The sequence below is a fragment of the Schaalia odontolytica genome (genome assembly GCF_002847525.1).
Classification (GTDB): Bacteria; Actinomycetota; Actinomycetes; order Actinomycetales; family Actinomycetaceae; genus Pauljensenia; species Pauljensenia odontolytica_B.
On the sequence record NZ_PKKM01000003.1, the window covers coordinates 173,015 to 227,021 of the forward strand.

42 protein-coding genes and 1 tRNA gene (1 of these 43 only partly in view) are annotated in these 54,007 nt (G+C 65.8%); 16 read left to right on the forward strand and 27 right to left on the reverse strand.

What is annotated here, in order from left to right:
- Positions 1-50: the 5' end (the start) of a PH domain-containing protein gene (locus CYJ22_RS02940; RefSeq protein ID WP_101600953.1), read on the reverse strand. Its footprint begins 1,513 nt before the window's first position; only the first 50 of its 1,563 coding nucleotides appear in the window; its start codon is at positions 48-50; the stop codon falls past the left edge of the window.
- Positions 47-547, reverse strand: coding sequence for a PH domain-containing protein (locus tag CYJ22_RS02945; protein ID WP_101600955.1), 501 nt, complete (start codon positions 545-547; stop codon positions 47-49). The genes CYJ22_RS02940 and CYJ22_RS02945 overlap by 4 nt, the downstream gene beginning before the upstream one ends.
- 128 nt (positions 548-675) lie before the next feature.
- Here CYJ22_RS02945 and CYJ22_RS02950 point away from each other — a divergent pair, with 128 nt between their 5' ends.
- The 4 genes from CYJ22_RS02950 to CYJ22_RS02965 all read left to right on the forward strand — a co-directional run bounded on the left by CYJ22_RS02950 (position 676) and on the right by CYJ22_RS02965 (position 4,707).
- Positions 676-1,398 (forward strand): response regulator transcription factor, encoded by a 723-nt coding sequence (locus CYJ22_RS02950; RefSeq protein WP_101600958.1) that lies wholly within the window; start codon positions 676-678, stop codon positions 1,396-1,398.
- Between the two features lies 1 nt (position 1,399).
- Complete coding sequence (locus CYJ22_RS02955; protein WP_101600960.1) at positions 1,400-2,866, forward strand: sensor histidine kinase; 1,467 nt, start codon at positions 1,400-1,402, stop codon at positions 2,864-2,866.
- Between the two features lie 175 nt (positions 2,867-3,041).
- Entirely contained in the window at positions 3,042-4,004 is a 963-nt protein-coding gene (locus CYJ22_RS02960) for an HD domain-containing protein (protein WP_101600962.1), read from the forward strand.
- Between the two features lie 409 nt (positions 4,005-4,413).
- Positions 4,414-4,707, forward strand: coding sequence for a WXG100 family type VII secretion target (locus tag CYJ22_RS02965; protein ID WP_101600964.1), 294 nt, complete (start codon positions 4,414-4,416; stop codon positions 4,705-4,707).
- A 130-nt stretch (positions 4,708-4,837) separates the two neighbouring features.
- Here the strand turns inward: CYJ22_RS02965 and groL are convergent, their stop codons facing one another.
- Entirely contained in the window at positions 4,838-6,466 is a 1,629-nt protein-coding gene (groL, locus tag CYJ22_RS02970; protein WP_101600967.1) for a chaperonin GroEL, read from the reverse strand.
- A 1,639-nt stretch (positions 6,467-8,105) separates the two neighbouring features.
- The gene (locus CYJ22_RS02975; RefSeq protein ID WP_101600969.1) at positions 8,106-8,642 is read right to left on the reverse strand and encodes a LytR C-terminal domain-containing protein; all 537 of its coding nucleotides are present in this window, start codon (positions 8,640-8,642) and stop codon (positions 8,106-8,108) included.
- A 134-nt stretch (positions 8,643-8,776) separates the two neighbouring features.
- Here CYJ22_RS02975 and CYJ22_RS02980 point away from each other — a divergent pair, with 134 nt between their 5' ends.
- Complete coding sequence (locus CYJ22_RS02980; RefSeq protein ID WP_101600971.1) at positions 8,777-9,487, forward strand: uracil-DNA glycosylase; 711 nt, start codon at positions 8,777-8,779, stop codon at positions 9,485-9,487.
- A gap of 69 nt (positions 9,488-9,556) precedes the next feature.
- Here CYJ22_RS02980 and CYJ22_RS02985 read toward each other — a convergent pair.
- From CYJ22_RS02985 to CYJ22_RS02995, 3 genes are all read right to left on the reverse strand, one after another.
- A tRNA-Thr gene (locus CYJ22_RS02985) sits at positions 9,557-9,632 on the reverse strand.
- Positions 9,633-9,860: 228 nt separating this feature from the next.
- A complete protein-coding gene (locus CYJ22_RS02990) occupies positions 9,861-10,793 on the reverse strand; it encodes a DsbA family protein (RefSeq protein ID WP_009054478.1) in 933 nt (310 codons plus the stop codon).
- A 60-nt stretch (positions 10,794-10,853) separates the two neighbouring features.
- Positions 10,854-12,776: a serine/threonine-protein kinase gene (locus CYJ22_RS02995; RefSeq protein ID WP_101600974.1), complete on the reverse strand. Its 1,923-nt coding sequence runs from the start codon at positions 12,774-12,776 to the stop codon at positions 10,854-10,856.
- 261 nt (positions 12,777-13,037) lie between these two features.
- Between CYJ22_RS02995 and CYJ22_RS03000 the strand changes: the two genes are divergently transcribed.
- From CYJ22_RS03000 to CYJ22_RS03010, 3 genes are all read left to right on the forward strand, one after another.
- Positions 13,038-14,168, forward strand: a complete 1,131-nt coding sequence (locus tag CYJ22_RS03000; RefSeq protein ID WP_009054491.1) for an ABC transporter ATP-binding protein — start codon at positions 13,038-13,040, stop codon at positions 14,166-14,168.
- A 164-nt stretch (positions 14,169-14,332) separates the two neighbouring features.
- Complete coding sequence (locus CYJ22_RS03005; RefSeq protein ID WP_101600976.1) at positions 14,333-15,595, forward strand: DUF4032 domain-containing protein; 1,263 nt, start codon at positions 14,333-14,335, stop codon at positions 15,593-15,595.
- Positions 15,596-15,635: 40 nt separating this feature from the next.
- Positions 15,636-16,379, forward strand: a complete 744-nt coding sequence (locus CYJ22_RS03010) for a glycerophosphoryl diester phosphodiesterase (RefSeq protein WP_101600978.1) — start codon at positions 15,636-15,638, stop codon at positions 16,377-16,379.
- Between the two features lie 192 nt (positions 16,380-16,571).
- Here CYJ22_RS03010 and CYJ22_RS03015 read toward each other — a convergent pair whose 3' ends face one another.
- The gene (locus CYJ22_RS03015) at positions 16,572-17,777 is read right to left on the reverse strand and encodes a hypothetical protein (protein ID WP_101600981.1); all 1,206 of its coding nucleotides are present in this window, start codon (positions 17,775-17,777) and stop codon (positions 16,572-16,574) included.
- A 93-nt stretch (positions 17,778-17,870) separates the two neighbouring features.
- Positions 17,871-18,551, reverse strand: coding sequence for a hypothetical protein (locus CYJ22_RS03020; protein ID WP_431768511.1), 681 nt, complete (start codon positions 18,549-18,551; stop codon positions 17,871-17,873).
- Positions 18,552-18,816: 265 nt separating this feature from the next.
- Here CYJ22_RS03020 and CYJ22_RS03025 point away from each other — a divergent pair, with 265 nt between their 5' ends.
- Complete coding sequence (locus CYJ22_RS03025; protein ID WP_207760498.1) at positions 18,817-20,283, forward strand: flotillin family protein; 1,467 nt, start codon at positions 18,817-18,819, stop codon at positions 20,281-20,283.
- 566 nt (positions 20,284-20,849) lie between these two features.
- Positions 20,850-21,272 (forward strand): hypothetical protein, encoded by a 423-nt coding sequence (locus CYJ22_RS03030; RefSeq protein ID WP_133124153.1) that lies wholly within the window; start codon positions 20,850-20,852, stop codon positions 21,270-21,272.
- A gap of 515 nt (positions 21,273-21,787) precedes the next feature.
- Here CYJ22_RS03030 and fbaA read toward each other — a convergent pair.
- The 3 genes from fbaA to CYJ22_RS03045 form a co-directional block, all read right to left on the reverse strand.
- Positions 21,788-22,813, reverse strand: a complete 1,026-nt coding sequence (fbaA, locus tag CYJ22_RS03035; protein ID WP_007588850.1) for a class II fructose-bisphosphate aldolase — start codon at positions 22,811-22,813, stop codon at positions 21,788-21,790.
- 124 nt (positions 22,814-22,937) lie between these two features.
- Positions 22,938-25,958 (reverse strand): family 20 glycosylhydrolase, encoded by a 3,021-nt coding sequence (locus CYJ22_RS03040; protein WP_007588852.1) that lies wholly within the window; start codon positions 25,956-25,958, stop codon positions 22,938-22,940.
- Positions 25,959-26,176: 218 nt separating this feature from the next.
- Positions 26,177-26,905 carry a TrmH family RNA methyltransferase gene (locus CYJ22_RS03045; RefSeq protein ID WP_101600988.1) on the reverse strand — a complete coding sequence of 243 codons (729 nt, stop codon included), beginning with the start codon at positions 26,903-26,905 and terminating at the stop codon, positions 26,177-26,179.
- Between CYJ22_RS03045 and CYJ22_RS03050 the strand changes: the two genes are divergently transcribed.
- Positions 26,904-27,725 (forward strand): HAD-IIA family hydrolase, encoded by an 822-nt coding sequence (locus CYJ22_RS03050; protein ID WP_007588854.1) that lies wholly within the window; start codon positions 26,904-26,906, stop codon positions 27,723-27,725. The genes CYJ22_RS03045 and CYJ22_RS03050 overlap by 2 nt on opposite strands.
- Positions 27,726-27,751: 26 nt before the next feature.
- The gene (gene pyrE, locus CYJ22_RS03055; protein ID WP_007588857.1) at positions 27,752-28,321 is read left to right on the forward strand and encodes an orotate phosphoribosyltransferase; all 570 of its coding nucleotides are present in this window, start codon (positions 27,752-27,754) and stop codon (positions 28,319-28,321) included.
- 75 nt (positions 28,322-28,396) lie between these two features.
- Here pyrE and CYJ22_RS03060 read toward each other — a convergent pair whose 3' ends face one another.
- Positions 28,397-29,185 (reverse strand): SDR family NAD(P)-dependent oxidoreductase, encoded by a 789-nt coding sequence (locus CYJ22_RS03060; protein ID WP_007588847.1) that lies wholly within the window; start codon positions 29,183-29,185, stop codon positions 28,397-28,399.
- An 81-nt stretch (positions 29,186-29,266) separates the two neighbouring features.
- Positions 29,267-32,320 carry a choice-of-anchor M domain-containing protein gene (locus CYJ22_RS03065; RefSeq protein WP_101600991.1) on the reverse strand — a complete coding sequence of 1,018 codons (3,054 nt, stop codon included), beginning with the start codon at positions 32,318-32,320 and terminating at the stop codon, positions 29,267-29,269.
- Positions 32,321-32,459: 139 nt separating this feature from the next.
- Here CYJ22_RS03065 and CYJ22_RS03070 point away from each other — a divergent pair, with 139 nt between their 5' ends.
- Entirely contained in the window at positions 32,460-33,275 is an 816-nt protein-coding gene (locus tag CYJ22_RS03070) for an exodeoxyribonuclease III (protein WP_101600994.1), read from the forward strand.
- Between the two features lie 78 nt (positions 33,276-33,353).
- Here CYJ22_RS03070 and CYJ22_RS03075 read toward each other — a convergent pair whose 3' ends face one another.
- From CYJ22_RS03075 to dnaK, 12 genes are all read right to left on the reverse strand, one after another.
- Positions 33,354-34,157, reverse strand: coding sequence for a serine hydrolase domain-containing protein (locus tag CYJ22_RS03075; RefSeq protein ID WP_007590362.1), 804 nt, complete (start codon positions 34,155-34,157; stop codon positions 33,354-33,356).
- The gene (locus CYJ22_RS03080) at positions 34,154-34,936 is read right to left on the reverse strand and encodes a TetR/AcrR family transcriptional regulator (RefSeq protein WP_007590359.1); all 783 of its coding nucleotides are present in this window, start codon (positions 34,934-34,936) and stop codon (positions 34,154-34,156) included. The genes CYJ22_RS03075 and CYJ22_RS03080 overlap by 4 nt, the downstream gene beginning before the upstream one ends.
- A gap of 75 nt (positions 34,937-35,011) precedes the next feature.
- Positions 35,012-37,624, reverse strand: coding sequence for an ATP-dependent chaperone ClpB (gene clpB / locus CYJ22_RS03085; protein ID WP_101600997.1), 2,613 nt, complete (start codon positions 37,622-37,624; stop codon positions 35,012-35,014).
- Positions 37,625-37,745: 121 nt separating this feature from the next.
- Complete coding sequence (locus CYJ22_RS03090) at positions 37,746-38,408, reverse strand: YbjN domain-containing protein (RefSeq protein WP_007590349.1); 663 nt, start codon at positions 38,406-38,408, stop codon at positions 37,746-37,748.
- A 344-nt stretch (positions 38,409-38,752) separates the two neighbouring features.
- On the reverse strand, positions 38,753-40,159 hold the full coding sequence (locus CYJ22_RS03095) for a DUF418 domain-containing protein (protein WP_007590374.1): 1,407 nt from the start codon (positions 40,157-40,159) through the stop codon (positions 38,753-38,755).
- 83 nt (positions 40,160-40,242) lie between these two features.
- A complete protein-coding gene (locus CYJ22_RS03100; RefSeq protein ID WP_007590364.1) occupies positions 40,243-40,917 on the reverse strand; it encodes a hypothetical protein in 675 nt (224 codons plus the stop codon).
- Between the two features lie 77 nt (positions 40,918-40,994).
- On the reverse strand, positions 40,995-41,735 hold the full coding sequence (locus tag CYJ22_RS03105; protein ID WP_007590347.1) for a type 1 glutamine amidotransferase: 741 nt from the start codon (positions 41,733-41,735) through the stop codon (positions 40,995-40,997).
- On the reverse strand, positions 41,732-43,042 hold the full coding sequence (locus CYJ22_RS03110) for a Mur ligase family protein (protein ID WP_007590360.1): 1,311 nt from the start codon (positions 43,040-43,042) through the stop codon (positions 41,732-41,734). The genes CYJ22_RS03105 and CYJ22_RS03110 overlap by 4 nt, the downstream gene beginning before the upstream one ends.
- A gap of 565 nt (positions 43,043-43,607) precedes the next feature.
- Complete coding sequence (locus CYJ22_RS03115) at positions 43,608-44,162, reverse strand: heat shock protein transcriptional repressor HspR (protein WP_007590343.1); 555 nt, start codon at positions 44,160-44,162, stop codon at positions 43,608-43,610.
- A gap of 3 nt (positions 44,163-44,165) precedes the next feature.
- Positions 44,166-45,215, reverse strand: coding sequence for a DnaJ C-terminal domain-containing protein (locus CYJ22_RS03120; RefSeq protein ID WP_101600999.1), 1,050 nt, complete (start codon positions 45,213-45,215; stop codon positions 44,166-44,168).
- Between the two features lie 42 nt (positions 45,216-45,257).
- The gene (locus CYJ22_RS03125; RefSeq protein WP_101601002.1) at positions 45,258-45,914 is read right to left on the reverse strand and encodes a nucleotide exchange factor GrpE; all 657 of its coding nucleotides are present in this window, start codon (positions 45,912-45,914) and stop codon (positions 45,258-45,260) included.
- The gene (gene dnaK / locus CYJ22_RS03130; protein ID WP_101601004.1) at positions 45,911-47,746 is read right to left on the reverse strand and encodes a molecular chaperone DnaK; all 1,836 of its coding nucleotides are present in this window, start codon (positions 47,744-47,746) and stop codon (positions 45,911-45,913) included. Before dnaK ends, CYJ22_RS03125 begins: the two co-directional genes overlap by 4 nt.
- A gap of 467 nt (positions 47,747-48,213) precedes the next feature.
- On the opposite strand from dnaK, the gene CYJ22_RS03135 reads away from it, so the two are divergent.
- The 3 genes from CYJ22_RS03135 (at position 48,214) to CYJ22_RS03145 (ending at position 52,346) form a co-directional block, all read left to right on the forward strand.
- Positions 48,214-50,586, forward strand: a complete 2,373-nt coding sequence (locus CYJ22_RS03135; protein WP_101601006.1) for an alpha-L-fucosidase — start codon at positions 48,214-48,216, stop codon at positions 50,584-50,586.
- A 79-nt stretch (positions 50,587-50,665) separates the two neighbouring features.
- Positions 50,666-51,823, forward strand: coding sequence for a methyltransferase (locus CYJ22_RS03140; RefSeq protein WP_101601008.1), 1,158 nt, complete (start codon positions 50,666-50,668; stop codon positions 51,821-51,823).
- 67 nt (positions 51,824-51,890) lie between these two features.
- On the forward strand, positions 51,891-52,346 hold the full coding sequence (locus CYJ22_RS03145) for a GNAT family N-acetyltransferase (protein WP_007587363.1): 456 nt from the start codon (positions 51,891-51,893) through the stop codon (positions 52,344-52,346).
- 408 nt (positions 52,347-52,754) lie between these two features.
- Here the strand turns inward: CYJ22_RS03145 and CYJ22_RS03150 are convergent, their stop codons facing one another.
- The gene (locus tag CYJ22_RS03150) at positions 52,755-53,990 is read right to left on the reverse strand and encodes an IS256 family transposase (protein ID WP_101601011.1); all 1,236 of its coding nucleotides are present in this window, start codon (positions 53,988-53,990) and stop codon (positions 52,755-52,757) included.
- Positions 53,991-54,007 lie beyond the last annotated feature (17 nt).

A 54,007-nucleotide genomic window follows, 5' to 3' on the forward strand; every position in this document is an offset into this window, starting at 1 on the left:
GGCTTCCAGTCCTCGGGGGCGATGCCGTCAGAGGAGAGGTCCGTGCTCATAGGCCCATCAGCTCCGCCGAACCGCGCTCCGCCAGGACGTCGCGCAGGCGCGCCGCATCCGCGACGGGCACACCGCTCAGCGTCGCGTCGGTCTTCGCGCTCGCGGTCGACAGCTTGATCGTGGAGATACCAAGCAGGCGCAGGATGGGCCCCTGGTAGATGTCGACGTACTGGATGCGGCCGTAGGGCACGAGGGTCAGCGATCGATTGAAGACGCCGCGGCGGATGACGAAGTCCGTGTCGGCCAGGGCGTAGCGCAGGGCACGCACCTGGGCGGGCACGAGCCACAGGCAGAGGAGGGCGATGGCGGCGGGCACGAGCATGAGCCACCACAGCGCCGGGATGTCGACGATGAGGACGAGGCCAGAGATCGCGCCGCACAGGGCGCCGCACAGGGCGAGGGCGTTTCCGAGGCGCAGGGTCGCGAGTTTGGGGGACACGTGCTGGAATTCGACGCCGTCGGGAGACATGACGTCTGCTGAGTTCTGGGATGGCATGCTTCAATTCTTGCACATCTTTTCCGCGCCTTTTCTTATCCTGTATCGCTGCGCGACCAACCGAGGTGACGAAGCAAACAGGAGCAGCACCATCACTCCCACCTACCTCACAGGAAACATTCAGACACATGGGCGACACTAGTCGTATGAGCACCCCGGGAACTGAAGCAAAACTCCTCGTCGTCGACGACGAACCCAACATCCGCGACCTCCTCGCCTCCTCCCTGCGCTTCGCAGGCTTCGACGTCGTCACCGCCGAGGACGGCAGCGGCGCATTTCACGAAGCCCAGGCCTCGCGCCCCGACCTCATCGTCCTCGACGTCATGCTCCCCGACATGGACGGCTTCACCGTCACCAGGCGCCTGCGCGACGCCGGCATCACCACCCCGGTCCTCTTCCTCACCGCGCGCGACGACATGCGCGACAAGATCCAGGGCCTGACCGTCGGCGGCGACGACTACGTCACCAAGCCCTTCGGCCTCGAAGAGGTCGTCGCCCGCATCCGCGCCATCCTGCGCCGCACCATGGGCGCCGAAGAAGACGACGCCTTCCTGCGCGTCGGAGACCTCGTCATCGACGAGGACGCCCACGAAGTCACGCGCGCCGGCATCCCCATCGACCTGTCCCCCACCGAGTTCAAGCTCCTGCGCTACCTCGTCATCAACGCGGGTCGCGTCGTCTCCAAGATGCAGATCCTCGACCACGTGTGGGAATACGACTGGGACGGCGAAGTCGCCATCGTCGAGTCCTACATCTCCTACCTGCGGCGAAAGCTCGCCGTCGAGGGGGCCTCCGGAGAGCTGATCCACACCAAGCGCGGGGTCGGCTACATCCTGCGCGCTGAGGACTGACGTGCGCCCCGGCCTGGCTCAACGCATCGAGGCATGGTGGGACTCCAAGCCGCTATCCGCGCAGCTCGTCACGCTGATCACGCTACTCCTGGCCATCGGACTGTCCCTGTCCGGCACAGTCATGATCGGCCTCCTCCAGCGCCACCTCACCTCTCAGATCGACGACCAGCTCGTCGCCACAGCTCACACCATGCAGATCTCCGGATCGGCGGCGACGTTCTCCGCCGACGGCCAGGGCGGCATCCCCACCCTCTACTACATCCATATCCATGGCACCGACGGGGGCGACCGCTACTTCTACTCCGAGGACACCCTCAAGGCCTCGGGCAAGCCCCAGCTGCCCGAACTCGTCGACACAAGCTCCGCGCCTGTCTCATCCTTCCGTACCATCCCGGTCACCGTCTCCTCTTCCAGGGCCGGCCTCGGCTGGCGCGCCCTCGTCGTCCCCGTGTACGACCAGCACTCCGGCCAGTTCTCCGGATACATGACGATCGCCCTACCCCTGTCGGACATGCAGCACACCCTGCGCACCACGGCCTCGTACTTCTCGGTCGCCGGCATCATCATCGTCCTCATCGGGGGCTGGACCGGGCGCGTCCTCGTACGCCGCGCACTCCTGCCCCTGCGTTCCATCGAATCCACCGCCGGAAAGATCGCCGCCGGTGACCTCACCAAACGCGTCACCCCGCACCCTCCCACGACCGAGGTCGGCTCGCTCTCACTCTCCCTCAACGCCATGCTCACCCAGGTCGAGCAATCCTTCGAAGCCCGCCAGGCCTCGGAACAAAAGATCAAACGATTCGTCTCCGATGCCTCCCACGAGCTACGCACTCCTCTCGCAGCCATCTCCGGCTACTGCGAGCTCTACGCCATGGGCGGCGTACCCGCCGAGCGCATCGAGGAAGTCATGGGGCGCATCGCCTCCGAATCCTCTCGCATGGCCACCCTCGTCGAAGACCTCCTCACCCTCGCCCGCCTCGACGAAGGCCGCCCCCTCGAGATCACCGACATCGACCTCGTCAAGCTCGCCGATAACGCCGTCTTCGACCTCCAAGCCCTCGACCCCACGCGCACGGTTGGGCTCACCGGCATCAACAGCCGCACTCCCCCGATGACCCTCATCGTCCCCGGCGACCGCGACCGCATCTCGCAGGTCTTCACCAACCTCATCGGCAACATCGTGCGCTACACCCCCGAAGGCTCCCCCGTCGAAATCGCCCTCGGACGCAGCGGCGACACCGCCATCGTCGAACTGCGCGACCACGGACCCGGCATCGATGAAACTGACCGCGGACGCGTCTTCGAACGCTTCTACCGTGCGGATACCTCACGCAACCGAAAATCCGGCGGCTCCGGCCTCGGCCTCGCGATCGTCTCCGGCATCCTCGCAGCTCACAAGGGCAACGCATCGCTCACCAAAACAAAAGGCGGCGGCCTCACCGTTCGCATCGAACTCCCCACAGCGTGAAAGACGTAACGTACCGGTCAGCACACACGGCTTTTTCGCTCAGTTTTCGCCATTTCTCCCCTGACAGTTTCACGAAATCCATCGGGATTTTCCCCGATTTTTTACCAACGAACGTGACCTTCGCTCAAAAGCGCACTAGCATGGCTCGGGTATTCCTCAGCAAGGAGAGTGGCCCATGGGTGCTCAAGCACCTCAGTGGCTGCTGACGTCTTTCGTTGACGCCATGCAGCAAATCGGCGCAACCGCGACCCAGTCCGACCTCGAAAAAGAGAGCGTCGACCTCGCGGAACGCTGGAGCGCGCCCGAACGCCAGATGCACAACCTGCGTCGGCTCATGAACACGCTCACCCACATCGATGAAATCTCGTCGTCCGCGCACGATCCCGACATCCTGCGCGTCGCCGCGTGGTACCACGGCGCCTTCCTCAACAAGGCGCTCGAGATCAAGCTTGGCGGGTTCCAGGCGAACTTCGCCGCCACCCGATGCATCGACCACGCGCACAACCGCCTCACCAACCTCGGCGTGCCCGAGGATGTCGTCGCACGCATCGACGAACTCATTGCCTTCCTGACACGCCACCGCGCGCCGCGCACGGACTTCGACGCGCAGGTGCTCGTCGACGCCGATCTGGCGGGCCTGGCCTGTAGCCCCCAGGACTACAAGAAGCTGCGCACGTCGCTGCGCGCCGAACTCGGCGAGCTCGATGATCTGCAGTTCACCAAGGCGCGCATGGCGCTCGTGAAGAAGCTCCTGAGCTACGAAACGATCTACCAGTCCCCCCTCGGCTCCGCGTGGGAAGACACCGCCCGCGCAAACCTCGAGGTCGAGCTGACCCGCCTCGAGCGCGAGAAGGCCCAGCTATGCCAGGCCGCCCAGACCGAGGACGCCGAGGAACCCGAGGACACGGACGACACCGACGAGGTCGTGGAGGACTCCACGACGACGACCGGCACGCTGATCATCAAGCGCCGCTCGATCAAGAAGTGTGTGCCCGTCGCCTCCGTGGAGGACGAGGTCACCTCGACCGGCGTCCTGCCTCGCAAGATCGAGGAAGATACCGACTCGGACGAGGACGAGGAGGCGACCTCCTCCCTCGAGTCCGCCGTCGAATCCCTGGATCTGCCTACCTCCGACTGACGAGGCCGCGGCTGCTGTTCGTACCGCAGGGCCCAGCCGCTCTGCATACCTCAGGGTCCGCCTCGCCGGACCTGCGCACTGTGCATGCCACAGAGCCCGCCTCGCCCGACCGGGCCGCTGTGTGTGCCGGTGGGCGGCGGCCCGCCCGCGAGATCGCCACACGCGAGCCTGCGGCTCGGAGTGGTCGATCTCGAGGCCCGCCCTGGCCCTGCCGCCACCCACCGGCACCGCGACCAGGCCCTCCAGTAGCTTGCCCGTCAGCAGCACGGGTACGCCTTGGGCTATCCACAGGCACTTTTCGGCGCGGGCGTTTATCCACAGGGCTTCGTTTCTGCCTGGATCACGCGTCGTCACGCGCGTAGCGTCGATGTCGACGGACCCACCCGGGGTCCCACAAAGGAGTGACACCATGACCGCATACGCCGTCGACGCCGAACAAATTGCTGCTGCCTCCGCCCAGGCTTGCACGACCGCATCCACCATTCGCACCGAAGTCGATGCGATGATGGCCCAGCTCTTAGCCTTGCAAGACTCCTGGACCGGCGGAGCTCAGGTCAACTTCCAGGCCACGATCACCCAGTGGCAGGGCATCCAGGCACAGACGCACGACGCCCTCGACGCTATCTCCACGCAACTGCAGGTCGCCGCAGCGACCTATTCGGACGCGGAGGCACACTCCGCGTCGCTGTTCGCGGCAGTCTAGCGGACGCTGAACGAGGGTCGCGGCTGCGGCGCCGGGCCCTCGGCCCTATCAAGGCAGTCATAGAAAAGCGCCTGGGGGCGGGACCCTGACGAGTCCCGCCCCCAGGCGGATCAGCTTAACGCCGAGCGGATCAGTACATGCCGCCCATGCCAGCGCCAGCGTCGTCGCCACCGGCGGCCGGAGCCTCGGGCTTGTCAGCGACAACGGCCTCGGTGGTCAGGAACATGCCTGCGATCGACGCTGCGTTCTGCAGCGCGGAACGGGTGACCTTGACCGGGTCTGAGATGCCGGCGGCCATGAGGTCGGTGTACTCGCCGGTCGCGGCGTTCAGGCCGTGGCCGGGCTCCATGTGCGCAACGCGGTCGGCAACCACGCCGCCCTCAACGCCCGCGTTCTCAGCGATCTGCTTGAGCGGGGCGGAGATGGCCAGGCGCACGATGTTGACGCCGGTCGCCTCGTCGCCGGTGAGGGCGTCGAGCTTGGGCAGCGCCACGGTGGCGGCCTGGATCAGGGCGACGCCGCCGCCGGCGACCAGGCCCTCTTCGGAAGCCGCGCGAGCGTTACGAACGGCGTCCTCGATGCGGTGCTTGCGCTCCTTGAGCTCAACCTCGGTGGCCGCGCCGGACTTGATGACGGCGACGCCGCCAGCGAGCTTGGCGAGGCGCTCCTGCAGCTTCTCGCGGTCGTAGTCGGAGTCGGTGTTCTCGATCTCCTGGCGGATCTGGCGCACGCGGGCGTCCAGCATGTCCTTGTCGCCAGCGCCCTCGACAATGGTGGTCTCATCCTTGGAGACGACGATCTTGCGGGCGCGGCCCAGCAGCTCGAGGTCAGCGTTCTCGAGGGAGAGGCCGACGGTCTCGGAGATGACCTGGCCACCCGTCAGGATGGCCATGTCCTGCAGCATCGCCTTGCGGCGCTCGCCGAAGCCGGGGGCCTTAACGGCCACGGACTTGAAGGTGCCGCGAATCTTGTTGACAACCAGCGTGGCAAGGGCTTCACCCTCGACGTCCTCGGCGATGATAGCGAGGGGCTTGCCGGTCTGCATGACCTTCTCCAGGACGGGGACGATGTCCTTGACGTTGGAGATCTTGGAGTCCATGAGGAGGACGTAGGCGTCCTCCAGGACGGCTTCCTGGCGCTCCTGGTCGGTCACGAAGTAGGCCGACAGGTAGCCCTTGTCGAAGCGCATACCCTCGGTGGTCTCCAGGGTGGTGTCGAAGGAGTTGGTCTCCTCAACGGTGACGACGCCCTCGGCGCCGACCTTCTCGAAAGCCTCGGCGATGAGCTTGCCGATGGCGGGATCATTGGCGGAGATGGAGGCCGTGGCAGCGATCTGCTCGGTGGTCTCGACGGGCTTGGCGTCGGCGTGCAGCTGCTCGACGATGGCCTCGACGGCCTGGTCGATGCCGCGCTTGAGGGCGATCGGGTTGGAGCCGGCGGCGACGTTACGCAGGCCCTCGTGGACCAGCGCCTGAGCCAGAACGGTCGCGGTGGTGGTGCCGTCACCCGCGACGTCGTCGGTCTTCTTGGCAACTTCCTTCACCAGCTCGGCGCCGATGCGCTCGAACGGATCGTCGAGGTCGATTTCCTTGGCGACGGAGACGCCATCCTTAGTGATCGTGGGGGCGCCCCACTTCTTGTCGAGCACGACGTTGCGGCCCTTGGGGCCAAGCGTCACCTTGACGGTGTCGGCCAGCAGGTTGAGGCCGTTCTCCATGCCACGACGGGCATCCTCATCAAACTTGATGATCTTGCTCATTGAAAATGTGTCCTTCCGCGATGCGGATCGGGTTCGATGCCCGCGACGGACGGCCACGCTTTTGAGGTGGCCTCATCGAACCGGTGGTCTTATCACTCTCCATGTCGGAGTGCTAACTACGATTTTGGCACTCGCCACCCTTGAGTGCAAGACGAGGTTGCGCGATATGAGTCCGATGCGCTCAGGGCGTAACACGCACGGACGAGACCAGGCTAGGCTCGCTAAGCGCGCCTGTACACCAGGTGCGCCGGTGCGGATGGTGAAGGACGAGCCGGAGGGCCTGGGCGGGCTTCGAGGCGCGGCGCCGAACGAAGTGAGGTCGCCTAGCCTCGCGGGCGGCCGGGCCCTCCGGCGCCCGGAACACCCGTGGGCACAAACACCAGCCCGACCCACAGGACAAGCAACGGTCATATGAAACCAGTGACACCTCTACAGGCGGTGATCATCAGGAATTTGAAACCCCAAACACCACTGCTCGCCGGAGAGGCCATGAAAACGGCCGTATCCACTGGCGGACGTGTCACCGGTTTCAACCAAGACAGTGGATAGGTGAGCAGCGGAGCCCCCGGTATCACCTGGCAAGCGTCGGCCTGGCTATTCCGAACCAAGTTCGCACATCATCCCCCTCTCGGGCCGCGCGCCCACACCAGGCCGAGCAGGACGAGTTTTCTCGCGCCGTCGCCTCTCCCGCACCGCGCGGCGCATGGCGGGCATCAGTGACGCCTCAACGAGCCGAGAACTGGAAGAAAAACCGTCCCCGCGTGGGGATCTAGCACCCCTCCCACGCGGCCCCGTCCCAGCGCGAGAAAGAAAAGCCACCCCTGCGCGGGGATCCAGCACCCCAGTTGAAACATTATTCGCCCCTGCGCGGGGATCCAGCACCACGAATGAAACATTATTCGCCCCTGCCTGGGGGGCCAGCACCACGGTTGAAATATTTTTCGCCCACGCACACTCAAAATGGCTGATTTTCGACCATTTTCACCGTGCTGGGGCGATATTTCTTTCACAGAGGCACCCCGAACGACCGCCCGGTGCTATGCAGGGGCGATCTTTCTTTCACGCAGCCCCTTCGGGGCCACAGCGAGAGCCCGCGGCGTTGCCTGGCTGCGGTGCCAGTGGGCGGCGGCAGGGCCTGGCCGGGCTTCAGGGCAACGCGCCAGCCACGCATCAGTACACCAGGCGCCGCCGGTGTGGAGGGCGCCGCCGGTGTGGAGGGCCAGGCTGCGGTGCCCGCGGGTAGCGGGGCCTGGCCGGACAACGAGGCGACGCACCGAACCACACGCCAGCACACCAGGCCCCACTGGCATGGAGGGCGCCGGAGGGTCCGGAGGGCCTAGCTGCGGTGCCGGTGGGCGGTGGCGGGGCCTGGCCGGGCTTCGAGGCGACGCGCCGAGCGAAGCTCGCGGCGCGGACGGCTCGCGGGCGGGCCGCCGCCCACGGGCACACCAAGCAGCCCGGCCCAACAACACACCACTCGGCGCCCGGAACACCAGCGGCGCAACACGCCACTTAGGCACAACAAAACCGCCCAGCCCCACAGGGGGCCGGGCCGGTGGGCGTCGGTTCCGTAAGCTCGCAACCGAAAACCGCCCAGCCCCACAGGGGCCGGGCGGCTCAGACAATCAGCGAGAGAGGGTCAGCGCAGGATCACGACGATGTCGGGATCACCGAGACCGCTTTCCTGACGGACGCTCGAAATGCCAAGCTTAGAAGCAATGTCCTTGGCGGTTCCTTCCATGCGCGGGTCTTCGTAGAAGACGGTGGAGGTCTGGGTGGTCCATCCGTCAGCATTTGCGGCGCTGGTTCCCGCATAGCCGGCCTGGTTCAGGATCTGAGCCTGCTGACCCGCGTATCCCTGGGTGCCGGTGCCGTTGAGGACCTGGATGACGGCTCCGTGGTCAGGCTCGGCGGAGGCCGAGGAGGACGAGGAACTCGCGGAGGGAGTCGGCTCAGCGGACGCGGTGGCGTCGGCCGTTGGCGCGGTGTTGGGGCTCGCGGAGGAGCTGGGCGCCGTAGACACCGCCGTGGGCGTCGAGCTAGGTGTCGTGGTCTGTTGGCGCGACAGGGCGGTCGCCGCTGCCCATCCGAGGGCGGGAACGATCACGAGGATGGCCAGGAAGGGCCACACGTTCTTCCACCTGGACGGCTTGGGGCGGTGCATGCCGACGGGCATATCTTCGCCGGCGCGGTCAAATTCATCCCTGGGGTACTGAGAACTCACGCGTTCAGACTATCGGAAAAGAGAGAGTGGGGCGCGGGTGGCGCGCGGGGAATGTGGCGTGGCCTGTGCGGCATTAGGCTGGTGCTATGAGTGATTACAATCCCCGTCCGCTGGCTGAGTTGATTGATCCGGGGTGGGCTCGAGCGCTCGCACCGGTTGAGGAGCGCGTCCACGAGTTGGGCGCGATGTTGGCCGCTGAGGTCGAGGAGGGGCGCGGTTACCTGCCCGCGGGCACGGATGTTCTCCGCGCCTTCACGTACCCGTTCGACAGAGTGAAAGTTCTGATCGTTGGGCAGGATCCGTATCCGACCCCGGGGCACGCCATGGGGTTGTCGTTTTCGGTGCACCCGGGTGTGGCGTTGCCAAAGTCGCTCATCAATATTTTCCGTGAACTGAGCGAGGACATGGGTATTCCCGCTCCGACGTCGGGGGACCTGACACCGTGGAGCGAGCAGGGCGTGTGCCTCCTCAACCGCGTGTTGACGGTGCGCCCGGGCGCTCCCGCGTCGCATCGAGGCCGCGGCTGGGAGGAGGTGACCCAGTGCGCGATTGACGCACTGGTGTCCCGGACAAGGCCGGATGGATCGCGGGCCCCCCTCGTGGCGATTCTGTGGGGGAAGGACGCTCAGTCGCTCACGCCCAGTCTCGGCAATACTCCGATTATTGCGTCCGTGCACCCGTCGCCACTGTCCGCGTATCGCGGCTTTTTCGGGTCGAAGCCATTTTCGCGCGCGAATCAGCTACTGGAGGCGCAGGGCGCGACGGGCGTGGATTGGTCGCTGGGCACTTCTCATTGACGAGGCCGGGGCACCTCACCCGAACGGGCGAGGTGGGCTGCGGCTGCGGTGCCGCGGTGAGGGACTCCATGGAGCCGGCTATCGGACTCGAACCGATGACCTGCTGTTTACAAGACAGCTGCTCTACCAACTGAGCTAAGCCGGCGGCGGACACTAGTGTGCCACAGGTGGGGGCTCGTGCGCGCGGGCGGGCCGATACTGCACAAGCCCGAGCAGGGGCGCTGAGGGATCTCGGCGTTGGGTCTGGAGGGGTGAGGATGCGTGTCTCTGATGGAGTGCGGATGGCCGGTTTGCACCTGAGAGACCTCCGATTGGCATCAAAGAAGTGGGGGGTGGGACCGCCAAGCGGTCCCACCCCCCACTGATCGAAGGCTCAGTTGGAGCTGTTGGTTGTCTCCGAGCTCTGGGCTTCGTCAGTGCCGCTCTGGGAGGGCTCGGTGGCCTCGGGGGCCGGGGTCTCGGTGGCACCCTGGGATGCGGAATCCGTAATGCCGTATTCCTGCGCGATGGTCTCGCGCAGTGCGGCCAGCTGAGTGCCGAGCGGGATCACCGTGGAGCGATCCTTGACCAGCTCGGGGGTGCCGAGGCTGCCGTTACGACCGTTGTATCCGGCGTTCTGCCAGGCGGTGGTCGATGCCTTGAGGTAGTCCTCGACGGCGTTGACCGGGAAGGTATCGATAACATCGGAGGGAACACCCACCTCGGCGGCGATCACCTTGACCTGCTTCCAGGAGGCGTCGAGGTTCTGGACGACGGTGCCGTTGGAGGCCTGGAACTGGGTGCGGAAGTAGGCGAGCAGTGCGTGGTGGAAGTCCACCCACTTGTCGGGTGCCTTCTGCGCGACGACGAGCGATGCGCTGGCCGCGGGCTTCAGGTAGTCCATGTTGACCGTGATGACCGGCTGGAGCTCAATGTTGTAGTGACCTTCGGCGGCCCAGGTGGTGAGGTCCTTGCCCATGTATGCGTCAAGGTCGGCGCACGCGTGACAGGTGTAGTCGAAGTATTCGGTGAGGGTGGGCAGATTCGGATCCGCCTCGGCGACGACGCCGTTTGCGTTGACGATGATCGGGCGACCGTCAGCGTATGGGCCGAGGACCTCGGAGGCATCGACGTTGCGCGCGGCGTTGACCTGCGCCTGCTGCTTCCAGATCACACCGCCGACGGCTGCGACGACCGCGAGGACGATCGCGGCGACGGCGGAAATGACGATGATGCGAGTGCGGCGGTCAGCGCGCTCCTGCGCCTGGCGCATCTGCGCGGCTTTGGCGCGCACGGGGTCGACGGCCGGCTTCTTCTTCTGAGCCATGGACTCACCTTCCGAAAGTAGTTGAATGTTGCAAGAATATCGGGCGCGGCGTGGCCGCGCTTAGTGCGGCAGCCCACCTGTGACGATGAACCACGCACCCGCAAGGAACGCACCACAGCCTACCGCGAGGAGCCCGCGCCCCCAGGCAGGACGCACGATCGTGCGCAGCGTTGTGGACACGCCAACCCTCAGATCGGCAGCAAACGGCATGAGCCAGGCAGTCAGCATCATGAGCGCGGCGAGTGCCCACACGACGATCGTCCCACGCGGGTCGCTCAGCCAATAGTCCGTGCGATCAACACCGGTGGACGCGACGACATCGGCAGGCCATGACCACAGGACGCGCCCCTCGCGCGAGTAGGACACGAAGGCCCAGATCCCGTACGGAACGAGGCCCCCGACGACGAGGCCGAGCGCCGTCGACAGGATCGAGCGCACCAGCAGGATCGGCGACATGGCGATGACGGCCGCAGTGTCGCTAGCCTTTGCTCCTCGCAGAATCCGACGACGCGACAGCCAGCGCGACATAGCACCGATCAGGCCGAAAGCAGTGAGCGCGATCCCCACGATCATGGATCCGGTGAGTCCGAAAAGGAAGGGCAGGGAGGCCAGGAGGGCCATCAGCGCACCGCCAGAGATCCACGTCCCCTTCACCGTGGACGAGGCCCCCTCCGCCGAACCGGCGCCCATCCCCATCGCCGGGTTGGGGTTCCACTGGGGACCCGCCCCCATCGGCACACCCGCAACACCGGCCTGCGGATAGGACTGCTGCCCGTATCCGGTGGCAAAACCGGGATCATACGCGCCCTGCGGACCCGGGTACTGAGGCTGAGCGTAGGGGGCCATGACCTCGGTGGGATCCGAGTCGTCGACGCTCTGCCAGGTGTCGGTGGCGTCGTCGTGCCAGGCAACTTCCCCGGTGTCATCGGACCAGTCGCCATACCCCTGCGCAACGGACGCGGTGTCCACCACGTCGGTATGGTCGTTGGCCGCGGTGAACTCCGAGGCGTCGCGGCGCGGATGCTGCGGATAGGAGACGGCACGCGCGCCGGAGGCGTCCGGGCGCTGCCCCGCATCCTCCCACTCGGGAGGCGCGGCGATCTCCTGGGGGTCCGAGTTCACCATCTGCGTGCGCATGCCCGTGTCGAGCAGCTGCGCCCAGTTCACGGTCACGTAATCAAGCTCGCCGGGAGCCCACCCGACGGCACTCATGAGATCGGCAACGATCAGGGAAGGTGACGGTCGATCGTCCGGATCGGGGGCGAGTCCCCCCGCGAGCGCGTCGGCGACCATGGGGTGCAGTCCGGCGAGGTCGGGGTCCCCTTCGAGGACGCGCAGCATCGTGGCCGACACGTCGCCCTTTCCAAACGGCGGGCGCCCGGTGGCGCAGGACAGCAGGGTGGCACACCACGCCCACCAGTCCGATTCCTTCGTGGCACCGTGGCCCTGGAGCAGTTCGGGCGCGGTGTACCCGGCCGTCCCCGACACGAGGCCGGTGCTGGTCAGGTGCTGATCGGAGGTCGCCATCGCGATACCGAAGTCGATGAGGACCGGGCCGCGCGGGGAGCAGATGATGTTGGAAGGCTTAATGTCGCGGTGGATGATGTTCGCATGGTGAACGGCCGCGATCGTGGAGGCCAAGTGGTAGGACAGGGCGGCGACGCCGCGCAGAGGAACCGGCCCGGAGACGAGGATCTCCACGAGGGTTGGGCCCTCCACGTACTCCGAGACGACGAAAGGCTGGGAGGCCTCGGTTTCCGCATCGACGATGTGCGCGACGAAGGGCGAGCGCACGGAGTTCACCGTGCGCGTCTCTCGTTCCAGGCGCTGACGCGACTCCTCCGAGGCGGCCATCGCCGGATGCATGGCTTTGAGGGCGACACGCGTGCCGCCCCCGTCTTCGGCGAGCCAGACCGTCCCCGCCCCGCCCGTACCGAGCCGACGGATCAGCCTGTAGCCGCCCAGTTCCTCGCCTTCTTCCACGCCCTCAGCCTACCTGGCCCCTCTCCCATCTGCGGCCACCCGCGCGGGGCGGCCCCGGCCTCGTCCCCAAATGAGATGGGCGAACACGCACTGTCAATCCATCATGTGGCCCGAACTGTACACCCGCGAGCGAGCGTGCTAACTTCGCTATTAGTCGCGCGCGCGGAACGATCCGCGTTCGCACTCCGTGGGCGAAGACGCTCCACGGTCACCCCACTACGGATCGTCCGGCACGTACCTGCCGGTGGGAAGGAAAAATCCATGGCAACCGTTACCTTTGACAAGGCCACCCGCGTCTACCCGGGTTCTGACAAGCCCGCCGTCGACCAGCTCGACCTCGAGATCAAGGACGGCGAATTCCTCGTTCTCGTCGGCCCCTCCGGCTGTGGCAAGTCGACCTCGCTGCGTATGCTCGCCGGCCTCGAGGACGTGAACTCCGGCCGCATCCTCATCGGCGACAAGGACGTCACGGACGTTCCGCCGAAGAACCGCGACATCGCGATGGTCTTCCAGAACTACGCTCTCTACCCCCACATGTCGGTGCGCGAGAACATGGGCTTCGCCCTGAAGATCGCCGGCACCCCGAAGGAAGAGATCAACAAGCGCGTCGAAGAGGCCGCTAAGATCCTCGACCTGGAGCCCTACCTGGACCGCAAGCCCAAGGCCCTGTCCGGTGGCCAGCGTCAGCGTGTCGCCATGGGCCGCGCGATTGTCCGTAAGCCCCAGGTGTTCCTCATGGACGAGCCTCTGTCGAACCTGGACGCGAAGCTGCGTGTCCAGACCCGTACTCAGATCGCCTCCCTGCAGCGTGAGCTCGGCGTCACCACCGTGTACGTCACCCACGACCAGACCGAGGCTCTGACGATGGGCGACCGCATCGCGGTCCTCGCCGGCGGCCTCCTCCAGCAGTGCGGCACCCCGCAGGAGATGTACGAGCGTCCCGCCAACGAGTTCGTCGCTGGCTTCATCGGCTCCCCCGCCATGAACCTGGGCACCTTCACGGTCGAGGGCGAGTGGGCCAAGCTCGGCCCCGCGCGCGTGCGCGTCTCCGAGGCCGCCCGCGCCGCGATGACCGCTGAGGACGGCGGAAAGATCAAGATCGGCTTCCGTCCCGAGGGCCTGGACGTCGTTGCAGACGGCTCCGACGGCTCCATCCCCGTCGAGGTCGACTTCGTCGAGGAGCTCGGCTCGGACGCCTACGTGTACGGCCACCTGGCCGGCGCCGCCGAGGGCGAGACCCTGGGCTCCGGCTCCGAGGGCACCGGCAAGCAGCTGATCGTGCGCGTTCCCCCGCGTACTGCCCCCGCGCGCGGCGGCGTCCTGCACGTGCGCATCCGCGAGGGTCAGCAGCACAACTTCTCCGCTGCAACGGGTGTTCGCCTGCCCGAGTGACGCATAGCGCTCACGCACAGCGATAATCGGCCCCGGTCTCGTCCTCTCGTACCTCCTGGACGAGGCCGGGGTTTCGCTATGCCCGCATGTGTTCTTGGCCGCGACTAGCGCAGATGCCGAGTCGGGGCTATACGCACGGCGCTCGAGATGCGACAATGGGGACCATGGCTCTGGACATTACGGCGGCTGCAGTCGACCCCGCCCTTTTGGACCTCCCGTGGGATGTTCCCCTCGAGGAGTGGCCGTCCAACCTGCTCGCGGCGCTTCCCCGCGGCATTTCCCGCCACATCGTGCGCTTCGTCAACCTGTCCGGGCGCGTGCTCGCGGTCAAGGAGATCGGTCCGACGGTCGCCCATCACGAGTACGACCGCCTGCGCGATCTGAAGCGTCTGGACGCCCCGTCCGTCCAACCGGTCGCCGTCATCACGGGACGCGAAAGCCCCGAGGGCGAAGAACTCAACGCGGCCCTCATCACCGAGCACCTGCAGTTCTCCCTCCCCTACCGCGCGCTGTTCTCCCTGTCGATGCGCGAGGACACCGCGACGCGCCTCATCGACGCGCTCGCCCTCCTCCTCGTTCGCCTCCACCTCCTGGGCTTCTACTGGGGCGACGTCTCCCTGTCGAACACGCTGTTCCGCCGCGACGCAGGCGAGTTTGCCGCCTACCTGGTCGACGCCGAAACCGGCGAATTGCACCCGAAGCTCACTCCCGGCCAGCGCGAGTACGACGTCGACCTGGCCCGCACGAACATCATCGGCGAACTCATGGACCTCCAGGCCGGCGGTTTCTTCCCCGAAGACGCCGACCCCATCGACGTCGGCGACCGCATCCGCACCCAGTACGACCTGCTGTGGAACGAAGTCACCGCCGAGGAGTCCATTCCCAACGAGCAGCGCCAGTACCTCGTCAGTGAGCGCATCCGCCGCCTCAACGACCTCGGTTTCGACGTCGCCGAGCTGCACATGGCCACCGATTCCTCCGGCGAGCGCCTCGTCATTCAGCCCAAGGTGGTCGACGCCGGCCACCACAACCGCAAGTTCATGCGCCTGACCGGCATGGACGTCGGCGAGCACCAGGCGGCGCGTCTCCTCGCCGACATCGACGTGTGGCGCGCGACGAACGGCTTCCAGGACCTTCCCCTCGAGCAGGCCGCCCACGAGTGGCTCACCGACGTGTTCGCCCCCGTCGTACGTGCGATTCCGCGCGAGCTGGCGGGCAAGCTGGAGCCCGCGCAGCTCTACCACGAGTATCTCGAGCACCGCTGGTACATGGCCCAGCAGGCCGGCCACGACGTATCACGAGAAGATGCCGTGGCCTCGTACGTGGAGACGATCCTGCCCTCCAAGCGCGACGAGGCCGTCCTCATCGAGCCCGCCCCAGGTCGCGCGTCCATGCTCAACGCCGAGGCGAACCCCGACCTATGGTGAGGGGGCACAACGCCCCGTCCCGTTCACGCTAGGAGCACCTATGTCTGAATTTCCTCGCATCTTCGCCCACAGGGGCGCGTCTTCCCTGGCTCCCGAGAACACGATCGCCGCGTTCGCTAAGGCCATGGAGGTCGGCGCGCGCTGGTTCGAGTTCGACGTGGACATCACGGGCGACGGCTCGCTGATCGTCATTCATGACGACACCCTGGACCGCACGACAACGGGGTCCGGCTCGTACTACCAGCTTGGATTCGCGGACATCCGCCGGCTCGACGCGGGGCGCTGGTTCTCCGACACGTACCGCTTCGAGCGCATTCCCGAGGCCGCGGATGCCCTCGCGTTCGCGCACGCCCAGCAGATGGGTGCGAACCTGGAGATCAAGCCCTGCGCGGGCGGGGATCGCCTGCGTGAGCGCCTGATCGAGGCCCTGGCCGTCACGCTCGCCGGAGACAAGGTTCCGTCCCGACTCATCGTCTCTTCCTTCGACCACGACCTCCTCGCGGCCTTCCACGAGGCCTGCCCGACGGTTGCGCTCGGCTGGCTGATCGAGCGCGCCTCCGAGGAGTGGCGCGAGGGCGCGGCCGCTCTAGGTGCGACAGCGATTCACCCGGGCGTTGAGGGCCTCGCCGAGTCCGACGTGCGCGCGATGCGCGACGCGGGCTTCGAGGTCAACGTGTGGACCGTCAACGACGTCGAGCAGGCCCGTGAGCTGGCCTCGTGGGGCGTCACCGGCATCTTCACGGATCGCCCGCAGGACTTCCCCGCCGAGGCCCTGAAGGCCTGACGGGTGCGGGCGCTTGTGCGCCACCACCCTGAATTGCTGACGAATACGCGCGCGGGCCATGCCCGCGCCACCACCGACCTGATTACCTACGAATACGCGCGCGGCCTGCGCCCGCGCCAGCATCGACAGACAAAGCAGCCGGGGTCGCTCACACGACCCCGGCTACCTGATACGTATGCGACGGACGGCTCCTTACGCCTCGCCTGCGCGGCGTGTGAAGCGCTTGGAGACGTGCTTGGCCAGCGACAGCTCGGCAATCGAATCGACGACCATCAGGCCGCCCACGATACCAGCGAAGCGCATCCAGCCCGAGCGCGGCGACGAGGCACGCACGGCGGCAACCAGCATGCCGGTACCAACGATGGCCTCGGCGGCGACGGCGGCGTGGATGATCCACGGACGCTCGACAGCCACGGACTCGTAGGAGTTCCACAAGGGCTTCACGACCGACTGCGGCTGACCCATCATGATGTCGACACTGCGTCCAATCGCGTTGGAGATGCCGCGAGCCAGGTGCACGGACGCCCCCTCGACGTCCTCAATGTCGGTGGCGCCCAGGAGGAAGCCGGCGACGGATCCGGGCAGGCCGAGGGCGCGCACGACCTTCCACACCGATTCCTCGCCGGTCGTGGCCACGGACGCCCACAGGGCGTCGGCGTCGGAGCCGGGGACGGCCTCGGCAATCTCGAGGAGATCGAGGCGATCGCCCACCAGGTCGATGACCTCGCCGGGCAGTTCAGCGGTGCGGTCGTGTCCGCCGGGGACGATCGCAGCGTCCATGCCCCAGTTGTGGGAGATGATGTGCTCGAGGTGGTCGTCGGTGACCAGGAAGACCTGGAATTCACCGTCCGTCACGGAGAGAGTGACGAGGGGCAGATCGCCGAAGTTCCAGCCCTCCTTTTCGGCGGGCAGCTCAGCGAGAAGCGCGCGGTGCCCCTCGGCGAGCTCAAGGTCGCCCAGGTCCACGCCCTCGAGGGCTGCCAGGAGCGGCACGGACGACGCGGGGGTGCGACCAATCTCGACGATGCGGGTCGGGGTGGGCTCGACGGCCGCAGCCTCCTCCTCATCGGAGGGCCATACCTTACTCAGCGGCGAGTCTCCCTCGGGCAGGTGGTCGGCCGTCGCGTTACCGATGCGCACCTCGGCGTCGAACAGGATGGCGAGTTCGTCGGCCAGTTCGGCGGGGGTGGGGCCGGGAACAACCTCCGTCGATCCGGCGGGCACGGTAGCGACGCGCTCCTTATCGACCGCGACATTGAGTCCGAGCAGCTGCGGCGAGGAGGGGAACCACTCGAGCTGGGCGAGGATCGACCGCTCCTTCAGCTCGCCGGCGACCACGCTGGGATCCAGATCGTGGCCGATGATCATGCCTTCAATGCGAGTCCATTCCTGGGCCATGTCGCTACCTTCCTGTCCGTGGTGAGGACGTCTCACCACTCTATTGTTCCATTGTGTCGCGTGGGTCGCTTTTTCGCTCGCCCGCGCGGTCAGTTACGAGATTTTGTGTCGCTGTGCCCCGCCCCACTCGACAGCTGTGAAGCCGGTGCGCGTCGGTGGAGGCGCGAAAGTCTGCGGTTGGACGACGGTATTCGCATCGGCCTCGCGGATCGTCATGAACACCCGAATGAACGTATCCGGCGTGACGCTCGCCCCGGCCTCGTCCGTGAAGCTGTAGGAGGCGCGCTGCGTGTAGACGCTCGCATCGAAGGACACGAACGTGTACTCGTAGGCGCGCATCCGCGGAGCCCAATAGGTAATGAAATCGGCGGCCTCGCGGTCGGTGAGCCCGAGTTGGGCGAGCTTATCCTCCAGGAAGGGCACCGCGTCCTCACGGGAGACCACGAACCCGGCGTCGGGATCCGGGAGGGTCATCTCCCCGTCCCAGAACAGCGACGGGTAGGTGCGACCCGCCTGGTCCGCGAGCGTTCCATCGGGCGCCGCCGTCACGGTCCACGAGGCCTGGGTCCCTCGTTCGGTCGTGCGTTGGATGTCCGGGGCCGGATACACGGTGTCGAGGCTGCCCTCCAGATCGAGCGTCACCGTCAGTTGTTGCTCCTCCTGCGGGTACAGGTAGAGGACGGGCTTTTCGGGAAGAAAATGATGCTCGTCGCTCATGAGCATGTAGAAGAAGCCGGTCATGAGGGCCACATACAGGACGGCGAGAACGGTCATCAGCACTTTCTTCATGGCGTCACCGACTCTCTGCTATCGAACCCCGTCGTTGGGCGTTCCACGCTGCGACCCATTGCGCAGTTGCCCCATCATACGGCGCACAATCAGCCGGTTTCAAGAGGCTGGTGGGGATCGACGATCCCCGCACAGGCCTCTCGCGTCTGCACGCGGACAGGTTTGAGTCCCGTGTCATACGCTGCTATCCTGACCCGTTACGCGGCTCTACGGACAAGGGGGCCGCATCCCTCACGTGAAAGCAGCTACCATGCCTCTTCTGTTCCTCGCAGCCATTGCCGGCGTAGCAATTCTCTTTTTCCTTATGTTCCTGTGGGCGAGCTTCGTCTCCGCGTCGCCCGGCGAAATCAAGGTGATCTCCGGCCCGCGCGGTCAGCGTGTCCTCCACGGCAAGACGGGTTGGAAGTTCCCCCTCCTGGAGCGCGTGGACACCATGACGGCCTCGATGATTTCCGTCGACGCCCAGACGACGGACTTCGTCCCCACCAACGACTACATCAACGTGCGTGTCGACGCCGCCGTCAAGGTCCGCATCGCGACCGATGACCCGACACTGTTCCGCGCTGCGACGCGTAACTTCCTGTACAAGACGACCTCCGAAATTTCCGAGGAGGTGCGTGACACTCTCGAGGGCCACCTGCGTGCGATCATCGGCCAGATGCGCCTGACCGACATCATCACCGACCGTGCGGCGTTCTCCGAGCGCGTTCAGGAGAACGCGAAGCAGGACCTGGAGGAGATGGGCCTCGAGATCGTCGCCTTCAACATCCAGAACGTGACCGACCAGAACGGCGTCATCGATAACCTCGGTATCGACAACACGGAGCAGATCCGTAAGACCGCGGCCATCGCGAAGGCGAACGCGCAGAAGGAGGTCGCGCAGGCGACCGCGGTCGCCCAGAAGGAAGCAAACGACGCCCAGGTCGCCTCCCAGCTGGAGATCGCCCAGAAGCAGACGGACCTCGCCAAGCGCCAGGCCGCTCTGAAGGTCGAGGCCGACACCGAGAAGGCGAAGGCCGACGCCGCCTACGAGATCCAGTCGCAGATTCAGCGCCGCGACATCGAGCGCGAGACTGCGCAGGCCGACATCGTCAAGCAGGAGCAGCAGGCCGTCATCAAGGAGAAGGAAGTCGTCGTCACCAAGCAGGCCCTGCAGGCCGAGGTGAACGCGAAGGCCGACGCCGACCGCTACGCCGCCGAGAAGAAGGCAGACGCGGCCCTGTACGCGCGCCAGCGCCAGGCCGAGGCCGAGGCGTTCGAGCGCACCAAGAAGGCCGATGCCGACAAGCAGGCCATGCTCGCCGAAGCCCAGGGTATCGAGGCTCGAGGCCGCGCGGAGGCCTCCGCGATCGGCGCCAAGCTGACGGCCGAGGCCGAGGGTCTCGAGAAGAAGGCCGAGGCCATGACCAAGATGAACCAGGCGGCCGTTCTGGAAATGTACTTCCGTGCGCTGCCCGAGGTGGCGCGCGCCGTGGCCGAGCCACTCTCCAAGGTCGACACGATCACCATGTACGGTGAGGGCAACAACGCCCAGATGGTCGGCGATATTACGAAGTCGATCAGCCAGATCAACGCGGGCCTGGGCGATTCGCTGGGTCTGGACCTTCAGCAGATGTTCACGGCCCTCGTGGGCGCCAAGGTTGTCTCCCCGACGATCTCCGACGCGGTTGCGGAGGGCGTGCGCGACGCCGCCTCTCCGACGACTGCGCAGGAGTAAGCGAGGCTCACGCTCAACGCGGGCAGTAGCCACCTGCGCCGCGGCCGCGCGAAGCGCGACAGTGCGCGAGGAGCCTCCATACGTGAGGCGGGCAGCTATTGATAGTGGTCGCTCGCGATACATAGCGCGTGTAATACGGGGCGGGATCCTTCGGGATCTCGCCCCGCTGCTATGCCTTTACTGGCTGTCGGTGCTCCACCGTCGCCGCCCCACTGCTCGGCCCTTTCCCGACTTTCGGCGCCCCCATCCCACCGTCAGCGCCCTTCTCCACCATCGGTGCCCTTCTCCACCACCGATGCTCCACTCCCCTCAAAAAATCGCACGTAATTTAATCCGGTCACTTTTTGAGATACCTAGAAAACGTTGCAATTCCAACGACGCTATTTCACATATTTAAGCAGTCACGGGAGAATTACGTGCGACATTGGAGGGAAACCATAATGTGTCGCGACCTGGCTTCCCGGCATTACAAGCACGACTAGAATCCAGCCGAACCTAGCGAGAACCTAGAGCAAAAAAGCCATCAAAACCCTCCACACGACCTAGCCACCTACTTATACTTAAGTATGGAACGCATAGCGAAAGGCTCCCTCCTCGTGAGGGTTGGGGCCGCTCTGAGCAGCCTCGTTCTTCTCGGTGTGGCAGGACTGGCCTACCTGTTGGTCGCCGACGTCTATGACACGTATCCGCAACTCGCCTATCGCACTGTCTTTACTGTGCTCGGCGCGCTCATTCCACTCCCGCTCGCTATCTTCTTTGGGTTTGTCGCACTTCGCATCCACACTCTGTCGCTACAGCAGCTGATGACAAGCGCAGCAAGATGCATGTGGAGCTTCTTCGGCCTCTTCCTGCTCACCTGGTTGCTCGAGGGACTCCTCATCGGAGAGGCACCCGGCCCCTTTATGTACGTGTGCGTCGGCACGCTCATCCTGTCCACAACAATCGCGCGCCTCCTCATGCTCGGCGCACGCGCCGCGAATCCCGCATAGGACCAGGCCGGGCAACACACAAACGACAAGCCCGACCGACAGGAGGCCGCCGCGGGGCCTGGAGGGCCTGGCCCCGGTGCCGGTGGGCGGTCGCGAGGCAAGCGTTAAGCAAAAGTCGCATGCAATTCACAAACACAAGTGGCGTAACACCACAAACTGATACATACCAGCACAATACTGGCGGGGAATTGCATGCGAAATTACGGAACGACGAACAACACACCAGCACACCAGGCCCCACCGGTGTGGAGGCCGCCGCGAGGCCTGCGGGGCCTGGCCGCGGTGCCGGTGGGCGGCGGCGGGGCCAGGCTGCGGCACCCGTGGGCGGCGGCGGGGCCTGGCCGGGCTTCGAGACGACGCGCCGAGCGAAGCTCGCAGCGCGGACGGCGAGCGGGCGGGCCGCCGCCCACGGGTGCATCAAGCAGCCCGGCCCAGCAAACACAACGAAGCCGCCCGGCCCCACAGGGGCCGGGCGGCTCACGCATCAGGCCGCTAGGCGGCTCTCAGCGATTGTTTCAGCGCATCTGCGTGCCGGCAGCGCCCAGGCGCTCGCAGGCCTCGACAACGCGGGCGGCCATGCCGGCCTCGGCCGACTTGCCCCACGTGCGCGGGTCGTACTGCTTCTTGATGCCGACCTCGCCGTCGATCTTGAGGACGCCGTCGTAGTTGCGCAGCATGTGGTCAACGACCGGGCGGGTGAACGCGTACTGCGTGTCGGTGTCGACGTTCATCTTGATGACGCCGTTGGCGACAGCGGTGGCGATCTCCTCGGCGGTGGAGCCGGAGCCGCCGTGCATGACCAGGTCGAAGGGACGGTGGTCGAGGCCGTAGTGCTCAGCGACCTCCTTCTGGATGGTGCCGAGCAGCTCGGGACGCAGCTTCACGTGGCCGGGCTTGTAGGCGCCGTGCACGTTGCCGAAGGTCAGAGCGGTCAGGTAGCGGCCGTTCTCGCCCAGGCCCAGGGCCTCGACGGTCTTGATGGCGTCGGCGGTGGTGGTGTACAGCTTCTCGTTGATCTCGCCAACGACGCCGTCTTCCTCGCCACCGACAGCGCCGACCTCGATCTCGAGGATCGTGTTGGCCTTGACGGACAGGGCGAGCAGTTCCTTGGCGATCTCGAGGTTCTCGTCGAGGTCGATGGCGGAACCGTCCCACATGTGGGACTGGAAGGTGGGCAGCTTGCCTTCGGCAACCTGGCCGGCCTCGATCTCGAGGAGGGGGCGGACCCAGGAGTCGATGTTCTGCTTGGCGCAGTGGTCGGTGTGCAGAGCCACGGTGATGCCGTAGTTCTTGGCAACCTCGGTCGCGTAGGCAGCGAGGGCCAGCGAGCCGGTGACGCGGTTCTTGATGGTGGAGCCGGAGCCGTATTCGGCGCCGCCAACGGACACCTGGAGGATACCGTCGGACTCGGCCTCGGCGAAGCCCTGGAGGGCGGCGGTGATGGTCTGGGACGAGGTCACGTTGATCGCGGGGTAGGCGAACTTGCCATCCCGTGCGCGATTCAGCATCTCTGCGTAGACCTCAGGGGTTGCGATAGGCACTTGGAGCCTCCTAATCGAGTGACAGTTTTGTCGTGATAGATTCTCTCACATTTTGCACGAGCGGGGAGGGGAAGGAAGTCCCGTTTGGACGGTTTTCTTCCAACCCCTCCCCTGCTGTTATGCGTCAGTTGGAGCGGCCGACGCGGACTCCGAGTTCGGCGACGGACATGACGTCCGTGAGAGTCTTGGCGACGTCTCCCTGCGCATTCGTGCCACGGAATCGGAGGTAGGAGCCGTTGCCCGCAACCGGGATGTCGACGGTGTCGGGGACGTTCGCCAAGGTCGTCGCGAGGATGGGGTTGCCCTGAGCCTTGGCGTCGGCCTTGTTGTCACCCTGCCCCTTGAGGGCGTCACGCGATCCAGCGAGGTAGATCTGGACGTCCTTGGCGCGGCCCGAGGCCTTGGGTCCGTTGCCGGCGCGCGGCGTGTACGTGACGGCGCAGACGTCGTATCCGGTGGCGCCGTCGCCGATCTTCAGGTCGATCCAGTGCGGCCACTTGCGGGCGTTGTCGGTGCCGGGCAGCTTGGCCTCGTTGGCATCGACATACTGGGAGTGCCAGTAGGTCGCGGGATCACCGTCGGTGGCCTTGGATTCCTCGCCGTGCTCCCAGCGGGTTTCGACGGAGTCGGCTGCCACGGCCTTGGCCTCGATGCGTGGGCCGCACACGCCGATCAGGCCTTCGCTGGCCACGGTCTTCTCACCGGAGTGCGAGACGGTGACGGTGAAGGTCGCTTCACCGAATTCGGTGGTGGGGCGCGCCCAGAACTTCACGACGCGGGTCTCGCCGGGGGCGAGGCGGTCGATCGGCTGGGGTCCGTTGGCGAGCTTCCAGGAGTTCGAGACCGCGGGGGTCAGGTGGATCTTGGTCGCTTCCTTGTTGCCCTTGTTGGTGACGGAGACCTTGAGGACGGTTTCGCCCCAGTTCTCGTCGCCGACGATGGGCAGGGAGGCGCGGTTCATGCCGGACAGGGCGGTCTTCGGGTAGGCCTCGTCACCAACGCGTTCAATGCTCACGTCGAGGGCCGAGGAGGCCTGGGAGGTGAGGGTGAAGACCGAGTGGCTGTTGACGGTGACATCGAACGGCAGCTGCGCGACGGTACCTTCGGCGGTCTTCTCGCCACCGTTGGGGCGACGCGACAGGTAGCCGGAGTCGATGACGCTCAGGTACTGGTTGGTCATGGCGTTACGCAGGCGGAAGCCACCCTCGGCGGGTTCAGCGACCCACTTCTGGGGGTTACGCGTCGCGTAGTCGCCCTGGAAGGTGGGGGTGAATTCCTGGCTCGTATCGGCGCACGCGTAGGCGGTTACCGGGTGTCCCGGGGTCGTCGACACGTGGGACTCGGAGTTCGGCGTTTCCTCGGAGTAGACGGCGAGGCAGCGGTTCGTGTTGACCGAGCGGATCCGGTAGTAGCCGTCGGGCGTGGCGGTCAGATCCCAGTTATCGGAGGTAGTTCCCGCGGTCGGGGCACCACCCGACACGCTCAGGGCTCGTCCGTCGGCCAGTGCGATCGTGTACTGGCCGGGGGCGAGGGTGTCGCGCGTGGGGTCGACGTAGGTGGAGGGCTCACCCAGGGCCTTGATGCGCGCCTTGAAAGCCGCAACGTTTCCGTCGGCCTTGGGGGTCTTCGCGTTCCAGAACATCTGGGCGCCGTAGCGCAGGCCTTCGGCGACCCAGGCCTCTGCCTCATGGTCGGTGACCATACCGTGGCCACCCTGCCAGATGGAGACCTTGCCTCCGCGGATGGAGGCGTCGGGAACCGAGTACTTCTCGTTGTGGTAGAACGTGTTCATCGTCCACTTTCCGTAGACGCCTTCCAGGCCCTGCACCTGCATGACGTAGGAGGACGGCTGATCACGGTAGTAGTACAGGGCGGAGGAGGCGTTCACGAGGGTGTAACCGGCGTCGACGAGGGCCTTCGCAGGCAGGCCGCGGTTGGCGTTCTTCTTGCTGGACTCACCCTTGCCCCAGTATTCGATGATGACGTCCTTGTCGATCGGGATGCGCGAGATATCGGCGATGCCGTCGTTCCACAGGCGCAGCGTGCCGCCTCGGGACTTCACGTGCGCGTTGACCTTGTTGACGAAGTCGTTGAAGGCGGCGTCGAAGGTCATGGACTGGTCGCCGTAGTGGTTGCGAATCTGCTGGAGGTACTTCTTGAAGTCGCCGGGGTCCTGCTTGAAGAAGAACTCGTCGGCGCCCATGTGCCATTCGGTGGAGCCGAAGGTGTCCATGTACTCGTCGATGAGGTCGAAGTAGAACTTCTGGGCGGCGGGGTCGATGAAGTTGAGGTGGTTGGGGCTCTTCTTGCCGGAGTCGTCAGCGACCTGGTACTGCGGGAAGTTGCCAAGGATGGTGCCTGTGTGGCCGGGGGCGTTGAGGAGCGGGACGACGCGGACGCCGACCTCGCGGCCGTGCGCAACGATGGCCTTGACCTCGTCCTTCGTGTAGTAGGAGAAGGAGGTGGTGGCGGGGTACTTGTCGGACTTGAGGCGCAGCTCGAGGGACAGGTAGTTCATCTTCAGGTCGGACATGCGGTCGATCTGTCGGGTGATCCAGTCCGTCGTGATGTGGGTGCCGCAGGCGCACAGAGTGGCGCCGCGGTCTGCGAAGCGCGGAATGTCGGTGACGGAGCCTGCGGGCACGCTTCCGTGACCCGAGCGGACGGCCTGCTCGAGAGTGCGCGCGCCCCACAGGAGGCCAGCGCGGGTGGCGGCCGTGATCTGCGCACCGTTTCCGGTGACGGTCAGCTGGTAGCCCTCATCACCGAGGTCGCTGCGGGACGCGTTGATCGTCAGAGTGACGGCGTTGGAGGCTGCGGCTCCGGTTCCTTCGGTGATGCCGGTGATGCCGGCGTCGGTGAGGGCACGGCTCAGCAGAGCACTGACGCCGGCGGCTTCGGCGGAGTCAGGGCGAACAATCTGGAGGCCGGCACTGGGTGTCCACGTGCCCGAGGCCGGGGTCCAGCCTTCGAGGGAGGGGATCGTCACGGGGACATTGGGGGCGGCCTGCGCGTGCAGGTGGGAGGTCAGGGGGACGAGGACCGCGGTGACGAGCGCACACACGGAGGCGAGGATCAGTGCGACCTTCGCTCGTGAGCGCGCGAGCCGCGGTGCCCGCACATGGCTTGGCGATGACTGAGGCATTAATTCTCCTGTTCAACGGTTTGCTTCCACGCAAACTGTCTAAAGCCCGAATTAAAACGGATGCTCCGTATCCATTCCGACTACTTTTTGGCTTGCAAAGCCTATCAAAGGTCGGAGGTTAAAAACAATAGAAACGGTAAAAGAACAGTTGGTCAGCGAGAATGTCGGTCAACCGGGTTAATTAGTGTATTTCAGTTTGACACTTCACCCACAAGTCACTAGCTTTGCGTGCCCTCCAGACGCGACGCGTGCGCCCACATAACGATCGCGGCGGCATGACCAACGTTCATGGACCGAGTCGAACCGCGCTGAGTAATCGCAACGACGATCTCGCACGCCCGGATCATCTCCTCGCTCAGTCCGGAGGCCTCCGATCCGAACACAAGGCAGGCTCGCTCAGGCAGCACCGCGCCTTCGAGCGCGACGGACCCCTCAACGTTGTCGACGCCGACGAGTGTCAAGCCTTCCTTCGAGCAATGCTCAACGAGTTCACGCACTTCGGGACGGTGATCCACCGGCAGGTAGCGGTCGGTGACCATCGCGCCGCGTCGGTTCCACCGCTTGCGCCCCACGACGTGCACGCGGCGCGCACCCATAGCATTCGCCGTTCGTACAATCGACCCGATGTTGAAGTCGTGATCGAGATTCTCCACTGCCACCTCGAAGGGCAGCGAGCGGGCGGCGATGTCCGCGCGGATCGCATCCATCGTCCAGTAGCGGTAGCGGTCCTCGACGTTGCGCCGATCCCCCGCTGCCAGAAGCTCCCGATCGTAGTGCTCGCCGACCGGCCAGGCGGCCTCCCCACCCGGCCACGGACCGACCCCGACCTGCCCAGACTGCGCGGCCCCGGCCTCGTCGTTCCCGCACGCGCCATCACGCGCGATGTCACACCCGTTTTCGAACTCGTTCACGGATCCCACCCTAGCGGCACCGTAGAATGGAGGCATGACTGCCCTGACGCACGAACCGACACCACTGACCGATCTGCCTCCCGTCACCGCGTGGCTCTCTGACATGGACGGCGTCCTGGTCAAGGAGAATCGAGCGCTTCCGGGCGCGAACGAGTTCCTCGCCGCTCTGCGCGGGAAGAACATCCCCTTCCTGGTCCTCACGAACAATTCGGTGTTCACGAACCGCGACCTGTCCGCGCGCCTGGCGAACTCCGGCCTGGACATCCCCGAGGACAACATCTGGACCTCCGCGAACGCGACGGCCGCCTTCCTGCACCAGCAGTCGCCCGGCTCGACAGCGTACGTCATCGGCGAGGCCGGCCTGACCACCGCGATCCACTCCGCGGGATACGTGATGACCGAGATCGATCCCGAGTTCGTGGTGCTCGGCGAGGTGCGTTCCTACGACTTCCACGCGCTGACCCACGCAATCCGCCTCATCGAGGGCGGCGCGAAGTTCATCGCGACCAACCCTGATGTGTCGGGCCCCTCCGACGAGGGCACCCTGCCCGCCTGCGGCGCCATCGCCGCAATGATTACGGCGGCGACCGGGCAGAAGCCCTACTTCGTGGGCAAGCCGAACCCCGTCATGATCCGCGCTGGCCTGAACAAGATCGGCGCGCACTCCGAGAGCGCCGCCATGGTCGGCGACCGCATGGACACGGACGTGCGCGCGGGCGTCGAGGCAGGCCTGCGCACCCACCTGGTCCTGTCGGGTTCCACGGCCCGCGAGGACATCAACAATTTCCCGTTCCGCCCCTTCGGCATCCACGAGGGCATCGGCGATCTCATCGAGCTCGTCGAGGCGGCGCACTGACCCACACCGATCCGGAAGGAACACCCATGACCAACGATTCCCACAAGGCGCGCCTGGCTGCCCTCGTTCAGGAACTCTCCGTCATCCACGAGAAGGTCACCCTGGCGTCGGGGCGCGAGTCCGACTTCTACGTCGACATGCGCCGCTCGACCCTGCACCACGAGGCGGCTCCCCTCATCGGCCACGTCATGCTGGACCTCCTGGAGGAGTCCGGATTCGCGGTGGGCGAGGAGTACGTGGCCGTCGGCGGTCTGACGATGGGTGCGGACCCCGTCGCGACCGCGATGATGCACGCCGCCGCGTCGCGCGGCCTGGACCTGGACGCATTCGTCGTGCGTAAGGCCGCGAAGGATCACGGCATGAAGCGCCGCATCGAGGGCCCGGACGTCGTCGGCAAGAACGTCGTCGTCCTCGAGGACACGTCGACGACCGGCGGCTCTCCGCTGGAGGCCGCGCTCACGCTGCGCGAGGCCGGCGCGAACGTCGTCGCCGTCGCAGTGATCGTGGACCGCGCGACGGGCGCGAAGGAGCGCATTGAGGCCGAGGGCTTCCCGTACTTCTACGCGCTGGGCCTGGAGGACATCGGCCTGGCCTGATTCAGCTTGCATTGACGAGGCCGGGGCCGGGTTCTGCGTGAACCTGGCCCCGGCCTCGTATCGGTGCGCGTGCCCTCACATGTGGGGCACAGAGCGCATGGCGCGCGCGGTCACCCAGCGCGGGGCGACCTTCATGGCGCCCATGGCGACCTTGTAGGGGATGGTCGGGGTGACCTGAACGCGGCCCGAGCGCACGGCGTCGAGGGCCTCCGTGACGACCTGTTCGGGGCTGGCCATGAGCCAGGAGGGTGTCGAGCGCATGTCGACGCCCGCGCGCTCGAAGAAGGGTGTGTCGACGGGGCCGGGGCAGACGACCGTGGCGGTGATGCCCGATCCCTTGAGCTCGGCGGCGAGGCCCTCGGTGAAGGCGACGACCCAGGCCTTGTGGGCGGAGTAGGTGCCCGCTCCCGTGCGCGAGGCGACAGAGCCGACGTTGAGGATGGCTCCGCGTCCGCGCGAGCGCATGGAGATGCCGGCGTGGTGGGCCAGGGTCATGACGGCGCGGACCATGACGTTGAGGCCGTTGATTTCATTGTCGAGGCTGTTGTCCAGGAAGTCGGTTCCAAGTCCAAAGCCGGCGTTGTTGACGAGGAGGTCGACGGGAGCCAGGTCGGGCTTGTCGTGATCGGCCGGCCCTCCCACATCGAGCCGGGCGGCGACGCGTGCGCAGCCTTCATCGGTCGACAGGTCCGCTGCAATCACCTCGGCGCGCACGCCGGCGACGTTCGCGAGCGAGTCCGCGAGCGCGCGCAGGGCTTCTTCGCTGCGCGCGACGAGCACGAGGTCGTGGCCCGCGGCGGCCAGCTGCCAACAGAATTCTTCACCAATGCCGGAGGTTGCTCCGGTGACCAGCGCTGTTCCCATGGGGGAAGTCTAGCGCCGCATGGTGCGCGCAGCACGAAGCCGGGGCGGGAACGCTTCGCGCTCCCGCCCCGGCTTGGCGTGTCATCGGGTCCGGATCAGGTATCCGGCTCCACCACCGGCGAGAGCCGCCGGGATGACGAGGAGGACCAGCCAGTAGGGGCTCCATCCGCCCGATCGGCCACCATCAACAGCCGCAGCGATCGGCATAGTACCCGCAGCCTCGGCCGTCCCGTTCTCGGGGGCGGCCACGCTACCACTCTGCGCTGCCTCGCCGCTCTGCGCTCCGCTCTGGGGCGCAGCCGAGGGGCTCGCGGACGGGGTGGCCGCGGGAGCCGCCTTCGGGGCGGTTACCGGGGCGGAGCTGGCCGCACCGGTCGTTCCACTTGCCGCACCGTTGCTGCGGGCGGCAGGTGCGCCGGTCGCGCTGCCACCCGTGGCCGCGGGAGCGGCCGTGCGACTTGCGCCGGAAGCGGCCGGGGTCCCAGCGTTGCTCGCGGGTGCGGGCGCTGCGGGCACTCGAACCGGTCCGCCACTGGGTGCGGGTGCCGGGAAGGGCCGCGGCATGGGTGCCGGGTCCGCGCTCGGTGCAGGTGCGGGCGCAGGCTCAGCGCTCGGCGCGGGTGCCGGGGCCGGGTCCGCGGTCGGAGAGGGAGCCGGAGCAGGCGCCGGATCCGTCGTCGGTGCGGGGAACGGCGTCGGCATCGGTGCGGGGTCAACGCTCGGAGCAGGCGCAGGTGCGGGATCCGTGGTCGGAGCCGGCGCCGGATCGACGGTCGGTTCAGGCGACGGAGCAGGATCCGCAGTGGGCGCGGGAGCAGGGGTCGGGTCCACAGTCGGCTCAGGTGCCGGAGTCGGCTCAGGTGCCGGGGTGGGGACCGGTTCCGGCACCGGGGACGGGCCGGGAGACGGCGTCGGCACAGGCTCTTCGTCCACCGGCGCGGGCTGCTCATTATGGCGTCCGGATCGGACGATGACGGTGAAGGACTGCGGCTCCGCAAGCGTGCGGTCGCCGCTGCGTGCGCCCACCTCGATGCGGTAGGTACCCGGCGCGCTGAAGACCCAGTTGCCGTGCATGTGTGTGGCTTCGGTCGTGTGGACGACGCCGTCGCCCTTCGTTGAGTCGAAGTGAACCTTCGCGCCCGCTCCGAAGGTGCCGCCCTGGAAGAATGCAACGCGCGCACCTTCGGGAGCCTGCGCGAGGTGCAGGGTCAGGTCGGCACCCTCGGGCAGGGCAGCGTAGTCGATACCCTCGGTGGACAGGCCGGGCCACACGATGTCACTGTTCTGCGTCTCGGGCAGCACGTAGGTGGCAGTGCCCACCGGTCCGAGCACGTCGTAGCTCGCATCCGACAGGGACGCGGGACGCACGAAGCGCGCGTTGGGTGCAACCGTGAGGGTCGTGGAGCCGACGGTGCGCAGCACGGAGGTGCGCGCATTGGTCAGGGAGTCGTCCTTGACGGCCAGGCCGTAGGTGAGGCCGCCCTCACCGCTCGCCTGGGTGAGGCGCACGTCCAGGTGTCCGCGCGCGATCTCGACGGGGTCGCTCAGCAGGGACGAGGCCGGGTCCGGAGTTGCGTCGTTTCCGCCGTTGTCGGGGGCGGGAGCAGGCGCGGGCGTCGGGTTCGGCGCGGGCTCCGGTTCCTCGGGGGCGGCGATGCCGTCGCGCATCTTGAGCATCGCAGTCAGGCCCACATGGGAACCGACGGTCACGTCGGAGGCATCAGCGACGGTCATGACCGCGTCCGAGAGCGGGTGGGGGCGCAGGGTGACGCGGATGTACATGGGGTCGGTCTGGCACACGCCGAGGTCCTGCGTCTTCATGTCCATGCCGCCCGCGCCCAGGGTGCCTTCCATGGAGCACCAGGGGCTGAAATCCCACTTGGACTCGAGGAACTCGATCTTGTAGGTGGCGCGCAGGGTCGGGTCGTTGGCGCGCACCGTGGCGGTGTACTGATCGGTCGAGCCGGGGAGGAGGTCGTAGGAGACCTCGACGCGGCGCGAGGAGATCGGCAGGTGGTCGGGGTTCCACACGGGAGCCGGATCCGGGTTGGAGGGACCGAGGATCGTGTCGGTGCCGCCGACGGTGACGGGCTCGGTGTCCTTCTGCGAGTAGTGGACGGTCTGCGAGATCCAGCGCGCCGAGGCGGAGTCACCGGGAATGTAGATCGCTTGAACGGCCGCAGTATCGGCGCCGAGCAGCTCGGAGACGGTCGCTCGGCCACCTTCAACGGGAACCTCGGTGAGGAAGTAGCCGTTGACGGTGATCCACGCGCGGCCCGTGTCGGTGGCGACGCCCGTGTCGAGCGTGATGTCGGTCAGGTGGTTATCACCGGGGTGTTCGCGCTCGGCGTGGTGGGACACGGTGAGGGTCGGAGTGGCGGCGTTTCCGTCGGTGCGCTCAGCGCGCGCCGCGTTGTACGCGGATTCAATGTCCTTGATCGTGCCGTCGGCGGGGTTCGCGCCGCCGACCTGCCAGACCAGCGGCGTGATCGGCGAGGAGTAGATGGCAGTGCCGTCGGCGCTACGGGCGGTCATCTTGTAGTTCGCGACGTAGCGGCCCGGCTGCGTGAAGGTCGTGTACAGGTGCGTGTGGCGCGGGTTGTAGACGCTGCGGTACGCGGTGTCGTGACTGGAGAGGAAGCGGTTCACGCTGTCACCGTTGTCGATGAACATCTCCATGCGGCCCGGGCCGTCGACGCTGATGAGGTCGAGCGTGTAGGTCTCGCCTTCGAACTTGTCGGTGTCTCCGATTTCGCCGGCGCCGAGGCCCGCCCAGATGGGTGTGTTACCGGGGCCGGGATTCTGAGGCGCAGCGTTCAGGACGGTGCCCTCGGCACCCAGGAAGGCCAGGTCGGGACGCTTTGCCGGGATGACGAGCTGCGACTTCGCCTCGTCTTTCTCGCCGGTGCCGGTCCATGCCTTGGGAATCCACAGAGCGGTCTTCTCCATCGGCATGTTGATGGTGTTCAGAGAGAAGCTGTTGGTGTCGTCATGCCAGACGGGGATGGGTGCATCAACGTGCTGTCCAGTAACGATCCATTCCTTGTCCTGGTCGGGACCGGCCCACGCGGCGGCGGGGGTCAATGCCAGGAAGAGGGCGAGCGCAGCTGTGCTGATGCGTCGCAGGTGTGACATTCGAGTGCCTTTTCTAGCTATGTTGTAGGTGAGAATCATTATCACTCTAAATAAGCTCTCACACAACTCACAGCGATCAGGCATGTTTCACGCGTGTTTCACGCAGCCTCCTCTCTCCCCCGCCGATAGGCTCGACCCCATGAGATTTGCGACCTGGAACGTCAACTCCATCCGCACGCGCGTCGACCGCGTCATTGCTTTCCTTCAGCGCTCAGGCACAGACGTGCTGGCGATGCAGGAAATTAAGTGCCGCCCCGACCAGTTCCCTACGGAAGCATTTGAGGAGGCCGGCTACCACGTCGCCATCCACGGTCTCAATCAGTGGAACGGCGTCGCCATCGCCTCCCGTCTGCCGATCCTGGACGTGCAGGACCACTTCCCCACCCAGCCCGCCTTCGGCGAACCGCCCGTGGTCGAAGCTCGCGCGCTCGGCGTCACCATCGACACGACCGACACACTCCCCTCCGGGGATGGGCAGGCCTCGTCGATGACGATCTGGAGCCTGTACGTCCCCAACGGCCGCGAGCTCACGCACGCGCACTACGCCTACAAGCTGGAGTGGCTCGCGAACCTCGCCGAGCAGGGCCGCGGCTGGCTCGCCGACCCGAGCGCCCTGATTGCCCTCGTCGGCGACTGGAACGTCGCTCCCCTCGATGAGGACGTGTGGGACATGAGCGCCTTCGAGGGAGCCACGCACGTGTCGGCGCCCGAGCGCGAGGCCTTCGCCGCTTTCGCCGCGGACGGCTGGGTTGAGGTCACTCGCGAGCGCGTCACAAACTACACCTACTGGGACTACCAAAAGCTGCGCTTCCCCAAGAACGAGGGCATGCGCATCGACTTCGCCTACTGCTCGCCGGCCCTCGCCGCGCGCGTGAGCGGCGCACAGATCGACCGCGACGAGCGCAAGGGAAAGGGTGCGTCCGACCACGTGCCCGTCATCATCGACGTCGACTAAGAGGTAAACGAGGCCGGAACTCAGCCGGCCGACACGGGTCGAGGCCTGGGCGTGCGCCCAGGCCTCGTTCCGTATCGATTACGCATGCTCGCGCGCGAGGCGCAGCAGCTCGGAATTGAGGGCTGACCAGTTGTCGTGATGCCACTGCCCGAAAGGCTCCGCGCCAACGAAGGCGGCGCTGGCGCGAAGGTCGCGGTCCGCCCACACGAAGGAGCCGGATTGTCCGAAGTGCCCGATCGTGCGCGGGGAGGCGTCGGGCGCGGTCCAGTGCGGCGACTTCTCACCGCGAATCTCGAGGCCGAGGCCCCACGGGCAGGGATTGAAGCGCCCGTAGCCGGGCACAACGCCTGCGAGCGCAGGAAACTGCGACAGTGCCGCGAGGGCTGCCAAGGGCCCACTCAGCAACGTTGGGCGTGCGAGCTCGGCGCCGAAGAGGCTGACGTCGGACGCACTGGCAACGCCCGCATGGGCGGGGCTACCGGGAATATCGGCCGTCGCCATGCCAAGCGGATCAAAGACCGTCTCGCGCACCCACTGCGCAATGCCGACGCCAGTCGCGGCCTCAATCACCTCGCCGAGGACGTCGAAGCCCTCGTTCGAGTAGATCCGGCGCTTCTCGGGAGCAGCGACGGGGCGGCGCCCCTCGAACGGCAGGCCCGAGGCGTGGGCGAGCAGGTGACGGACCGTCGCCCCCTCGGGACCCGCGGGATCATCGAGGGAAATCAGGCCTCGTTCGACAGCAACCAGCACCGACCAGGCGACGATCGGCTTGGTTACCGACGCGAGCGGGAAGACGCGATCGACGTCTCCGTGCGCAAAGACGACGTCGCCCTCGACACGAAGGACGAGGGCGACATCGAAAGACGGCAGCGGGCCGATCACGCGGTGGCCTCCGGGGCCGCACCAACCTCGGCGGCCGCAGTGGTCTTTTCGCTGATCTTACGCAGTGTGCGGGCGTAGACCTCAGCAACCTCCTCGGGCACCGAAGCGCCGAGCTGGAGGACGTAGTGCGCGGGCAGGTGCAGGAGCTGCACGCACACGGCCAGGAAGTCCGCGACGAACTCGCGGGCGTCGATCGGCTCATCGTTGTAGCGAGCCGAAACGACCGATCCGTACCAGTAGCGAATGAGGATCTTCGCCAGGGTGCGAGGAGTAGTACCGATATCGGCACCCTCCTCTTCGACGAAGGTCTGGATCATCGCAGTGAGGGCTTCCTCCATCTGCTGGGTGCGGTACTTGTAGTGCGCGTGTGCAGGGTGCGACTCGGAGGACGACTCAGCCCACAGGACACAGTCCAGAGCGATCGCCGCGTCGGCGCCGGGCTTCATGGCGAAGCGCATCTCTCCGACCGCCCAGTCAACGAACGAGCCTGCGGTGATGCCACCCTCGTCGAAGCCGCCTTCCATCTCCTCGTTAATGGTGACGTCGAAGAGAGCGTTCATCTCCTCGTGGCGCTGGATCGCACTGCGCAGGATCGCTTCCTTGGAGGGGAAGTGATAGACGACGGCGGGGTGCGAAATACCGACTCGACGACCGAGGTCGCGCAGAGAGAAGCCGTTATAGCCCCTCTCCGCGATGAGAACCATCGCTGCCGAGAGGATGGATTCACGCGTCGCCTGTCCTACGGAGTAGGCGCCACGGGCCTTCCTCTGGGTTGTCATATCATCTCCTGCTGTTGCGGGCACCACATACCGCGTGCCCGAAATACACACTGGTAGTCAGTGTACCGCGCAATCTCAGGGTTTATCAACATTCATGACAAGCCCATCAATGGAGTCGTTAATGTCAACTGTCACATTCTGACCATCTTGAACGTCTCCACTGAGCAGCAGCTTGGCCAGTCGATCACCGATCTCCCGCTGAATCGAGCGGCGCAGCGGACGTGCTCCGAAGGCCGGATCATAGCCGACTCGAGCAAGCCATCCACGGGCCGGTTCGGTTACTGTCAAACCGATGCGACGCTCGCGCAGGCGAGACTCCAGTGACGCGACGAGCAAATCGACGATCTCTCCCAGATTTTCGCGGGTAAGAGCGTCAAACATAACCGTCTCATCCAACCTATTAAGGAACTCCGGACGGAAGGCCGCCGACACGACGGACATGACAGACTCCCGCTTTTCTTCGGGTGTCAAGTAGGGGTCCGCCAGGAACTGCGATCCAAGGTTCGAGGTGAGGATCAGAATGGTGTTGCGGAAGTCGACCGTCCGCCCCTGTCCGTCAGTGAGACGCCCATCATCCAGAACCTGCAAAAGAATGTCAAAAATCTCAGGATCGGCCTTCTCAACTTCGTCCAGCAGAACCACGGAATAGGGACGACGGCGCACCGCCTCGGTCAGCTGACCGCCCTGCTCGTAGCCCACGTACCCCGGAGGGGCACCGACAAGGCGCGCCACCGAGTGCTTTTCAGAGTACTCGGACATGTCGATACGCACCATCGCACGCTCGTCGTCGAAGAGGAACTCCGCGAGCGCCTTGGCCAGCTCTGTCTTACCAACACCCGTCGGCCCGAGGAAAAGGAACGAACCGGTCGGACGGTTCGGGTCGGACAGGCCCGCGCGGGAGCGGCGGACCGCGTCGGACACCGCACGCACGGCATCTTTCTGACCGATGAGGCGCTTTCCGAGCTCATCCTCCATATGCAGGAGCTTGTCCGTCTCCGTTTGCAGGAGCTTACCCGTCGGAATTCCGGTCCACGCCTCGATCACCTCGGCGATCTCTGCGGGGCCGACCTTCTCGGCGATCATCGGCTCGTCGTCGCTTCGGGCATCCTGCTCCTCGGCCTGCGCTTCCGCCTCGGCGATCTGACGCTCAACTGCCGGGATTTCACCGTTCTGCAGGCGCCCGGCTTCCTCCCATCGCCCCTCGCGCACGGCCAGGTCCAGCTGGGTACGCAGCGAGTCGAGCTGGACGCGCAGGTCACCAACGCGGTTGTGACCAGCCTTCTCAGCCTCCCAGCGAGCCGTCAGAGCACGCAGACTCTCCTCGCGGTCGGCGAGGTCCGCGCGCAGCTTGCTCAGCCGTTCCTGCGTAGCCTCATCCAGACCCTCCGGATCGGACTCGGTCAGGTAGGACTCCTCCATACGGAGGCGATCCACGCTGCGGCGCAGCTCGTCGATCTCGACGGGCGAGGAGTCCAGCTCCATGCGCAGGCGCGAGGCTGCCTCGTCGATCAGGTCGATCGCCTTGTCAGGCAGCTGACGCCCCGTGATGTAGCGGTTAGACAGGGTCGCCGCGGCAACGAGCGCGCCGTCGGAGATGGTCACCTTGTGGTGAGCCTCGTACTTCGGCGCGATACCGCGCAGGATCGCGACGGTGTCCTCAACCGAGGGCTCGCCGACGAACACCTGCTGGAAGCGACGCTCCAGCGCCGGGTCCTTTTCGATGTTCTCGCGGTACTCGTCGAGTGTCGTCGCGCCGACCATGCGCAGCTCGCCACGGGCGAGCATGGGCTTGAGCATGTTGCCCGCATCCATCGCACCCTCAGAGCCGCCGCCCGCACCAACGACGGTGTGCAGCTCGTCGATGAAGGTGATGATCTGCCCGTCCGAGCGAGAAATCTCGGACAGCACCGCCTTCAGGCGCTCCTCGAATTCACCGCGGTACTTCGCGCCGGCGACCATCGATGCTACGTCGAGGGAGACGAGGCGCTTGTCGCGCAGGGACTCCGGAACGTCGCCCGCAACGATGCGCTGGGCGAGGCCTTCAACGACGGCCGTCTTACCGACGCCCGGCTCGCCGATCAGAACCGGGTTGTTCTTGGTACGGCGAGACAGGACCTGCACGACGCGGCGAATCTCGTTGTCGCGGCCGATAACCGGGTCAAGCTTTCCTTCGCGCGCCACCTCGGTCAGGTCGCGGCCGTACTTGGACAGGGCCTCGAAGGACCCTTCGGGGTCAGCCGAGGTAATCGGGTCGGGACGCAGCTGCGCGAGCGCCTGAGTCAGCGCATCAGCATCGACTCCAGCCTGAGAGAGGATACGACCCGCCTCGGTCTGCGATGCGGCCAGCGCGATGAGCAGATGCTCGGTCGAGATGTACTGGTCGCCGGCGGCCTCGGCGCGCTCACCCGCGTCGCGGACGACCGCGAGCAGAGCGTTCGAGGGCTGGGCGCTTCCGGTGGATGCGCCCTGCGCACTCGGGAGCGCCACGAGGGCATTGCGGGTGCGCGCGCCGATCGCACGCACGTCGGCCCCAACGGCCTCGAGCAGGGAGAGCGCGATGCCCTCGCGCTGTTCAATCAATGCCTCAAGCAGATGAATAGGCTCCACCTGCGGGTTACCGGCTGCACCGGCAGCCTGCAGCGCAGAGGAGACGGCCTCCTGCGCCTTCGTTGTCATTTCATGTGCCATGAAATCACTCCTCCAAAAGTTCTTGTCTGGTGGCGTCGAGTCACTTGACGCCTTCTGACAGTCACAACGAAGCTAAAGTTGAGTCTATTCCACTCAACTTCAATTTTGGGGAGGATGTGAGTCAGTTCTCCGGAAGCCAGGCGGGGCCGTCAAACCCGCGCTGATGACCACCGGCAGGACCGGGCCCTTCATCATCATCGAGACCATAGCGCTCCTCGAGCGCACGGAAAAGCTGAAGGGTTGTCGCCAGCGCACACATCACCTGCTGCACGAGCTGCGCATCCGTCGCGCCATACTCGTAATCAGCATTCACCTCGGCGACGACACGGTCCCCCTCGTCCTGATCAGCGACGTAGGCCTTGGGCCACAGGAACTCGCCATGCCACGCCTGGAGGAAGTCACGCAGATCCTCGCCAAATTCAATCGGGACGAGATTCTTCATGAAAGCAACAATGGACAAAACCTCGCGCGAATCACCGAGGAAGCGGAAGCAGAACAGGTGCCCTTCCCAGAAGCCACACAGGTCCCCATCACTGTCGATACGCCAGGCCCATCCCTCAGAGTCAAAAAGGAGCCCTAAGCGCTCCTGCGTGATGGGACGAACCATATCGAAACGATTGGCCTCAAACTCCGAATTACCCGTGACAATTCCTTCCGGAGGTGCTGCGTTGCTACCCTCCCATTGTTCCATATCAGGGGCGATATCGTCTGGCAGATCGCGGCGGCGAGGCGTCTCCTCGCCGTCGGTTCCACCGTCGGCATCCGCCCGCCATAGCCAGCCCATGATGATCCCCTATTCGTGCCGATCTTCGTTAACGCGCCACTGCGTCGCTACCGACGGGGCGAAAGCGCGCCGACCGCCCCTAACCTTGGCCTGCACATGCACACCCATTGGCGCCTCCTCCGCTCACCTCGTCGTGTTACCAGCACGTGTCTTGGTACCTTCACAGTAGCGCAGAAACCGCGAAAAACCAACGCCCCCAAGGCTTTGCGACCCCTCTTTAACTCGGCGAGACCGGGCGGGCGACACCATCGTCGCAGCTCACCCGGGGCGCTCGAAACACCTCTCCCTCATATGTATGGTTGCTCACATTTGCAGATAGCCCTTGCGGAACTCAAAAGTTTCTACTAAATAGAGCAATTTTGATTGCCCACACTCCCACCATTCACCGACGTCTCACCATACCCAGCAGGCGGCGCGGGAACCTGGGGCACCGGAATCGACGAGGCCGGGGCACCTCCACCGGGGACGAGCGGCAGATCGGGCAGCGGCAGAGTCCTCGCACTCCTCGTCACGAGCCAACGCAGTGCCCACTCCGCGGGACCGCGAGAGGAACCCGCAACCTCGGCAATGACGCAACCGATCCCGATAAGCGCCCACACCCCCAGCGCGATGAGGCCGGACACCGCCACCCCCAGCGAACGCACGCCACACACGCCGAGCACGCTGAAGATGAGAATGAAGAGCAGCGTCTGCGAGAGATAGGCCGTCATCGAGCGTCGGCCAATCGCACTCAGGAACGCGCACACCGTGCCCAGCTTCTCCCGCGGACCGCCGCCCACGAGCGCCAAGAGCGCCAGCCAGCCGCAGGCGCCCGCAACACCGGACGCATGAAAGAGCGGATAGGACCAGGCGGCCGAATTGGAGAACGCCCAGTCCAGCTGCATGAGCGCGAAAGGCGCGCCTCCCAGCGCACCGATCGCCAGACCTCCGAACGCGATGCCCGCCAGGAGCGCCCCACGCCCACGCGGATCCTGCAGGAAGCCCCAGCGCGCAACTCCCACGCCGATCATGACGCAGGGGACCACCAGCGCCGTCAACACCGTCGCAGGCGTCGCGACGAGCCAGGACCCAAAAGACACCAGCGGGTACCAGGCGTTGAGCGACATGGGTCCGTGATATTCCAGCACCATCGGCTCTCGCCCCATCATCGCGCCACCCATCGTTATACCCATCAGACTCAAGGTTGCAATGAGCGAACCCGCAAGAATGCGAGCCCACCCACGCCTCATGACGATCACTTCGGCGAAGATGACCGCGACGAGGCCGTAGGCACCGATGATGTCTCCCGAAAAGACGATGCCGTGCACCAGGCCAAAGGCGAGCATCCACCACCCGCGGCGGCGGATCAGACGCGCGGCCGCACGATGGGATCGGCGCTCGACACGATCGCGAAAAATCTCCCACTGGACGGGGTTCCAGCCAGCGCTCAGTTCAGGGGGAAGAGCGTCCAACGCGAAGCGGCGCTCGCGTTCGATCGTGCGCGAGGCCATGATCGCCATGCCAAAACCGAAGAGAATCGAAAACAGCGGGTAGGCCCTGCGATCGACGAACAGGGTCCGCGCCAGGTACCACCACTGGTCGGCGCTGCCCATAGCCGCGAGCGCAGCGTGTCCTGCCCGGGGAGTCTCCGGGAAGTAAGCAATCCAAAAGGGCACATTCGCCAGAGCAATGAGCGCAAGCATGAGGCCGCGCGCAACGTCTGGTGCAGGGAAACGCACCTGGCGTGCGCCCGTGAAAGACAGGGTGTGCATGAGGTCCTCTCGCTCTACCTGGGATAGAAAAGGGGCGAGGCCGGAGTTTCTCCGGGGCCTCGCCCCTCCATGTGTGCCATGGGTCAGCCGATGGCCGACATCATCGCCTGCTGGCGAAGCTCTCGGCGCCTGCCGTTGGCTTTCACTACCAGCACGATGCCGATAATCATGATGATCGTGCCACTGACGCCGACCACCGAAGACCAAATGAGGCCATTCGTGCTGGACTTCGTGATGTCACCAGCACTGGCATCCATGCCCGCAATGTCGGCTCCCGCAGGCAGACCCTCACAGTCGATGCGGTAGGTACCCGCGGGCAGATCCGTGGCCGTGTAGTAGTTGTTAATCCCGGCGAACGAGTGCATGTCGTAGACGTCGCCATCCGTGTCCGTCATCGTGCACGACGTTGCCTCGACGTCGCCGAGGAGGATCGTGTACTGCCCGTTGGCGCCAACCTCGACGGTCCCGCCATTGGTAATGCTGACGGCGTTCACATCCTCGGGCGCCTCCGTGTTGAGGCCTGAGACAGCGACCACGGCAAAGATGACCGGGGCGATGATCAGCATCATGAGCAGGCCCAGAACAATCATGATCGTGCCCGGAGCTCGACTGGGCAGGTTCATGGGTGGCATGACTGCGGGACCGGCGTACGCGGCGCCCGGGTAGCCGCCCTGGGCGGGCATGGTGCCGTCCTGTCCGTACTGCGGCCAGGGCGTGCCCTGCTCGCCGGGGACTCCGTAAGGCCTGGGATTCGACATGAGGAAAGCCTTCCTAGAAATTCTTATGTGTCAGCATAGCAACGCGTGCATACGGCGTGATAACACCGGCAGCGACGTCAGGCCTGGCGGACAATCCGCAGGCGCTCCTCACGCAGCTGCGCGACGCCGGGAACCTCGAGGGGTTCCAGCGTGGTTCCGGTGGCACGCTCAAGCAGCAGGTCCGCCAGCTCGGGGTTACGCGCGAGCGCGGGACCGTGCATGTAGGTCGCGATGATGGAGCCCTGGACAGCGCCGTCGTAGCGGACCTCAGGTGCTTCTTCTCCCTGGGGCGTACCGTTTCCGACGCCCGAGATGACGCGCCCCAGCGGGGAGGCCTCGGGGCCGAGGACGGTGCCTCCACCGTGGTTTTCAAAGCCCGTGAGGGTCTGCGTGAGCCCCTCAAGGACGGGCTCGCAGACGAGCTCGCCGATAGCCCGGTGCCCCTGAGGGCGAGTCGTAATGTCGAGGACTCCCATGCCGGGAACGCGTGCGCCGCGCGCATCCTCGTACCAGTGACCGAGCACCTGCAGGGAGGCACAGATCGCCAGGAGTGGGCGGCCCGCGTCAAGGGCACGGGCGAGACCGGAGGTGCCGCGGAACTTGTCGGCCGCAAGCGCCTGGGCGGTGTCTTCACCTCCGCCAAGCGTGTAGATGTCGAGGCTCTCGGGGATCTCCTCGGTCAGGCCGACGTGGACAACCTCGGCGTCGATACCGCGCCTGCGGGCGCGCTCGGCCAGAATCAGTGCGTTGCCGCTGTCGCCGTAGGTCCCCAGGACCTCGGGCATGAGGACGCCGATTCGCAGCGTGGAGGCGCTCATCGGGTGCCTTCCTTTCGATCGAGCAGGACCTTGAAGTCGCGCATGGCCGTGTAGTTGAGGAGCATCTCGACGCGGCCGGGCTCGCACGCGGCCAGGGCGTCCATGGGCAGCGGGACGAGGTCACAGTGGACGCCCGCGTATTCGAGCCGCACAGCAAGGTCGGCGCCACGTTCACCACAGGCGACAACGCGACGGCCGGGCTGCTTAACTGCGGAAAAATCGACATCCCACAGCCAGGAGAGATCCTGGCCGTCGGGCACCTGGCCGTTCACTCCGATGACGACCTGCTCGACGCGCGGGTCGATCATCGTCATGGCCTCCTGCCAACCGGCGGGGTTCTTGGCGAGCATGAGGCGCGCGCGTCGACCGTTGACGTTGTGGACGGAGTAGCGTCCGGCGACCTCGGTGACACTACTGACGGCCGCGGCGGCAGCCGCGGGGTCGATGCCCATGGCGACGGCGGCGGCGACGGCCTGCGCGGCGTTGCCAAGGTTGGCGCGCCCGGGAAGCTTCAGCTCGAGGGGAACACTGACACCGTCCGGTCCACGCAGCGTCGCACGCGGGCCCTCGGGGGCCAGCTCGACGTCCTCGAGCCACCACTGAGGCTGAGGACGGCTGCTGAGCTCAGGAAGTTCCTCGCCGTCGAAAGCGGGAATCAGGTGCCAGTCCTCGCCGGAGCGGACGACGCGGCCACCGCGCGGGTATGCGGCGGAGTCTGCACCCCATCCACCACCGGCCGCAACCCACACGACGTTCGGATTGTCGGCGGCGGCCGAGACGATCAACGGGTCGTCGCAGTTGGCGACGACGACGGCGTCCGGATGCGCAGATGCCCCGTCGCGCAGACGACGCTCGACGGAGCCGATTTCGCCGACGCGGTCGAGCTGATCGCGCGAGAGATTCAGGTACACGAAGACCGATGGATTGACGTCGGCGGCGACGCCGGGCACGTGCATTTCGTCGACCTCAAGGGCTGCGCGCGTCGCCCCCTTACCCTGCATGAGCGCCGTCAGGACACCGGAGGTCATATTGTCGCCGTTGATGTTCGAGGCGACGGGCCCCGCGCTTTCCAGCGCCGCGCGCACCATACGCGTGGTCGTCGACTTGCCGTTCGTGCCGGTCACGATGACAGAGGAGAAGGGGGCAGCCAGTTCCTCGAGGAGCTTCGGGGAGATACGCAGGGCAACCTCGCCGCCGATCATGCCCCCGGAGCCGCGCCCAAGGGCACGCGATGCGAAGCGGGCGGCGCCACCGGCCGCTGTGGCCAGGCGAGAGCGCACCGACAGGTGATGCGAAGATTTCGTCATGCATCCACGTTAACGCATGCGGGGCGTCGGTTGCGCCGCCGACGCATCTCGATCCTCGCTATCAGGACACAGACGAGGGGCGCCACTCGGACCGCTTTCCTCGCGCGACACGCTGATACGTACCTGACCTGCACAGATAGTTACGTATTGCATATCGACGTTATCCACGCCATCTCTCTGTGATGGCGTCGATATGTCCCACCGGTCAATATCGACCGATGAGCCACCCAAGAGCATCGTCCCACCGGCCCACAACATGAGCATTTTCAAGGAAAAGGTGCATCCGCCGACAAAATTGCAGGTCAGAGGGCATTTCCAAAAAAATAGTAGCGAATCTGACGCACGCATTTCACGGAGCCCCTGCACGTTTGTGCCAAGCGATGGACACCTCAAGAATCGACTATCAAAACCCACCGTGACCTGGTAAAACTATGTTCAGCAGGCGCAAGCCTGTCGCCTGTTCCAGGCTTCGGTCGGGGATCCTGTGTGCCCCCGGATCCTCGATCGAATTATGCTGCGGGACCCATCCACTGGATGGGTCCCGCAGTCCTTTATGTGTCGATGCCTAGCGGCGAGAGACAATCGTCCCTTCAATCACCGCGCGCCCATTCGATCGCGGCGCAGCCGGAAGGGCCGAACGCGCCGAAGCCTCGGAGGAGGCGAGCGCCGCGAGCGCCCGCACCGGATTCCACACGGTGAGAGAGCCCCCGGAGCGAGATTCAGACCTCGAGGAGCTATCCCACGGGCGCTGGCCTCGGCGCATCGGCATGACCTGTCCATCCGCAGACGCAGCGAACACGCGGTTGCGCTTGGCTTCGGCCGCTGCGACCGCCCCACGCAGGGCGTCGCGCTCCTCTTCCAAGGCCTCGACGCGCCGCTCGAGCTCGAGGATGCGTCGAATACCCGCCAGGTTGATGCCCTCTTCCTGGCTCATCCGCTGCACGTCGCGCAGACGCTGCACGTCCCGCTTCGTATATCGGCGTCCCCGCCCCTTAGTACGGGCGGGGATCACCAGGCCGAGGCGGTCGTACTGGCGCAGGGTCTGCGGATGCATGCCCGCCAGCTCGGCCGCAACCGAGATGACGAACGTGATCGCATCGTCCGATCCCGTCTTCGCCATGGCTTACTCCTCCACGGCCTCGAACAGGGAGGCGCGGACGTCGAGGTCACCCTCGGCCTTCGCCATCTCCTTCGCGAGCTTCTTGAGGTCGCGGCTCGGCTTGTCCGGAACCTGGATGGCCACGCGGGCGATCAGGTCACCCGTCGCCTTGGAGGTCTTCACTCCCCCGCCGCGCACGCGGATCTCGGAACCCGAGGAGGAACCCGCAGGCACCTTGACCGTGGCCGTGTTGCCGTCGATCATCGGCACGTCGACGACGGTGCCAAGGATGGCCTCGGACACGGTCACGGGCAGGGTGAGGACCAGGTCATCACCCTCGCGCGAGAACACGGGATGCGGCTTGACGGTCACAGCGACCTCGAGGTCGCCGGTGGGACCGCCGTTGATGCCGGGCTTGCCGTGGCCCTTGACGCGGACCTTCTGACCGTCCTTAATGCCCGCGGGAATGCGGACCTTGATCGGAGAGCCGCCAACCTTGATGGTCAGGGTCGCACCGTTCAGGGCCTGACGGAAGGAAATGGCCAGCTTTGCGCGCACGGTCCCGCCCTTTTCAGGGGTGGGCGCCGCCTGCTGGGCGTGACTGGCTCCGCCGAAGGGCGAGCCGTAGGGGTCGCCCCCAAATCGCGCGCCACCGCCGCCACCGCCGAAGAGGCCGGAGAGGATGTCCTCAAAGCCAGCCCCGCCGCCGGGCATGCCGGAGGTCTGGAAGCGCACGTTGTGGCCGCCTCCACCGAAGCCGCCGGCGCCACCGAAGGCACCGAAGAGGTCCTCGAAGCCACCCGCGCCGCCCGATCCGGCGGAGAAGCGTGCCCCGCCGCTAGCCATCGCGCGGATCGCGTCGTAGCGCTTGCGATCCTCGTCATTGGACAGGACGGCGTAGGCCTCGCCGATTTCCTTGAACTTGGCCTCAGCGGCCTTGTCGCCCGGGTTCTGATCCGGGTGCCACTGCCGAGCCAGCTTGCGGTAGGCCTTGGTGATGGCCTTCTTATCCGCCGTCTTGTCAACTCCGAGGACCTTGTAGAAGTCCTTGGAGAACCATTCCTGTTCACTCACGCGCGTGTCACCTCTCTTTCAGTTGCGAGCGTGTTGTTGCTGTTATTCAGGGTTGTTCACCAGCACCTTCGCGGCGCGCACCACGCGGTCTCCGCGGCGGTAGCCACTGGTGAGGACCTGCCCGATGACGGGATGGTCGACATCCGGGCTGGTGGTCGCCATGAGGGCGTCGTGCTGGGCGGGATCGAAGTCGTCGCCCGGGGCGCCGTAGCGCTCCAGCTCGAAACGCGTCTTGAGCGTCTCCTCGAGCTTCGTGGCGATCGACGCGAAGGGGCCGTCCTCCAGGTCGCCGTGCGCGCGGGCGGCGGCGATGTCGTCGAGGACGCTGATGAGCGACTCGATGACCTCGTCCTGGCCCGCGGTCTTGTGGCCGGGGATGGCCTCCTTGGAGCGGCGCACGTAGTTGGCGTACTCCTGGCCCTGGTTGTACAGCTCCGCGTTGGCGCGGGCCAGCTGGTCCTCGACGCTCGCGATACGCTCGAGGGCCTTGGCGAGGTCGGAGTCCTCGATCTGCTCCTCGAAGGCACTCATGTCGTCGGTCGAACCCTCGGACGAGGCCTGGGCAGCGTCATCCGCGCCGGGTGCGGTCTCGTTGTTCTCGGCCGCCTGGCCGGCCGGGGCCGACTCGAAGGAGTCGGCCCCGGCGACGTTGGCGTCTTCGTTGGGCGCCGAGAAACCGTTGGTTTCTTCGGTGCTCACTTGTTGTCCTCGTCAACGATCTCGGCGTCCACGACGTCGTCCTGCGCGGGCGCGGACTGGGCGCCGGCCTCGTCGGCCTGCTGCTTGGCGTAGATCTCCTGGCCAATCTTCATGCCGGACTCGGACAGGGTCGCCATGGCGGTCTTCACGGCCTCGATGTCGTCACCCTTGAGGGCTTCCTTGACGGCGTCGACGTCCTTCTGGACGCCCTCGCGGGTCTCCTCGGAGATCTTGTCGGCCTCGTCCTTGAGCAGCTTCTCCGTCGCGTAGACGGTCTGCTCAGCCTGGTTGCGGGTGTCGGCCTCTTCGCGGCGCTTCTTGTCCTCGGCGGCGTGCTCCTCGGCCTCGCGCACCATGCGGTCGATGTCTTCCTTGGGCAGGGACGAACCGCCGGTGATCGTCACCGACTGCTCCTTGCCGGTGCCACGGTCCTTCGCGGAGACGTGAACGATGCCGTTCGCGTCGATGTCGAAGGTGACCTCGATCTGCGGCACGCCACGGGGGGCCGGGGCAATGCCGGACAGCTCGAAGGTGCCGAGCAGCTTGTTGTCACGGGCGAACTCACGCTCGCCCTGGTAGACCTGGATGAGCACGGAGGGCTGGCCGTCCTCGGCGGTGGAGAAGATCTCCGAAGCCTTGGTCGGGATGGCCGTGTTGCGGTCGATGAGCTTGGTCATGACGCCACCCTTGGTCTCGATACCGAGCGACAGCGGGGTCACGTCGATGAGCAGGACGTCCTTGCGGTCACCCTGGATGACGCCGGCCTGCAGGGCGGCGCCCACGGCGACGACCTCATCGGGGTTGACACCCTTGTTGGGCTCGCGACCGCCGGTCAGCTCCTTGACGACCTCGGTGACGGCGGGCATACGGGTGGAGCCGCCGACGAGCACGACGTGGTCGATCTCGGAGACGGTCACGCCGGCCTCGGCCATGACATCGCGGAAGGGCTTCTTGGTGCGCTCGAGCAGGTCGGAGGTGAGCTCCTCGAACTTGGCGCGCGTGAGGGACTCATCCAGGTGGATGGGGCCGTCAGCGGTCATGGACAGGTACTGCAGCGAGATGTTCGTGGAGGTCGCGGAGGACAGCTCCTTCTTCGCCTGCTCAGCGGCTTCCTTCAGGCGCTGGAGGGCGACCGCATCCTTGGACAGGTCGGCGCCGGTCTTGGCCTTGACCTGGTCGATCAGCCAGTTGACAATGCGCTGATCCCAGTCATCGCCGCCCAGGTTGTTGTCGCCGGAGGTGGCGCGCACCTGGATGGTGGAGAAGCCGTCGTCATCCTTGCCCACCTCGAGGAGGGACACGTCGAAGGTGCCGCCACCGAGGTCGAAGACCAGGATGAGCTCGTCTTCCTTGCCCTTTTCGAGGCCGTAGGCCAGGGCCGCGGCGGTGGGCTCGTTGACGATGCGCTCGACCTTCAGGCCGGCGATCTGACCGGCGTCCTTGGTGGCCTGACGCTGGGCGTCGTTGAAGTAGGCGGGGACGGTGATGACAGCCTCGGTGACGGGCTCGCCCAGGTAGGCCTCGGCGTCAGCCTTCAGCTTCATGAGGATGCGCGCGGAGATTTCCTGCGCGGTGTACTTCTTGCCGTCGATCTCCGTGGTCCAGTCGGTGCCCATGTGGCGCTTGACGGAGGAGATGGTGCGGTCAACGTTGGTGACGGCCTGGCGCTTGGCGATCTCGCCAACCAGGACCTCACCGGTCTTGGAGAAGGCGACGACCGAGGGGGTCGTGCGGGCGCCTTCAGCGTTGGGGATGATAGTGGGCTCGCCGCCTTCGAGGACGGCGATAGCGGAGTTGGTGGTACCGAGGTCGATGCCGACTGCACGTGCCATGGTTGGTTTCCTTTCGTTCACGAGGCCGTCTCCGCTTCCGGAGCGGCTCGCGTTGGTCTGTGTGGTCTATGTGGTGCCGGGAAGGTCCCGACACATCCTTGAGTCTGTTGTACTCAACTTTAGGAGCAGGGTTTTTATTCCGCAACCCGAAGCTCTCAAACCTGAGTCTGATTCACTCAACTTTGCGGGATCGACTTTTATTCCATCGTCGAGCCCCACAAGCTTGAGCTACTCAAAACCTGAGTCTGATGTACTCAACTTTGTTTGCTCACTTTTATTCCATCCCACCTGGCTAGACGAAACACGGTCTGGCGCTACCAAAAGTTCCATAGTGTCAAGCGTCCGTAAGTCAGACGAAAGCCCATCGTAAGTTATTGCAAAATTCGAAAGTGGCGTACTACACCCTTCCTCTGGCAAACTAGTAACGCTCTCAACGACTGAGAGCCCCGTCAATCAATGGAGACTTGATGCGCATCACGAAACGACTGGCTGGCAGCCTCCTTGCCGGCCTACTGACACTAGGAATGGCAGGTCCCGCCTTGGCCGACACGCCAGCAGCCGACGGTGCCCCGTCCGGCGCCCCCACCACCCAGGCCACCTACGACGCGCGCTACGCGATCCCCGCAGCCGTCGCAGCCTCTGACCAGACAAAGGTCGCACAGTGGCAGGACATGAAGTACGCCATGTTCATCCACTGGGGCGTCTACTCCTCCTACGCAGGCTGGTACAAGGGCCAGAAGCAGGAAGTGGGCTACCCCGAGCAGATCAAGGCGTGGGGACACCAGCAGACCTGGGACTCCCGCATTCCGCTGCAGGGCATTCCCCGTGATGAGTACCTGGCCACCGCCCAGACCTTCGAGGCTCCCAACTTCGACGCGACCGCGTGGTGTCAGCAGGCCAAGGACAGCGGCATGAAGATGCTGCTCATCACCTCCAAGCACCACGATGGCTTCGCCATGTGGGACACGGCCACGACCGACTACAACTTCACCAAGCAGTCACCCTCGCACCGCGACCCACTCCTCGAGCTGTCGCAGGCCTGCAAGAAGGTCGGCATCAAGTTCGGCCTCTACTTCTCCAACATCGACTGGGAGAAGCAGCCCGAGAACCCGTGGCGTAACGACAACACGCTGAACGAAGAGGGCTACATGGACTACATCCATGAGCAGCTCAAGGAACTCCTCGGCGGCAAGTACGGCGAGATCGCCGAGCTCTGGTACGACATGGGCAAGCCGAACCCCGAGCAGTCCGACCAGCTGCGCCAGTGGGCGCACGAGCTCCAGCCGAACATCATGATCAACTCCCGCGTGGGCAACGACCGCGCGGACTTCGAGGTCGGCTGGGACAACGAGATGCAGTCCGAGCAGACCCAGGGTCCCTGGGAGTCGGCCGTTTCGATCTTCCACAAGACCTGGGGCTACGCGAACTGGGACGACGCTGCCCCCAAGTTCAAGGACACCGGCTACCCGGACTACTCCGAGGAAGACTGGGACCACATGATCGACGTCGACAACACGACGGCGTTGCGTAAGGCCCCTGGCGGCGCCCACACCAAGACCACCGAGATCGTGGGCAACATGTTCTCGACCGTGGCCCTGGGCGGTCAGTTCCTCTTCAACGTCGGCCCGAAGTTCGACGGCTCCTACGACCCGTGGGACGCCTCCGTCCTCAAGGGCGTCGGCGACTGGAACCGCGCTCACCCCGGCATCCTCAACAACTCTCGCCCGACCCACTTCCCCATCGAAACCTGGGGTAAGACCATGGTCGATGACTCCCACATCTACCTGGGCATCGAGAAGTGGCCCGCCGACGGCATGATTACGCTGCGCGGCGCCGGCGCCAACGACATCTCCTCGGTGAAGCTGGACGGCTCCGACGCGGCCCTGACCTACAAGGTCGAGGGCAACGACCTCGTCATCACGCTGCCCGCGCAGCCCGACGAGATCCTCCCCGTCGTCACGGTCACCACGAACGGCACGCCCAACTACGTGCCCACCGGCCTGACCACCATCGGCACCGACGCGACCACGATCCCTGCCTCCGGCCTCGAAAAGTTCAAGGCCCCCACCCCCAAGACCGGCGAGACCAGCTTCACGGCCTCCATCACCTCGGGCGACAAGGTCGCCTCGGGCGTGAGCGTCGCCTTCGACACCGAAGGCTTCACGGACACCTACGCGAAGTACAAGGTCACCGTCGCCGGACAGGTCATTAAGGACCTGACCGTCGCCCAGCTCAAGGAAGGTGTCGGCCCCTTCACGATCGGCCCGAACCAGACCGCTCGCGTGACCTTGGAATACGACAACCCGACGTACGCCCTCAAGGGCTTCGGCAAGGACACGACCGTCAAGTCGGTCACCGTCAAGGCCGAGAAGCTCTCGACCCCCGCCGTGACCGTCGATCCCACGACCGTCGAGGCCGGCAAGACCGTCACCGTGAAGGGCACGGGCTTCGCGCCCGAGTCCACCGTGACGCTCACGCTGCACTCTGAGCCCGTCGAGGTCGGCACCGCCACCACGGACGAGAACGGTGACTTCACCGCTGAGGTGACTGTCCCCGCCAACACCGAGGCCGGGGACCACACGGTTGTCGCCGAGTCCAGCGCGCCGGTCGTCTCCGCGACCGCTCCACTGACGGTCACCGTTCCCCCGGCACCCGCCGAGGAGCCGAGCGCCGCTCCGAGCGAGCAGCCCTCCGCGGCCCCGGCTCCCGCCCCCGAACAGGGTGGCAAGGGTGGCCTGGCCCGCACCGGCGCCAACGCGCTGATCCTCGTCGCGGCCGCACTGGTCGCCGCAGGAGCGGGCACGGCGTTCATCCGCCGCTCGCGCCTGGCCAAGGCCTAATCATCGCGTGGGCATAACCACCACAGACGGGGGCGGGGCGTACCTGACGGTACGCCCCGCCCCCACTTACACTTAAGGGATGCGCTGCGACCACTTTGACGCCGGGACCTGCCGGTCCTGCTCCCTCCTCCCCCAGCCCTACGAGCGTCAGCTCGACGGCAAGGTGGAGGCCGTCGCGGCAACCCTCTCCGCCGCCCCCGGAGCCGGCGAGATCGCCTGGCTGACCCCGGCCTCGTCCCCCGAGAAGGGCTTCCGCACGAGCGCGAAGCTCGTCGTCGGAGGAACCCGCCGCCGCCCCACCCTGGGCATCCTGGGGCCTGACCGCCGCGGCGTCGACCTGCCCGGCTGTCCCATCCAGCACCCCGCAATCAACCGCGCAACGCCCGGCCTCAAGCGCTTCATCCGCTCGCTGGACCTGACGCCCTACGACGTTCCCACTAAGCGCGGGGAGCTCAAGAACATCCTCATCACCGTGGGCGACGGCGAGCGGCTCATGATCCGCTTCGTGCTGCGCACGCGCGACCGCGTCTCCGACATTCGCTCGGCACTGCCGCTGCTGCGCGACCTCGTGCCCAGCGCACACGTCGTCACTGCGAACATTCACCCGACACACGAGGCCATCGTGGAGGGCCCCGACGAGATCATCCTGACCCGGGCACGCACGCTCCCCCTGGCCGTGGAAGGCCTCGAGCTGGGGCCTCGCTCCTTCGCGCAGACCAACGCGTCCGTCGCCTCCACCCTGTACGAGCAGGCCTCGGCCTGGGCCTCGCGCCCCTTCGCCGATGGGCGGCTGCCCGAGAGCCTGTGGGACCTGTACTGCGGCGTCGGTGGCTTCGCCCTCGCCTGTGCTCGCGCCGGATTCCCGCACGTGACCGGCGTCGAGGTGTCCTCCGGGGCGATCTCCTCGGCGATCAGCGCCGCCCGCCACGCTGGCCTGTCGCGGTCGGCTGCGTCCTTCATCGCGGACGATGCGACCTCGTGGGCTCAAGCCCAGTCACCCGAGGACGTGCCCGACGTGATCGTCGTGAACCCGCCGCGTCGAGGCATCGGCGCGGACCTGGCCGCCTTCCTCAACGAGTGCGACGCACCCCGCGTCATCTACTCCTCGTGCAACCCCGCATCGCTGGCCACGGACCTGGCGGCCATGCCCACGCTGCGCCCCGTCGAGGGACGCCTCTTCGACATGTTCCCGCACACGACCCACGCCGAGGTCGCTCTCCTCCTCGAGCGCGCGTAGGTCGCACAGATCGCGCGGCCCACCGCGGCCTCGGACCGTTACAATTGGACCTAACGTTAGGAGAAACATGACCGTCGAACTTATCACCGCCGCCACGCCTGAGATCCACGAGGCCATGGGGCGCCTGATCCCCCAGCTGTCCCGCTCCGCCGCCCCCATGAGCGAGGCCGACGTGGAGCGCTTCCTCTCCCAGTCCGGCGTGCACTTCTTCGTGTTCCGCTCCGACACCGCTGACGCGGAGGGCAACCACCCGATCCTCGGCATGCTGTCGCTGGCCACCTTCGAGATCCCCACGGGCGTGCGCGCGTGGGTCGAGGACGTCGTCGTCGACGAGGCCGCCCGCGGCCAGGGTGCCGGCCAGTCCCTCGTGGTCGCCGCGATCGAGCACGCTCAGAAGATCGGTGCCCGCACCGTCGACCTCACCTCGCGCCCCTCGCGCGAGGCCGCGAACCGCCTCTACCAGCGCGCCGGCTTCCAGCTGCGCGAGACCAACGTGTACCGCGTGACGCTCGAGAAGAAGTGAGCACGCTGCGCTTGCGTAGCTAGTTTCGGTTGTGACGCTTGCGTTGCGTGCTGATGCCTGCTGATGCTTGGTGACGCTAGCGTTCCACGTGTCGCTTGCGTTCGCTTACACCCCATACATTCTGTGCGATACCGCCCGCCCCCCGCATCATGCGGGGGGCGGGCGCTTCATTTGGAGCGCTAACGCGCGACTAGCTCCGGCCCGGCTCTCACTCCCGTGGGCGGCACTGACCTGGCGGCCGACGATACGGATAGGTTACGACGATGCGGATAGGTTATCCGCGTCCGGATAGGTTAATAAGCTATCCGGATCCTCATAACCTATCCATATGGCGACAACCTATCCGCATGCGCGCAGACGGTCAAGTCCTGTGGAGTGGTGTAATCGTTTTGTGTCCTTCGGGTTGGGTTATGCGGTGAGTTTGAGTGTGGTGTCCTCCTGTTGGGTGGGTTGGGGTGTGAGTCGTGATTTGGTGAGGACATCGAGGCTGAGGTAGCGTCGGCCTTCGGCCCATTCGTCGTTTTGTTCGGCGAGGACGGCTCCAACTAGGCGGATGATGGCCTGGCGGTTGGGGAAGATCCCCACGGAGTCGGTGCGTCGGCGGATTTCGCGGTTGAGGCGCTCATTGGGGTTGTTGGACCAGATCTGGGTCCACACTCCGGTGGGGAAGGACGCAAACGCGAGGACGTCTGCCCTGGCTTGATCGAGGTGATCACACACGGTGGGGAGCTTGTCGTGCACGTAGTCCAAAAGCCGGTCGTATTGGGCGTTGACCGATGCGGCGTCGGGCTGGTCGTACACCGAGTGCAGCATCGCTTTGACGGCGGGCCACAGCGCTTTGGGGGTGACCGACATGAGATTAGCGGCGTAGTGGGTGCGGCATCGTTGCCAGGCGGCTCCGGGCAGGTTCGCGGCGATGGCTTCAACCAGGCCCAGATGGGCGTCACTGGTCACCAGGCGCACGCCGGTCAGGCCTCGGGTGACCAGGTCAGCGAAGAACTCCTTCCACGCCGGGCCGGTCTCGCTGGTAGATGTGCGCACCCCCAGCACTTCTCGGTGTCCGTCATTGTTGACTCCGGTGGCAACCAGGACCGCGCACGAGACGACGCGGCCTCCTTCGCGCACCTTCATGGTGAGCGCGTCAGCGGCAACGAAGGTGAAAGGCCCGGCATCGTGGAGGGGACGGTTGCGGAACTGATCCACGTGCTCATCTAGGTCGGCTGCCATGCGTGAGACCTGGGACTTGGACAGTCCTGTGATCCCCAGGGTTTTGACGAGCTTGTCCATACGGCGCGTCGACACTCCTGCTAGGTAGCAGTCAGCGACCACTGTGATCAAGGCGCTTTCAGAGCGTTTGCGGCGTTGAAGCAACCACTCTGGAAAGTAGGTACCTGAGCGCAGCTTGGGGATAGCCACGTCAATGGTGCCAACCCTGGTATCCAGGGGCCGGTAGCGATACCCATTGCGCTGGGCGTGACGCTGGGGATCTTGTTGACCCCACTGGGCCCCGCACACCGCATCAGCGTCCGCTGATAGCAACGCGTTGATCATGTGCTGAAGTAAGGAACGCATCAGATCTGGGGATGCCTGGGACAACGCCTGGCCAAGCATGCCAGCAGGGTCGATAATATGAGGAGCGGTCATCGTTGTGCCTCCAAATC

Bases quoted from the DNA above. Each gene is read 5' to 3' on its own strand.
- CYJ22_RS03135 (WP_101601006.1), top strand. From the start codon at position 48,214: ATGCGCATCACGAAACGACTGGCTGGCAGCCTCCTTGCCGGCCTACTG.
- CYJ22_RS03100 (WP_007590364.1), bottom strand. From the start codon at position 40,917: ATGTCGAATCCCAGGCCTTACGGAGTCCCCGGCGAGCAGGGCACGCCC.
- CYJ22_RS03005 (WP_101600976.1), top strand. From the start codon at position 14,333: ATGGCTCTGGACATTACGGCGGCTGCAGTCGACCCCGCCCTTTTGGAC.
- CYJ22_RS03090 (WP_007590349.1), bottom strand. From the start codon at position 38,408: ATGGGCTGGCTATGGCGGGCGGATGCCGACGGTGGAACCGACGGCGAG.
- CYJ22_RS02975 (WP_101600969.1), bottom strand. From the start codon at position 8,642: ATGCCCGTCGGCATGCACCGCCCCAAGCCGTCCAGGTGGAAGAACGTG.
- CYJ22_RS02980 (WP_101600971.1), top strand. From the start codon at position 8,777: ATGAGTGATTACAATCCCCGTCCGCTGGCTGAGTTGATTGATCCGGGG.
- dnaK (WP_101601004.1), bottom strand. From the start codon at position 47,746: ATGGCACGTGCAGTCGGCATCGACCTCGGTACCACCAACTCCGCTATC.
- CYJ22_RS03000 (WP_009054491.1), top strand. From the start codon at position 13,038: ATGGCAACCGTTACCTTTGACAAGGCCACCCGCGTCTACCCGGGTTCT.
- CYJ22_RS02950 (WP_101600958.1), top strand. From the start codon at position 676: ATGGGCGACACTAGTCGTATGAGCACCCCGGGAACTGAAGCAAAACTC.
- groL (WP_101600967.1), bottom strand. From the start codon at position 6,466: ATGAGCAAGATCATCAAGTTTGATGAGGATGCCCGTCGTGGCATGGAG.
- CYJ22_RS03060 (WP_007588847.1), bottom strand. From the start codon at position 29,185: ATGGGAACAGCGCTGGTCACCGGAGCAACCTCCGGCATTGGTGAAGAA.
- CYJ22_RS03045 (WP_101600988.1), bottom strand. From the start codon at position 26,905: ATGCCTCCATTCTACGGTGCCGCTAGGGTGGGATCCGTGAACGAGTTC.
- CYJ22_RS02990 (WP_009054478.1), bottom strand. From the start codon at position 10,793: ATGGCTCAGAAGAAGAAGCCGGCCGTCGACCCCGTGCGCGCCAAAGCC.
- CYJ22_RS03070 (WP_101600994.1), top strand. From the start codon at position 32,460: ATGAGATTTGCGACCTGGAACGTCAACTCCATCCGCACGCGCGTCGAC.
- CYJ22_RS03020 (WP_431768511.1), bottom strand. From the start codon at position 18,551: ATGACCGTTCTCGCCGTCCTGTATGTGGCCCTCATGACCGGCTTCTTC.
- CYJ22_RS03040 (WP_007588852.1), bottom strand. From the start codon at position 25,958: ATGCCTCAGTCATCGCCAAGCCATGTGCGGGCACCGCGGCTCGCGCGC.
- CYJ22_RS02960 (WP_101600962.1), top strand. From the start codon at position 3,042: ATGGGTGCTCAAGCACCTCAGTGGCTGCTGACGTCTTTCGTTGACGCC.
- CYJ22_RS03145 (WP_007587363.1), top strand. From the start codon at position 51,891: ATGACCGTCGAACTTATCACCGCCGCCACGCCTGAGATCCACGAGGCC.
- CYJ22_RS03115 (WP_007590343.1), bottom strand. From the start codon at position 44,162: ATGGCGAAGACGGGATCGGACGATGCGATCACGTTCGTCATCTCGGTT.
- CYJ22_RS03030 (WP_133124153.1), top strand. From the start codon at position 20,850: ATGGAACGCATAGCGAAAGGCTCCCTCCTCGTGAGGGTTGGGGCCGCT.
- CYJ22_RS03010 (WP_101600978.1), top strand. From the start codon at position 15,636: ATGTCTGAATTTCCTCGCATCTTCGCCCACAGGGGCGCGTCTTCCCTG.
- CYJ22_RS03015 (WP_101600981.1), bottom strand. From the start codon at position 17,777: ATGGCCCAGGAATGGACTCGCATTGAAGGCATGATCATCGGCCACGAT.
- CYJ22_RS03050 (WP_007588854.1), top strand. From the start codon at position 26,904: ATGACTGCCCTGACGCACGAACCGACACCACTGACCGATCTGCCTCCC.
- CYJ22_RS03110 (WP_007590360.1), bottom strand. From the start codon at position 43,042: ATGACGAAATCTTCGCATCACCTGTCGGTGCGCTCTCGCCTGGCCACA.
- CYJ22_RS03025 (WP_207760498.1), top strand. From the start codon at position 18,817: ATGCCTCTTCTGTTCCTCGCAGCCATTGCCGGCGTAGCAATTCTCTTT.
- CYJ22_RS02965 (WP_101600964.1), top strand. From the start codon at position 4,414: ATGACCGCATACGCCGTCGACGCCGAACAAATTGCTGCTGCCTCCGCC.
- CYJ22_RS03080 (WP_007590359.1), bottom strand. From the start codon at position 34,936: ATGACAACCCAGAGGAAGGCCCGTGGCGCCTACTCCGTAGGACAGGCG.
- CYJ22_RS03140 (WP_101601008.1), top strand. From the start codon at position 50,666: ATGCGCTGCGACCACTTTGACGCCGGGACCTGCCGGTCCTGCTCCCTC.
- CYJ22_RS03150 (WP_101601011.1), bottom strand. From the start codon at position 53,990: ATGACCGCTCCTCATATTATCGACCCTGCTGGCATGCTTGGCCAGGCG.
- clpB (WP_101600997.1), bottom strand. From the start codon at position 37,624: ATGGCACATGAAATGACAACGAAGGCGCAGGAGGCCGTCTCCTCTGCG.
- CYJ22_RS02945 (WP_101600955.1), bottom strand. From the start codon at position 547: ATGCCATCCCAGAACTCAGCAGACGTCATGTCTCCCGACGGCGTCGAA.
- pyrE (WP_007588857.1), top strand. From the start codon at position 27,752: ATGACCAACGATTCCCACAAGGCGCGCCTGGCTGCCCTCGTTCAGGAA.
- CYJ22_RS03065 (WP_101600991.1), bottom strand. From the start codon at position 32,320: ATGTCACACCTGCGACGCATCAGCACAGCTGCGCTCGCCCTCTTCCTG.
- CYJ22_RS03095 (WP_007590374.1), bottom strand. From the start codon at position 40,159: ATGCACACCCTGTCTTTCACGGGCGCACGCCAGGTGCGTTTCCCTGCA.
- CYJ22_RS03105 (WP_007590347.1), bottom strand. From the start codon at position 41,735: ATGAGCGCCTCCACGCTGCGAATCGGCGTCCTCATGCCCGAGGTCCTG.